This window comes from Nonomuraea cavernae (genome assembly GCF_014646355.1).
GTDB lineage: Bacteria > Actinomycetota > Actinomycetes > Streptosporangiales > Streptosporangiaceae > Nonomuraea > Nonomuraea cavernae.
The window spans coordinates 228,359-276,806 of the sequence record NZ_BMNH01000007.1 but is presented as its reverse complement, the minus strand read 5'-3'; the positions used below and the strand labels follow the sequence as shown (position 1 = coordinate 276,806).

Genomic DNA, 48,448 nt, shown 5'->3' with positions numbered 1-48,448 from the left:
ACGCTGCCTCCCCACACGGAGGCCTGACACCTCGTCCGGTACGGCGAGGCGCGCGGCGGTGACCCCCACAGGTCACCGCCGCGCGTCGATCCGGGACAGCAGATCCTGGGTGGCCCGGCTGATCAACGGGGCGACCCCCAGGTCGTCGAGCATGTCGGCGGCGGCCCGCATCTCGGCGGTGCGGCGCACGGCATGGCGATGGGTGCCCTCCACCAGCCGGCGCACGGTGCCGGCGTCGGCCCGGGTCAGCTCGTCGGCGATGTTGTCGCGGAGCCAGTCCTCGCAGCCGGCGGCGCGCGCCGCGGCCAGTGCCTCGATCACCGCGGCGGCCAGGCCCTTGAAGAACACGCTGCGCAGCAGCTTGCGCTCGGCCGCCAGCCCGGCGGGACCGTCGAGCACGTCGACCAGGGCGCCGAGCGGGGTGAGCAGCCCGGCGTAGCGCCGCGCGCCGGAGCCGGAGACGAGCATCGGGGTGCGCAGCCCGCGTCCCGGCACGGGAGTCATCAGGGAGACGTCGGCGAAGCCGATGCCCCGCTCGGTGGCGATGCCGTCCAGCTCCCGCTTGACCTGCGGGGACGCGGTGTTGAGATCGGCCCACAGGGTGCCGGGGGCGCAGCCGTCGAGGCCCGCGCGCAGGGCGCCGGCCGACGCTGCGGAGCTGTTGACGCTCAGGACCAGGTCGCTCCCGCGCGCGGCCTCCGCCTCGCCGGCTGCCTCGATCACGCCCAGGGGCGCCGGCACGGCCGGGTCGTACCCGCGTACCGAGGCGCCGGCGGCCACGAGGTCGATCGCGATGGCGCTGCCCGCCTCGCCCAGGCCGAGCACCGCGACGCGAGGGCGGCCGTTCACTTCGAGACTCATCGTGGATTTCCTTCGCTGGAGACCCTGGGCTTCAGCCCTGGGAAGGAAGTCAAGGTCCGATCCCCTTGGCCGGCTGCGGCTACGGGGATGTTTCACCGGATTGGTGACGATATCGCTGACGTTTGCCGCCAGAGGAGGCGGTCCGCCGTGAGTCGAGACGGCGAGGCGAATTGGGCGGGTGATCCTCGGGGCTTGACGCCGGCGGCCGGGCTTGTTGACACTGCAATGCTGTTTTATGTCGACACTTCAGAGGTGGGCATGGCCGACTCGGCGCCTTCCCGGCGGGCTCGCGAGCTCGTGGCGGGCGCGTACGACATCCACATCCACGTCGCGCCCGACGTGATGCGCCGGCGCATCGACGACCTGTCCCTGGCCCCCCGGTTCGCCGAGACCGGTCTGGCCGGGTTCGTGCTCAAGTCCCACTACGTACCGACGGCCGAGCGGGCCGCGGTGGTGCGCGCCGCCGTGCCCGGCTTCGACGCGGTCGGCGCGATCACCCTGAACGGATCGGTCGGCGGCATGAACCCGGTCGCGGTGGAGTTGGCCGCCCGGAGCGGCGCTCGCGTCGTCTGGCTGCCGACCGTCGACAGCGCCAACCAGCGGGAGTGCACCGCCCACGACCCCGAAGGAGCCCGGCCCCCGATGTGGGCGCGGCTCCAGGAGGAGCTGCGGGCCGATGGGCTGGCGGCCGACCCGGTCGACGTCATGGGCCCGGACGGCGGCGTGCTCGACCACACCCGGCAGGTGCTCCGGGTGATCGCCAGGCACGACCTGACCCTGGCCACCGGCCACGTCAGCTCGGCGGAGAGCGAGGCCGTGGTCGACGCCGCCGTCGAGGAGGGGGTGCGCCGGATGGTGATCACGCACCCTGAGTTCACCTCGCAGCGGATGGAGCCGGAGCGGCAGCGCCGGCTGGCCGCCAAGGGCGCGCTGCTCGAACGCTGCTTCACCACCCCGCACACCGGCAAGATCAGCTGGGAGACCTGGCTGCGCACCATCCGCGCCGTCGGTCCCCGGCACTCCGTCCTGTCCAGCGACCTCGGCCAGCCGTTCAACCCGCCGGTGGAGGACGGCCTGGCGCTGCTCGCCGACCGCCTGCTCGCCGCGGGATTCACCGACGAGGAGATCCACGTCATGGCGGTGCGCAACTCGCGGTGGCTGGCCGGCGCCGACGACCGCGCGTGAACCGCGGGCCGGTCATTCCCCGGAGGCGCGGGTCAGGGTGCCGTCGTGGGCGATGACCCGCGCGGCGGCCGGGGCCGACGAGGGGGGCACGGAGGTGGCGTACTGGTGGGTCTCGGTGAGCCTGAGCGTGCGCCGCACCACGTGGGCGTCGACCGCCCACCGGGCGTTTTCGGGCACCGGGATGTAGTCGTCCTCGGCCGTCTTGGTGGTCGTGGTGGTGTTGCGCGACAGGGAATACTGGATCAGCGCCCCGCCGCCCTCGGTGCGCAGGGCGTAGACGGGATAGTCGTTGCCGCTAAAGATCGAGTCGTAGCTGAACCCGTCGGCCTTGGCCCGGTCGCGCTCCACGGTGATCTCCTCGGCGAGGTCCGTGGTGTAGGGGCCCGAGGCGATCAGGCCCGCCGCGCCGGTGGCCCCGGTCTCCGCCACGGTGGCGTGCAGCGGCCCCATGTACTGAGGGCTGATCGTGACGCTCCTGTCGCCAGGGGCCACCGCGGCCGCGTAGCCCTCGGCGTCGAGCGCGATCACCGGAGCCTTCTGCCCCGGCAGCAGCCGCGTCGCCGAGCTGAGCCGCCAGTCGCCGGACTTGGCGAAGGTCAGCAGCGCGGGCCGGTCGTCGCGGGTGACCAGCACGGTGAACCAGGGGGAGGCCTCACCCGCGCCGAACCGCGGCACGTAGAAGGTCGGAGACCCCCACCGGTAGCGGGGCGGCTTGTTGCCGGTGGACTTGAAGGCGGCCTCGGTCAGCTTGGCCTCGGCGTCACGGTTGATCTCCAGGGCCAGCCGCAGGTCGCCGCCGGCCCGCAGCAGGTCGTCGGTGGCGACGAAGGTGGCGAAGGCCTCGGCGGCCTGGGCCCGCGTGACGGCGGGGGGCTGCGGCGCGGGCGTGGCGGGCCCGCTCGCGGCCGTCGTCGCCGCCGCCTCGGAAGGAGCGGGCGGCGAGGAGGCGGAGCAGGCGGTCGCCCCGGCCAGCAGGACGGCGGCGAGCGCCAGCGCCTTCCGCCGACCTTGTGTACGCACCTCGCCATGTTATTCGGGCGGGCGAGGGTCGCGTACTCTTGGGAGACGTGGCAGTCATCGATCCGGCAGAAGAGATCAACGAGCTCGCGGGCACCCTCCGGAGCATCCAGGACGTGCTCGACCTCGACGCGATGCGCAAGCAGATCGAAGAGCTGGAGCAGCAGGTTGCCGCCCCCGATCTGTGGGACGACCCCGACCAGGCCCAGAAGGTCACCAGCAAGCTGTCCCACCTCCAGGGCGAGCTCAACAGGGTCGACGGCCTGGTCCGCCGGCTCGACGACCTCGGCGTCCTCTACGAGCTCGCGGCCGAGGAGGGCGACGACGACACCAAGGCCGAGGCCGACAAGGAGCTCTCCTCGCTCCGTTCCGACATCGGCGCGCTCGAGGTCCGCACCCTGCTGTCCGGCGAGTACGACTCCCGCGAGGCGCTGCTGACGATCAACTCCCAGGCCGGCGGGGTCGACGCCGCCGACTGGGCCGAGATGCTGCTGCGGATGTATCTCCGCTGGGCCGAGCGCAAGGGCTACTCCACCGAGGTCTACGACACCTCCTACGCCGAGGAGGCCGGCATCAAGTCGGCCACCTTCACGATCAAGGCCCCCTACGCCTACGGCACGCTCCGCGGCGAGCACGGCACCCACCGGCTGGTCCGCATCAGCCCGTTCGACAACCAGGGCCGCCGCCAGACCTCGTTCGCGGGCGTCGACGTGGTGCCGGTCGTCGAGCAGACCGACCACATCGACATCAACGAGGACGAGATCCGCGTCGACGTCTACCGTTCGTCCGGCCCCGGCGGCCAGGGCGTCAACACGACCGACTCGGCGGTGCGCATCACCCACCTGCCGACCAACATCGTGGTCTCCTGCCAGAACGAGCGCTCGCAGTTGCAGAACCGCGCCTCGGCGATGAACGTGCTGCAGGCCAAGCTGCTGGAGCGCAAGCGCCAGGAGGAGGCCGAGAAGATGTCGGAGCTGCGCGGCGCCAGCACCACGTCATGGGGCACGCAGATCCGCAACTACGTGCTGCACCCCTACCAGATCGTGAAGGACCTGCGCACGGGCACGGAGGCGGGCAACCCGACGGCCGTCCTCGACGGCGACATCGACGACTTCATCGAGTCGGAGATCCGCTGGATGCGCCGCCAGGAGTCGGAGACCGCCTGAGGAGTCGGAGACCGCCTGAAGGTCAGAGACCGCTCAGGTGCTTGAGCGCCAGGGTCAGGAAGAGCAGGACGACCAGCAGCAGGATGATCAGCGCGGGTGACAGCCCGCCGAATCCGTGGTGGTGCATCCGCTCACGATTGGCTCGGCAGAGGGCGCAGCGGCCCTCGATGACCGGGTGGGCACACTGCGCGCATACGAGGTGTTCGCAACTCATGTCAGCCCCAAGTCTAGCCGCACAATCGTTTTGTTTCCGTTATGGACGTTCCATGCCAGTCTTCCCCCTAGACTGTCCTCTGGCCAATCGGAACGTCGATCTTTGGTAAAGAGAGACGTCCCCGATGGGCGAGCGGCGGGAAGTGGGCATGTGCCACCCTCGCTTCCGTCTCGACCTCTAGACTGGCATGCCGTGATGCTCTCGTGATCCATTTCGATAATGTCACCAAGGTCTACACGAACCAGAACCGGCCCGCGCTCGACCACGTCTCCGTCGACGTGGACAAGGGCGAGTTCGTGTTCCTCGTCGGCTCTTCGGGGTCAGGGAAGTCCACTTTCCTGCGCCTGATCCTCAAGGAGGAGCGGCCCAACTCCGGTGCGATCCACGTCGCCGGCAAGGACCTGGCCCGCCTCTCCAACTTCAAGGTGCCTCACCTGCGCCGCCGCATCGGCTGCGTGTTCCAGGACTTCAGGCTGCTCCCGAACAAGAACGTCTACGAGAACGTGGCGTTCGCGCTCGAGGTCATCGGAAAGCCGCGGCGGTTCATCCGCAAGGTGGTGCCCGAGGTCATCGAGCTGGTCGGCCTGGAAGGCAAGGCCCACCGGATGCCCGACGAGCTGTCCGGCGGCGAGCAGCAGCGCGTCGCCATGGCCCGCGCGTTCGTCAACCGGCCGATGATCCTGTTGGCCGACGAGCCGACGGGCAACATCGACCCCGCGACGAGCATCGGCATCATGAAGGTGCTCGACCGGATCAACAGGACTGGCACCACGGTCGTCATGGCCACGCACGACGCGGCCATCGTCGACTCCATGCGCAAGCGCGTCGTGGAGCTGGAGGACGGCAAGATCGTCCGTGACCAGTCGCGTGGCGTTTACGGCCAGGCGTACTGACAGGAGTAGCAGGCAGAAATGCGGGCGAATTTCATCTTCTCCGAGGTCTGGATCGGCCTCCGGCGCAACCTGACCATGACGATCGCGGTGATCATCACCGTGGCGGTCGGCATGGCGATGCTCGGCGTCGGCCTGATGATCAACACTCAGGTCTCGATGATGAAGGACTTCTGGTACGACAAGGTCGAGGTCTCGGTCTTCTTGTGCAACAAGGGTTCCGCCATCCCTGCCTGCAAGGGCAAGGCGATCACCGCCGAGCAGACCAAGGCCCTCCAGGCCCAGATCCAGCAGACCCCCGGGGTCAAGGAGGTCTTCTACGAGGACCAGGCCCAGGCGTACAAGAACTTCCAGCAGTCCTACGCCTCCAACAAGGCGCTCGTCGACGCCACCAAGGTCGAGGACATGCCGACGTCGTTCCGGGTCAAGCTGTCCGACCCCGACAACTACCAGCCGGTGGTCGCGGCGGTGGAGGGCAAGCCCGGCGTCTCGCAGGTGACCAACCAGAAGGACCTGATCGGCAACTTCTTCAGCATGCTCGACACGCTCCGCTGGGCCGCCCTGGTGGTGGCGGGTGTCCTGGTTTTGGCCGCGGCGCTGCTGATCGGCAACACCGTCCGGCTGTCGGCCTACAACCGGCGCCGCGAGACCGGCATCATGCGGCTGGTGGGGGCGTCCAACCTCTACATCCAGCTGCCCTTCGTGATGGAGGGCATGATCGCCGGCCTGATCGGCGGCGTGGTGGCCGCGGTCTTCCTGATCATGGCGAAGGTGCTCATCTTCGAGGAGGTGGCCCGCTACCTCGCGATCGGCAGCCAGCTGGGCTGGGACTCCGTTGCCACGGTCATCATGGGCACTTTGGGGATCGGCGTCGTGATCTGTGTGCTCGCGTCCTTTATCACGCTTCGCCGTTACCTCAGGGTCTAGCGGAACGCCGGTAAGGTCGAGTCATGCCACGTGAGACCGGGCGGAAAGTCATCGCCCAGAACAAGCGTGCCCGGCACGACTACCACGTCGAGGACACCTTCGAGGCGGGTCTGGTGCTGCAGGGCACTGAGGTCAAGTCCCTGCGTGAGGGCCGGGCCTCGCTCGCCGACGGCTACGCCACCATCGAGGGTGGCGAAGCGTGGCTGCTCAACGTCCACATCCCCGAATACACCCAGGGGACGTGGACCAACCACGCCGCCCGGCGCAAGCGCAAGCTTCTCCTGCACAAGAAGGAGATCGACAAGCTGGCCGCCAAGACCAAGGAGGGCGGGCTGACGATCATCCCGCTCCTGCTCTACTTCAAGGACGGCAGGGCCAAGGTCGAGATCGGCATCGCCCGAGGCAAGAAAGACTGGGACAAACGGCAGACACTGGCCGAGCAGCAGGCCAAGCGGGAGATGGCCCGGGCGCTGCGGCACCGTAGCCGATGAGCCGAGCTCGCCGTACTCTCAGCGCGACCGTCACGCTGGCGCTCGCGTGCACCACTCTGACCGGGTGCTTCGACGAGTCGTCGCCGCACGACGCGGTGCGCGACTTCCTCGTGGGCTGGCAGTCCGAGGACTACGACCTGGCCGCCGGCCGCACCGACGGCGAGCGGGCGGCGGTGCGCAAGGCACTGGCCAACGCCAAGCTGGAGCTCGACGCGGCGTCGTTCCGCTTCAAGATCAAGAGCGTGAGCATCGACGGCGATGAGTCACGGGCCGACTTCAGCGCCGAGGTCGACCTCGGCGAGAACAACCCGCTCTGGGTCTTCGACTCGGTGCTCCCGCTGCACCTGGTCGATGGCAGGTGGAAGGTGCGCTGGTCGCCCTCGGTGCTGCATCCGCAGCTGAAGGAGGGCCAGCGGTTCGCCGTCGACACCAAGCCCACGCGGCGCCAGCCGGTGGTCGACCGAAACGGCGCCTCGCTGCAGCGCCCCCAGTTCCTCTACGTGGCAGGCGTCATCCCGTCGCAGCTCGGCGACAAGGACGAAGAGGTGGTCAGGCGACTCTCGGCGATCACCGGGTTCGCCCAGGACCGTCTGCTGAGCCGGATCCGGTCGTCGCCGCCCAGTAAGTTCGTGGAGCTGGCCACGTTCGGGCGCACGCGCTACCTCGCGATGAAACCGAAGCTCGACACCATCAGTGAGATCACCACCCAGCGCCAGGAGCAGCTTTTCGCTCCCGACGCGCCGATGGAGATCGTCGGCAAGGTGAGCGCCCTCACCCCGGAGACCGAGCAGAAGCTCGGCGGCCCGCAGCGCGCCGGCGACTCCGTCGGGCAGAGCGGGCTCCAGCAGGCCTACCAGGACTACCTGACCGGGTCCACGCGGACCAGGGTGATCACCCTTGATCTGCGGACCGGCAAGGAGTCGGCCCTGCTGCAGGAGTGGCCCGGACGCGAGAACCTCTCGGTCAAGACCACGATCGACCGCGCGATCCAGGCCGCCGCCGAGTCAGCGGTCGACCAGGCCGAGGTCAGCGCCCTGGTGGCGGTCGACCGGTCCAACGGCGAGATCCGCGCCGTGGCGGCCAAGGGCCTGGACGAGGAGGACGACGGGCTGGCGGGCAAGTACCCTGCCGGCACCACCTTCTCCATCGTCGCCTCCGACGCGTTGATCAAGGCCGGGGTCAAGCCCACGCAGCGGCTGGCCTGCCCGGCCGAGCGCACCGTGGGCGGCGCCAGGTTCGCCGAGGCGGGCCAGGTGGGCGGCCCGTCGCCCACCTTCCAGGAGAACTTCGCCAAGGGCTGCGTCACCGCGCTGGCCTCGCTCGCGCGCCGGGTCGACGCGGCGGCGCTGGCCAAGAGCGCCAAGGCGTTCGGCATCGGGCAGTCCTGGCAGTTGCCGCTCCAGTCGTTCAGCGGCTCGCTGCCCAAGCTCGACAGCGACGCCGACAAGGCCAAGGCGATCTCCGGCCAGACCGTCCAGGTGAGCCCGCTGTCGATGGCGCTGGTCGCGGCCGCCGTCGCGTCCGGCACCTGGCGCCCGCCCGTGCTGGTGACCGAACCGAGCTCGCCCGACCCGACCGCAGAGATCGTCCCCGAGCCGCCGCCCCAGCCGGTCGCGCTCGACCCCAAGGTGCGCACCGCGCTGACCGCGATGATGCGCGCCGGGGCCGTCGGCACCCCCGCGCAGACCGGCAGCGGCCGGGTCTACGGGGTGGCCGCTCCGGCCGGCGACGAGGGCAGCAGGCAGGCGTGGTTCGTCGGGTGGCAGGGCGATGTCGCGATCGCCGTCCTGGCCCGCAACCACGATCCCGCTGCCGTGGCCGGCGACTTCTTCGCGACACTGCACGACCCTTCGTGAAATCGTCGTCACGCTGAGCAACCGATCCGGGTGGCGCGGGCGTCTTACACAGTGACCGGGCCCGCTCGGGGGGTTGCGGACCCGGTCGCCGCGATGAGCCAGGACTTCATCTCGGGGGAAGTCCTGCCGTCCGGACCGGCTCGACCCTGCCGGTCGGCCCCCGGGAGCGCGTGCCTCGCGCCGCGCTCCCGGGGGTTCTGCCATGTCGGGAATCAAGTTGGCATCTCAGGCGTTAACCGGGGTATCGTCATGTTGCTCGGTTCTTCGGAACCGTGTTGACAACTGCACAGGGGGTGACTGGCTTCGACTTTGACTTTGCAAGTCAGGTGAAGCGGGCCGAGGACTGCGGACATAACCTCGTTAATCCTGTGACCGCAAACAACAAGTGCCAATTCTAAGCGCACTGTGGTCGGCCAGGGTTCCCTGGCCCTCGCTGCCTAAGTAGCGAAACCACTGTCAGCCCGGGAGTGCCTTCGGCCCGGTGTCTGGCATCGTTAGAAGGCTCAACCGAGCTACCCGGCCACGGGGGAGCTCGGGAAACCCAACAGTGGCTGAGCCCGTCGGTGACACGCCTGCGTGATCGCCGGGGCTGAGAAAAGCACAGCAGGCTGCGCCCGGAGAAGCCCTGCCTTGGAGTTGAAGGACGCGGGTTCGATTCCCGCCACCTCCACATGAGAAAACCGCCCTTTGCCTGCGGAGACATCGCAGGCAGAGGGCGGTTTTCGCTGTTTCAGGGTGCATTGTCGTCCCGTGTTCTGGAGGAGGCGTCAGCCCCTGACGGTGCCGCCGCCGCTCGGGTGGCTCGTCACGTACGGCTCAGGGACGCCTGAACCCGGAGATCTCGCGGTCCCCTATGGTGGTCGGCCGGCTGGCGTCGGCCGCCCGATGCCAGGCGAGCGCTCCCGCGGCCGCCACCGGGATGAATTGCACGCAGGACAGGATCACCGAGGACAGCCGGGTGCCGCGGAACTCTATGACGGGGCGCAGGGCGGGGTTGAACCGGGCCGCGATTCCGGCGCCTGCGATGGCGGCCAGGCTGACGCCGGAGAATGTCAGCGCGATGAGGTGGATACGGTTCAGGTCGCGAACCGTGTCGGACAGTGCGGCGGACAGGCGGCCTGTTCTCTCGGTCAGATGGTTGCCCGCGGCGATGAACTCGACCAGCCTTCGGCGGGCGGAGTCCTTGGCAAGCCCGTCCCAGGACGCGGCGATGGCCTCCCGTACGAGCCGGGTGTCGTGTCCGAAGATCTCTCCGCAGTAGTAGGCGATGCTGTCCCAGCCCGCGATCGCGCGGTCGAGGTCCTCGTCCGAAGGGACGACCATGGAGACCCAGGCGAGTCCGGCGGCCGCCGCCGTATAGCAGAACGCCTTCGCGTACGTCAGGTTCCTCAGCGTGGCCTGGCTCCGCTCGGCGATCTTCGACAGCTCCCGCGCATAGTCCGGACTGTGCCGCCACAGGCGCAACGCGCGCTCTTGGTCGACCTTACGAAACAGTGCCGCCTCCTTCTCCCACGCCACCCCTGCCCGGGCGATCAAGCTCGTCGACGTGACGGCCGCCCCGCTGAAAGGCGACCACGGAAAGGACGGAAAGGACGGCACCTCAAAACCATCAAGATCTCGGTTCCAGTAGGAGGTGGGAACCTCGGCGGGCTTCGCCCTCCGGGATTCGGCCACGGCGGCGAGCACCGTGTCCGCGTTCGTGCTCTCAGCCGTGTTGTAGCCGGCCTCGGTCTTCTTCAGCCGGTCGGCGATGGCCATGGCCTCGTTGGCGCCATGGCGGAACTCCTGCTTGACATCCTCCCAGGTGTTCATGAACTCGTGCCGGGCAGGCCACTCGCACGCCGCACTCAGGGCGAACATGCCGAGCGAGACCTGATTTCCCGCGTATTGCTGCGTGCCCAAATCTTGCGCCGCCGATTCCAGATATATCGTCGCATCCGTGAAGCCGCCACTCTGGAAGGCGAATCCGTCACGAGTCATGTGATCATCCCATCGCGTGGCGACCGTCTCGTAAGTGTGATCACACGCTATCGGTCGGGGGAGTCTCGCTCAGACGGCGCAGTAACCGTCGTCGCAGCCGTCGCCGCTTTCGGGTGCCTACGCCGGGGTCGTCAGACCTTGGGGCAGACGGTGCCCTTCTTCGGCGGGACGCGGGTGATCAGGTAGCGGTCGACCGCGGTGTTCACGCAGCTCGACGGGCCTCCGTAGGCGGTGTGGCCGTCGCCGTCGAAGGTGAGCAGCACGCCCTTCGACAGCTGCGAGGCCAGCGACCTGGCCCAGGCGTACGGCGTGGCCGGGTCGCGTACGGTGCCGACCACCAGGATCGGGCCCGAGCCCCTGGCGTGCAGCGCCTTGGGCGCCGTCCTGCTCCTGACCGGCCAGTAGTCGCACGGGTTGGCGCTGGGCGGGCTCTGCCTGCCGGTCCTGGCGCGCTTGGCGGGGTGGTCGAGGCAGTTGACCGCGAGGCGGGCCTCGAAGTCGTTGGTGTAGGTGGCGTCCGGCCGCCGGTTGTTGCCCTGGTCGGAGAGCCACAGGAAGATCTCGCCGTCCCCCTTGAACGCCTGGGCGAACGCCTTGCGCAGCAGTGGCCAGGACTCCTGGCTGTAGAGCGAGGTGAGGATGCCGTTGGTGACGATGGCCTCGTTGACCTGCCGGCCGTCCGCGTTGTTGCGCAGCGGCGCTCGATCCGTACGGCGGAGCAGGGCGTCGACCCGCTTGACGGACGGGCCGATCCGGTGCGTCCTGAACGGGCAGTCCTTCACCTTGAAGCAGTCCTTGAGGAACGACGTGAACGCCACGCCGAAGCCGCCGCCCTGCCCGGAGACCAGCTCGGCCGACGACTTCGTCGGGTCGATCGCCCCGTCCAGCACCATGGCGCGCACCTTGGTGGGGAACAGGTCGGCGTAGGTCGCGCCGAGATAGGTGCCGTACGAGTAGCCGAGGTAGGTCAGGCGCGACTCGCCGAGGGCGGCCCTGAGCACGTCCATGTCACGGGCGGCGTCGGGGGTGCCCACGTGGGGCAGCAGCTTGCCCGAGTTGGCCTGGCAGCTCCGCGCGAACACGCGCTGCGCCAGGTCGAGCCGCTTCCGCTCGGCGCGCGTGTCGGGGGTGCCGTCCAGTGCGAAGTAGGCGTCGAACTGGGCGCTGGTGAAGCAGCGGACCGGCGCGGAGGCGCCCACGCCACGGGGATCGAAGCCGACGATGTCGAAGCGTGAGCGGATGCGGGCCGGGAAGACCGTTCTGGCGCTGGTCCTGGCGAACTGCACACCCGAGCTGCCGGGGCCGCCGGGGTTGACCAGCAGGGAGCCGAGCCGCTTGCCGCCGCGGGCGCGCAGCCGGGTGACCGCGATCTGGATCCCGGCGCCCGCCGGCTTGGCGTAGTCGAGCGGCACCTTGAGCTTCGCGCACTGGAAGCCGCCGCCGCAGGCGGACCAGGCGAGCCGCTGGCCGTAGTAGGCGCTCAGGCCGGCAGGGCCGGTGGCCGTCCGGGTGGTGGCCGTGTGGGCGTTGGCGGGCCCGGCGGCGAGGAGCCCCGCTGAAAGCAGTCCGATGATCAGGGGCGTGATGAGCCCCGCAAGGCGTCGCATGATCCTGTCCTCGTCTGGCGGCCGAGTGGATGCGGATGGTCTGGTCTTCTGATGGTTCGCCGGGCCGGTTGCGAGCGTCTTTAGAGCCGCTGGCGAGCCGCATGCAGGACACCACCCCCGTTCTCCGGCGCGCGGATGCGATCATCGCCTCATGACTCACCCATCGCTTGACCCTGATGAGCTGCTCACGACCACCCGGAGCGTGCGGAAACGTCTTGATCTCAACCGTCCTGTTCCGATGGAGCTGGTACGGGAGTGTCTGGAGATCGCCCTGCAGGCACCCAGCGGCAGCAACCGCCAGGGCTGGCAGTGGATCGTGGTCACCGATCCCGGGATCCGCGCGAAGATCGGCGACTACTACCGCCGCTCGTTCGAGGTCTACTACCGCTCCGGCGGCTCGGCCGCGGCCCTGTTCGAGGACGACCCGGACCGTGCCGAGGTGCAGCGACGCGTCTCCGAGAGCGCGGCGTACCTGGGAGATCACATGGGCGAGGTGCCGGTGCTGATGATCCCGTGCATCCAGGTGGGGTCGCGCGGGCTGCCCGAGGGCAACCAGGCGGGGCTCTGGGGCTCGTTGCTGCCGGCGGTGTGGAGTTACATGCTCGCCGCCCGGGCGCGCGGGCTGGGCACCGCGTGGACCACCCTGCACCTGGCCTACGAGCGCGAGGTGGCGGAGCTGCTCGACATCCCCGACGACGTCCGGCAGGGGGCGCTCATCCCCACCGCCTACTACACGGGCGACAGCTTCCGGCCCGCTTCGCGCGTTCCGCTCGACGAGGTCCTCCATCTCGACGGGTGGTGACGTCCGGCCGGTACGAAGCCACTCGCTCATCCGGAAATATCGTGATCTGGCTAATGTGTCTGCGATGAGTGGAGAGCGGGTCATCGGCGGGTACGCGCTGCGGCGCGTCCTGGGGCGGGGCGGCATGGGTGAGGTGCACCTCGCCGCGACCCCGACCGGTGGCCTGGCCGCGGTCAAGCTGATCCATCCCGAGCTGGCCCGCGACCCCGCCTTCCGGCGTCGCTTCGAACGCGAGGTGGCCGCCGCCAGGCGCGTGGCCAGGTTCTGCACCGCTCCCGTTCTGGACGCCGGGATCGACGGTGACGTCGCCTACCTCGTCACCGAATACGTCAAGGGTCCCGACCTGGCGCGGGCCGTACGAGATCAGGGGCCGTTGTCCGGGTCCAACCTGGAAGCCCTGGCGGTGGGCATCGCGACCGCCCTCACCGCCATCCACGGCGCCGGGGTGATCCACCGGGACCTCAAGCCGTCGAACGTCCTGCTCTCACCCCTCGGGCCGCGTGTGATCGACTTCGGCATCGCGCAGCTCGTGGACGAGAGCCAGATCAGCCAGTCCATCCTGGGCACCCCCGCGTTCATGGCTCCCGAGCAGGTACGCGGTGAGCCGCTCAGCCCGGCCACCGACGTCTACGCCTGGGGCGGCGTGATCGCCTTCGCCGGCACGGGCCGGCTGCCGTTCGGCGGCGGCGCGCCGGGTGAGGTGCTGTATCGCATCGTCAACGAAGGGCCCGAGCTGGACGGGCTCGACCACGGGCTGCGCGAGCTGGTCGAGCGGGCCCTGGCCAAACGGCCCGAGCTGCGGCCCACGGCCCAGCGGCTCCTGGAGGCGCTGGTCGGCGGCGGCCACGCGCTCACCCCCGCCACGGCCACCCAGGTCGTCGAGAACACCTGGACCGGTCCCGTCGCCCCGCCCGCGTCGGACGCTCCGGCGTGGTCCGGCGCGGGTCGGCCTGACGGTCCGGTCGGGTTGGATGGTCTCGGTCGGCCTCATGGTCCGGTCGGGTTGGATGGTGCGGGTCGGCCGGAGGTCCCGGCGTGGCCCCAGGTTTCCGTGCGGCCCGAAGGCGCGGGGGGGTCGGACGAGGTGAAGCGTGGCCGGGAGGTCGCGGATTCCGCCTTGGAACACGGGCCTTCGGGGTCCGGTGCCGAGACGGGCGGAGGCGTCCCCGCCGTCCGGGGTGGTGGGGCCGGGACCCGGAGGGCAGGCCGGCGGTGGTGGTACTGGGGGGTCGGCGTCGTGGTGGCGCTCGGCGTGGCGGGTGCCGTGGCGTTGTCGCAGGCCGGGCCGGAGAGCTGGCCGTACGAGGCCGGCTTCGGTGACGGGTGGGCGGTCGGGACCTCGGAGGCGGGCGACGCGCGGCCGGCCGGGTCCGGCTACGTGCTGACCGTCAGGCCGGGATGGCGGCTGTGGAAGACGGCGCCGCGACGTGAGCCGGACGGGGTCGTGGTGGTGAGCGCGAAGGCGCGGCTGGAACAGGGGGCCGGAGCGTACGGGGTGTGGTGCCGTGGGGCGGGCGCCGACGGGAGGTACGAGTTCGCGGTGAGCGGCGCCGGCCAGATCACGATCGCCAAGCGCCTCGCGGGGCAGGACCCCGTGATCCTGTCCGGCCCCGAGAAGGCGCCGAAGGCGGACGTCGACCGCGTCGTCGCCGAGTGCGGCCAGAGCGGCGGCAAGGCGAGGCTGCGGATGTGGCTGAACGAGGCGCTCGTCGCCGAGGCCACGGACCCCGGAACCCCGCTCGGCCGGGGCGAGTCCGGGGTGCACGCGGCGCCCGACGGCGCGGACGAGCTGCGCGTACGGTTCGAGTCGTTCGCCCTCCGGCCCGCGAAGGGGTAGTCGTGGAGCGCGTACGGTTCGGCGTGCTCGGGCCGCTCCAGGTCGAGGGCGGGCGGGTGCCCGGCCCGGCCAAGCACCGGGCGCTGCTCGCCGCCCTGCTGCTGTCGGCTGGGCGGGTGGTGCCGATCGAGCGGCTGATGGCCCTGGTCTGGGACGACCGGCCGCCGGCGTCGGCGGAGCCGGTGCTCAGGGTGTACGTCAGCGCGCTGCGCAAGGTGGTCGGCGGCATCACGACCGCGCCCGGCGGCTACCTGATCGACGTGCGGCCCGGCGACGTCGACTGCCATCGGTTCGAGCGGCTCGTGGGTCAGGCGAGGACGGCTCGGGAGGCGGGGCGGGTCGCCGAGGCCGCCGCGGGGTTCAAGGCGGCGCTCGGCCTGTGGCGGGGGGCCGCGCTGGCCGACGTCGACTCGTCCGCGCTGCGGCGGTTGCACGGCGTGCCTCTGGAGGAGCTGCGGCTGACCGCGCTGGAGGAGCGCGTCGCGCTGGACCTGTCGTTGGGCAGGGGCGGGGAGGTGGTCGGCGAGCTGCGCGGGCTGGTGGCGGCATTCCCGTTGCGCGAGCGCGCGTGGGCTCGGCTCCTCGACGCGTTGTGCCAGGCCGGACGGCGGTCGGAGGCGCTGGAGGCGTACCAGGAGGCGCGGCAGACGCTCGTGGACGAGCTGGGGCTGGAGCCGGGGGCCGAGCTGCGGGAGGCGCACCGGCGGGCGCTGTCCAGCGAGCCGGCGCCGGCCCCGTCGCGGCGGATGCCCATAAATGAGACGCCGCCCGATATTTCGGACTTCACGGGCCGGGCTCACGTCCTCTCCTGGATCACCACCGCCGCCCAGAGGCAGACGCGCGCTTCCGGTTCGGGCGCGGTTGGTTCGGGGGCGGTTGGTTCGGGGGCGGGCGGATCCGGTGGGTCCGGGGTGGACGGTCGCCTGGCGCCGGTGGTGCTGGTGATCCATGGGCCGCCCGGCTGCGGCAAGTCGGCCGTCGCGGTGCGCGCCGCCACCCGGCTCGACCTGCCCGACGGCCGCCTCTACGCCTCCCTGGACGCCCGGCCGCCAGGGGCGGTGCTGGAGGATCTGCTGCGGTCGCTGGGCTGCCCCGACGGGGCGGTCCCCGCCGCGCTCGACGAGCGGGTCCGGATGTACCGCAGCCTGACGGCCACCCGCGCCCTGCTCCTGGTCCTCGACGACGCCGCGGACGAGGCGCAGGTGCGCCCCCTGCTTCCGACCGGGCCGGGCAGCCTGACGCTGGTGACCAGCCGCTCACCGCTCGCCGGGCTGGAGGCCGCCAGAGCGTACGAGCTGGGTGTGCTCGATCCGGACGAGGCCGTGGCGATGCTCGCCGGGGTGGCGGGCCGGGACAGGGTGGCGGCCGAGCCCGAGGCGGCCCGGCGCATCGTACGGCTCTGCGACGGCCTGCCGCTGGCCCTGCGCATCGCGGGCTCCCGCCTGGCCAGGAAGCCGGGCTGGACGCTCGAGCACCTGGCGGGGCGCCTGGGTGACGAGCGCCGCCGACTGGACGAGCTGAGCGCGGGCGACCTGGCGGTGCGCAGCAGCCTGGCGCTGGGCTACCGGGGTCTGGCCGACCCGCAGCGGCGGCTGCTGCGGAGTCTGGGCGCCCTGTCCGCGCCCGACTTCGCGCCGTGGGTGCTGGGCGCCGACCTCGAACCGCTGGCCGAGGCAGGTCTGCTGCAGTCGCGCGGCCTGGACGAGGCGGGCCAGGAGAGGTATGGCTGGCACGATCTGACCAGGCTCTACGCCGCCGAACGCCTGGCCGAGGAGCGGTCCGTCCCCGTCGCCGCCGACTCCGGAGGGGAACCGGCAGGCCGGTCCGGCGCCGAGGGGGAGGACGGGGCCGGGCGGGGCCGGGGTCCGGTGAGCGGGCGGGAGGCACGGGCGCGGGTGCTGGCGGAGATCGCCGGGGAGGTGCTCGACCGGACGAGGCGGGCCAGGACGGCCCTGTTGCCCGCCGAGCCGGGCTCCGGTCAGACGGTGGCGCGTACGGCTGAGGAGATCATGGAGACCGGCAGGCTCCGTACCGAGGCTCGCTGGCTGGGCGCGGAGCGCAGGTTCCTGGTGGCGACCGTCGGCGACTTCCACGACGTGGGCCTGCACGAGGCGGCCTGGCGGCTGGCCTTCTACCTGACCCCGCTGTTCGAGCTGGGCGCGCACCACGACGACTGGCACGCCACCACCGCCACCGGGCTCGACGCGGCCCGCGCGGTGGGTCACCGGCAGGGTGAGGCGCTGCTGCTGCGCGGGCTGGCCGATCTGCATCGGGCCGAGGGCAGGCCGCAGTCGGCGGCGGCGGCGCTCAGGGCGGCCCAGCCGCTGGTGGAAGGGCTGGAACTGGCCAGGATCACCCTGCGGCTGGGCCTGGTCGAGCAGCGGCCGGAGGCGGCCGAGCGGGCGCTGGCGGGGTGCCTGCGGGTGTTCGAGGAGGCCGGTGACCGGCGTGGCAGGGCCGACGCGCTGCGCGCGCTGGGCGCCGTCCGCCGGGACCTCGCGGTGCTGGAGAGCGCCCTGGCGGCGTACCGGGAGCTGGGGGACCCGCGCGGTGAGGCGGAATCGCTGCGTGACCTGGCCGGGCTGCATCTCGACGCCCGCCGCCACGCCGAGGCGCGCGAGTGCGCCGAGCGGCGGTTGCGCGTCAACCGGCGGCTGGGCGACCGGCTGCCGGAGGCGGCGTCGCTGCTGCTGCTGGCCCGGATCGCCACGTCGGAGGGCGTCCCGGGCGCGGCGGAGGCGTACGCGCGTGAGGCCGTGGCGACCTTCGAGCGCCACGGCGACCGCCGCGGGGCCGGCCGTGCCCTGCTCGTGCTGGCGCGGGCGCGTCTCGAGCTGGATGAGACGGATGGGGCGGTTGAGGCGATTACACGCGCTATGGGAGAGTTTGACGTTCTTAGTGACACGCAGGGCAGGGCGGAGGCCGAAAGCCTGGCGCGGGAAGCGCGCGGGCGAGGCGGCCGGCCGTGGCGCGACTATGCGGATTCTGAAGGTCGTCGCCCTAGCGTCGGTCATGAGTGAGACCCCTACGCGACAAAGGTGATCGAAGATGCGGAAAACGATCGCGCTGGCCGTCGCGGCCATCGCGTTGACCGGGTGCGGGATGCTACCGGGGCAGCCGGGCGGCGGCGGCGAGGAGAAGCAGGCCCAGCAGACGGCGGCCAAGGAGGACACCCCGTCCACGGCCGCGGACGGCCGGCCCGCGGAGAGCGCGTCCGCCCCGGCCGAGCAGCAGAGCGCGCCGCCACAGGGCGGCCAGGTGATCGCGACCCTGGAGGCCAAGGCGTCGTCGGGTGGCCAGTCCGGCACGGCGCGCGTCGACATCACGGCGCTCAAGCGACAGGGCCGGACCGTCAGCCTCAACTGGACCATCACCTCCGTCAAGGGCTCCGTCAACGTGCACAACGGTCTGGGCACCGGGGTCTTCGACTACTCGGTGGCGGCCGTCTCCCTGATCGACCCGGTCAACGCCAAGCGCTATCGCGTCGCCCGCAACGGCAGCGGCAGCGAGGCCAAGTGCGTCTGCTCCGGCACCCAGGGGCAGTTCCTGAAGGACGGCGAGGCGTCCACCCTCTACGCGGTCTTCGCGGCGCCGCCGGCCGACATCACGAAGATCAACATTGAGATGCCCATGCTGGGTGTGCTGACCGATGTTCCGATCTCTTAGCGCCGCCGCCATCGCCCTGACCACCTCGCTGAGCATGGCACCCACCTCGCCGCCCACCGCCCCGCCCACCGCCCCGCCCACCGCCCCGCCCACCGCGCCGTCCGACGCGACGGGCGTCGTCGAGGACCTGGTCTTCCCCATCGAGGACGTCATCGGCGCGGTCGAGTCGCTGGACGGTTCGGAGAGCGAGACCAAGCAGGGCGCCCAGGTCACGGTCGCGCTCACCAGCGACGTGCTGTTCGCGCTGGACAAGTGGGTGCTGACCGCCAAGGCCAGGCAGCGCCTCAAGGAGGTGGCCGCCAAGGTCGACACCGAGGGCGCGGGCGGTGTCGTGAAGATCGAGGGGCACACCGACGACCAGGGCGCCGACGCGTACAACGCCACGCTGTCGCAGCGCCGGGCACAGGCGGTCGAGCGGGTCATGCGCGGCCTGCTGACCGGCGCGGACGTGACCCTCCAGGCCAAGGGGTACGGCGAGAGCCGCCCCAGGCTGCCGAACGTCGTCGAGGGCAAGCCGGTGCCGGCCAACCGCGAGCGGAACCGCCGGGTGGAGATCGTCTACAACGTCGAGCAGTGAGCGGCTCACTCGCCGGGCAGCTCGCCCAGGGTGGCGGTGACCGTCTCGGTGTCGCCGCTGGGGAGCAGCACCTCGACCTTGACCTGCTGGCCGGGCTTGCGGGTGGTCAGGTATTCGGACAGCTGGGCCATGGTGCGCGTCTCCTGGCCGTCGATGGAGAGGATCACGTCTCCCGGCTTGATCCCGGCCTTCTTGGCGCCGCTGCCGGCCTCGACCGAGATCACGCCGACGCCGGCGGGGTTGCCGGTTCGGCCGACGATCGTGCTGCCCCTGATGCCGAGGGCGGCCCGGTGCGTGTTGGTGACCTTGCCGTCGCGGACGATCTGTTCGGCGATGTCCGTGGCCGTGTTGCTCGGGATGGCGAAACCGATGCCGTTGGCCGCGCCGCCGCTCAGGTTGGGGTCGACGGCCGACAGCGTCGGGATGCCGATGACCTGACCGGCCAGGTCGACCAGGGCGCCGCCGCTGTTGCCCGGGTTGATCGCGGCCGAGGTCTGGATCGCGTTCGCGATCGTCGCGCCGGGCGAGCCGGGCTCCTCCGGCTCGCTCACCGTGCGGCCGAGGGCCGAGACGATGCCGTTGGTCACGCTGCCCGACAGGCCCAGTGGGTTGCCCATGGCGAGCACGACCTGGCCGACCCGGAGCTTGGCGGAGTCGCCGAACCTGGCCGGGGTCAGCCCCTTCGTGTCGTCGACCTTGATGACCGCCAGGTCGCCGGGGGCGAAGCTCTTGACCAGCTTGGCTTCGCGTTCGGTGCCGCCGGTGGCCAGTGTCACCGTCATCCGCGTCGCCTCGCCGACCACGTGCGCGTTGGTGATGATGTGGCCCTTCGTGTCGTACACGATGCCGGAGCCGAGCCCCACCTTCGTGGTGATCTGCACGATCGACGGCAGCACGTCGTGGATGACCTGCTCGTAGGCGGCTTCCAGCTCATGTCGCGAGACGGTGGCGCTCGGGGTGGCGGCCGGTGTGGTGGCGCCGGGTGAGGGGGAGGCGATGCTGGCCGGGACGCCGGACGCGCAGCCGGTGAGCAGCACAGCGGCGGCGATGCCCGCGACGATCTTCCTCATGCGAGGATATCTGCCCAGCTCAGCGTGAAAGATACGCCTCGCGTACGTCCCTCCGGCTCAGCTTGCCGGTGGGGGTTCGGGGCAGGGTGTCGCGAAACTCGATGACCCGTGGGTGTTTGAGTTTGGCCAGGCGGGGCGCGCAGTGGCGGAGCAGTTCGGCGGTGAGCGCGTCGGTTCCGGGTGCTCCGGGGGCGGGCTGGACGAGCGCGACCACCGACTGCCCCCATTCGGGATCCGGCACGCCGATCACCGCGACGTCCGTGACCGCGGGATGTTCCATCAGCGCGGCCTCGATCTCGGCGGGATAGATGTTGACCCCGCCCGAGATGATCAGGTCGGTCCGGCGGTCGAGCAGGAACAGGTAGCCGTCCTCGTCGAGGTAGCCGATGTCGCCGGGCGTGTAGGCGCGCCCCCGCATGGAGGCCGCGGTCTTGGCCGGGTCGCCGTGGTACTCGAAGCGGTTGACGCCGCCGATGTAGACGAGGCCGGGCTCTCCCGGGGGCACCTCCTGACCGTCGTCGCCGACGATCGTGAAGGCCATCCCGTCCAGCGCCCGCCCGACCGTGCCCGGTCTGTCCAGCCATTCCTCGGAGGAGACCATGGTGGCGATGGCCGCCTCGGTGGAGCCGTAGTACTCCCACAGGACGGGCCCGAGCCAGTCGATCATCGCCTGCTTGGTCGCGGGCGGGCAGGGGGCGGCGCCGTGGTAGAGGTGCGTGAGCGACGACAGGTCGTACGACTCCCGATCGGGCACCGCGAGCAGCCGGTGGAACATGGTCGGCACCATGAAGGCGTTCGTCACCCGGTGCCGCTCGATCAGCCGCAGTGTCTCGGCCGCGTCGAACCTCTCGGGGGCCACGATCGCGTGCCCGAGCTGCAGCGCCATCATGGCCTGGCCGTACGGGGCGGAGTGGTAGAGCTGCGAGCACACCAGGTGCACGCCGCCGGGCGGCAGCCCGAAGTGCCGCCAGCTCTTGCGCGTCAGGATGGGGTGGAGCTCCTCGGGCGTGAGGTCGAGCAGCCGCCGGCGCACCCCCTTGGGGCGGCCGGTGGTGCCGGAGGTGTAGAGCATCATCGAGCCGGCCCGCCGGTGCTCGGGCGGGCCGTCGGGCTGCCCGTCCGCGAGCTCGGCGACCGTGAGCGCGCCGGGGGCGACGACCGTCCCGGCGCCGCAGTCGGCCACGATGTAGTCGATCTCCTCGGCGGTGAAATGCCAGTTGACCGGTACGAGGTAGGCGCCCACCTGGTAGCCGGCCAGCATCATGGTCAGGGCGTCGGGGCCGTTCTTCAGCACGGTCACGACCGGGTCGCCGGGCCGCACGCCGCGCGCGACGAGGCCGTGTGAGGTCCGGTTGACCAGGGAGAGCAGCTCGCCGTAGGTCATGGCGTCGTCGCCGAGCAGGGCGGGGCGTCCGGGGTCGCCGGCCGCAATCTCGTAGAAACCGCGCATGACCGCGACCATACAGAATTACATTCTGCCGTGGGAATAGCGGAAAAATCCTTCTCCCTGGTGACGTAGCCTCATGGCCATGGCGGACGTTGGAGACCAAGGAAACGAGCATGACTCTCCCACCACCCCGTTCCGGAAGATCGTTCTTCCCGCCGAGGAGACGGTCCAGATCCGACGGCCGCCGGCTCCCCGACCAGTCCCCCCGCCGCCTCCTCCGCCCAAGCGGGGTCTGGCGGCGCGCATCGGGGACATCCCGATCCGGGTCGTCTACCTGATCGGCGCCATCCTCGCGACGGTGGCGGCGGTGTTGCTGATCTTCACGCTGTTCTCGGGCGACGTGCCGGGCAAGGACGAGCAGTCCGCGCGGGTGGTCCCCGTCGCGCCGGTCCCCGGCAGCGTCACCCCCTCCGCCTCCGCCTCGGCCACGCCGTCCCCGACGGTCAGTGAGGTCGCGCTGCCCCCGGTGCCCAAGGCGAAGGTCTTCGCCGACCTGCCCGGCACGGCCTCGGTGGTCACCGGCATCATCAACGACACCAAGAACGGCATCAGCTATCCGCGGCTCGGCGACCCCTGGACGGCCAGGTCGTTCCCGCCGTTCACCGTCGCGCAGCGGGTCGGCAAGGTGGCGGTGCCGCACACGGTGATCGCCTCGGCCATGTTCCCGGCCGAGGCCCCGGAGACCAAGCCGTCGACCGACGCCGACTACCGGGAGATCGCGGCCCGCGCCGCCCGGTGGACGCTGCGCTCGCAGTATCCGGCCGGCGCCACGCTGGCCTGGACGGGGTCGCAGAAGGTCCCCGTCGGTAAGGGCTGGACCCTCGCCTACCGGGTCACCTACACCCTGTCCGGCAAGCGTCAGTCGGCGCAGGCGCTGGTGTCGGTGGTCGAGGTCGGCAAGACGAAGCCGGCGATGCTGCTCGCCTCGATCCCGCAGAGCGGCAGATCCCACTGGCGGGATCTGAACACCCTCGCGACCCGCGTTCGCCCGCTCTAGGCTAGAAGCGTCCTCTAGAATATGGTTCTGGCAAGAACTGGACCTGCTTGGAGGATGCGCGATGGCGATCGGATTGAGCGAGGAGCACGAGGCGCTCCGCGAATCGGTGCGCGGCTGGGCCGACCGGAACATTCCCGCCGAGCTGCTGCGCTCCGCGACTGACGAGCGCCCGCCCTTCTGGTCGGGGCTCGCCGAGCAGGGGCTGCTCGGCCTGCACCTGCCCGAGGAGGCCGGCGGCTCCGGCTACGGGCTGCTGGAGGCGGCGGTCGCCATCGAGGCGCTGGCCGAGCGGATGGCGCCGGGGCCGTACGTGCCGACGGTCCTCGCGAGCGCGGTGATCCACGCCTCCAAGCGTCACGACCTGCTGTCCGGTCTCGCCGACGGCACGGTGACCGGCGCGGTCGCGCTGACGGGCGCGCTCAGTGGCACCCGCGCCGCCGACGGCTCACTCGTGGTCTCCGGCACGGCGGAGCCCGTGCTGGGCGCCTCCCAGGCCGGCGTGCTCGTGCTCCCGGTCTCCACCGCCGACGGCGAGGAGTGGATCGCGCTCGACGCCTCCGCCGCGACCGTCACGTCCGTGAAGTCGCTGGACCTGACCAGGTCGGTGGCGAAGGTCGAGCTGTCGGACGTGACCGTGCCGGCCGACCGCGTGCTCGACGGGGTCGAGGGCCCCGACGTGCTCAACCTGGCCGCCATCCTGCTCGGGGCCGAGGCCGCGGGGCTCGCCTCGTGGTGCGTCACCGCCGCCGCCGACTACGCCAAGATACGCGTCCAGTTCGGCCGGCCGATCGGCCAGTTCCAGGGGATCAAGCACAAGCTGTCGCGGATGCTCGTCGCGCTGGAGCAGGCCCGTGCCACGGTGTGGGACGCCACCCGGGCCGAGGGACGTGAGCTGGAGTACGCCGCCGCGATCGCCGGGGTGATGGCCCCCGACGCGGCCGTCCAGTGCGCCAAGGACGCGATCCAGACGTTCGGCGGCATCGGCTACACCTACGAGCACGAGGCGCACCTCTACTACCGCCGCGCGCTCACCATCCGCGCCCTGCTCGGCTCCTCGGCCGAGTGGGCGGCCTCGGTCGCCGCGCTCGCCCTGCAGGGCGTCACCCGCGAGATGGAGATCGAGCTGCCCGAGGACGCCGAGGCCCGGCGCGAGTCGATCCGCGCGGAGATCGCGCAGATCGCCACCCTGGAGGGCAAGGAGCAGAAGCGGGCCCTGGCCGCGCAGGGCTTCGTCATGCCCCACCTGCCCGCGCCGTGGGGCCGTGGCGCCAAGCCGCTGGAGCAGGTGCTGATCGCGCAGGAGCTCAAGGCGGCCAAGGTGAAGCTGCCGGCGATGATCATCGGTGCCTGGGTGGTGCCGTCGCTGGTCAGCTACGGCACGCCGGAGCAGCAGGAGCGCTTCCTGCCCAAGACGCTCAGCGGCGAGATGATGTGGTGCCAGCTGTTCTCCGAGCCCGGCGCCGGGTCCGACCTGGCGTCCCTGCAGATGAAGGCGGAGCGGGTCGAGGGCGGCTGGAAGCTCAACGGTCAGAAGATCTGGACCTCCGTCGCGCACTTCGCCGAGTGGGGCATCTGCATCGCCCGCAACTCCTCCGAGGGCTCCAAGCACGAGGGCATCACCTACTTCCTCGTGGACATGAAGGGGCCCGGCGTGACGGTCCGGCCGCTGACCGAGATGACCGGCGAGAACCTGTTCAACGAGGTCTTCCTCGACGACGTGTTCGTGCCCGACGAGCTGGTCGTGGGCCAGGTCGGCGACGGCTGGAAGGTGGCCCGCAACACGCTGTCCAACGAGCGCGTCTCGCTCTCGTCCGGCTCCGGCGGCACCGGGTCCTCGGTGCCCGACCTGCTCGGGCTGATCGGCCGGCTCGGCCGCGAGCTCACCCCGGTCGAGGCGCGGCAGGTGGCCGAGGTGGTCTGCGAGGGCCACTCGATCAACGCGCTGTCGCTGCGGGTGACGCTCAAGCAGCTCGCCGGGGCGGAGCCGGGCGCCGACGCCTCGGTGCGCAAGCTGCTGTCCACCTCGCACGCCCAGCACGTCTCCGAGACCGCGGTCGACCTGCTCGGCGCCTCGGCCGTGGTGGCGGCGGACGTGAAGCTCGGCGACGCCGGCTACTGGAACCGGGCCGTCCTGGCGACCCGGGCGATGACCATCTACGGCGGCACCACCGAGGTGCAGCTGAACATCATCGGCGAGCGCATGCTCGGCCTGCCCCGGGATCCCGAACCGGGCAAGTGAGCGGCGGGGGCCGGGCCACCGCCCGGCCCCCCACGGGACATCGTCCGGCCCCATGGGGTACGGCACGGTGGTCCCAGCGATCCCGCGGTGACCAGCCCGTTTCGAGGTACAGCCTGTGGCGGCACTTCCTCCGAGGGGGCAGCCAAACCATCGTCAGAAAGGCTGCATCTGATCAATCACTTTCGCCGAGATCTCCATGATCGCCTCGACCTTGGCCATGTCGGCCCGAACATCGTCGGCGTCGAATTGAGGTGACCCCAGACGCGGATATTCCGCCTCATTCCGCCGTCGACGCATCGGCCCAGCATGCCCTCAAGAGTGGCACGTCCTTGTTCCCATCTCACCGAACATCCCTCTTTTCAATCTTGAGTCGTACGAGTGGCCGGGACCTGACCGTTTCCAGGAAGGGATCGCCGCCTGAGGACTCCCAGACATCGCGGCTCAGCCGGCGCATGTTCACCTCCCTGCCGAGTCGCCGTTCCGCGGCCCTGGCGGCGTCGTAGAGATCGTCTTCATCGACAGCACCGACAACCAGGACATCCACATCGTTCGGCACCCGGCCGGGCTCTCCCGAGTAGCGTGCGGCCCAGGAGCCGTAGATGTACGCCTCCTCGACGGCGGCGACCTCAGACAGGTGTTCACCGAGCACGGCCACCGGCCCGTACGTCAGAGCGAGCAACTCGGTCAGCGGTCGAGCCACGACCGTGTCGGTGTCCGCGCGGATCATCCGCAGATTGCCGAATCTCCGCTCGGCAACCAGGCCCGCCGCGGCGAGACGATCAACTTCGCGCGTCACGGTCGAGGCCGAGACACTGAATCTCCTGGCTAGCTCAACCTGCGCGTACTCCTCGTCGGGATGGAGAAAGAGCCAGGCCAGGAGCTCCCCCTGAAAGGGAGAACGCAGCAAAGGAAGCAGGACAGACGGCGGCTGTTTCATAAACTGAAACATAGCTTGCAGCTTACGCAAGTCCTAGTGGCCACGTGCCGGAATCGATATTCATGTACCCCAAGGACGGTCTCCGCGAAGGGTGGGCTCCATCCCCGGCGGGGACCAGGCCAGTCTGGCCGGCGCCCCACTCGGATGGTCACCCAGAGGCTTTTCAAGCGGCTGGGGCCTTCGGTGTCAGGCGGACCTCGACATCCGCGTCCAGCGCGCGTGCAAGGCGTTCCAGAACCGGCAAGGTGGGGATGATCCCGCCCGAACTGTCTTGCCCAGCTCGTAGGCGATCCGCGTGGCTTCATAGGCCTCGGCCGCCCTCGGCTCGGACATTCGGCGATCCCTGAGTTCGCGCCAGTTTCCCTGCTCGCTCATACCCGAACGACACGAGAGCCGGAGAGCGGCTGGAGTCGAGGGCGACCTCAGAGCGAGTCGTGGTTCCGCCGGTCTGGCTCTCGCTCAGCTGGACGATTTCTTAGGGCCAGCGCACCGAGCGCGAGCAGCAGGAGCCCGGTCGAGGCCCACGCGGCCCAGTCGCCCAGGGCGATGTAGAGGGTGGCTGAGCCCTGCCGAGGCAGGGTGGCCGTGACCGTGGTCATGCCCGTTCTGTCGCTGTAGCGCTCGGTCACGATCCGGCCGCGGCTGTCGCTGACCGTCACCCATCCCTGGCGTGCGGCACGGGCCACCGCCAGGCCGTTCTCCACACCGCGCACCACCGCCATGCGGCTGTGCAGCCACGCGTCCTCGTCGAAGTCCCAAGCGGGCGCGAGCAGGGCGGCGGCGCCGGCCTTGCCGTACTCCCTGACCAGGCCAGGGAAGTCGAGGTCCTTACAGATGATGAGGCCGAGCCGGTCGCCGTCCAGGAAGGCCAAGCTGGTGCCGGGCTGGAACGTGCGCTCCACCCCGGGGATCATGTGGTGCTTGTCGTAGCGCACCCCGGAGGGGTAGCCGACCGCGCTGTTGGTCTCCATGGCGATCCCCGCGATCACCTCCACCCCCGGGCGGGCGAACGGCAGGTCGGCGGTCGTGAAAACCTTCTCGGGCAGCACCACGATCTCCGCGCCGCGGGCCACCGCGGCGTCGACGGCCTCGCCGTACCGGCGGACGAGATCCTCGGAGTTGTCGGTCGCGACCAGCGCGACCTTCCGCCCTCCGGTGTCGGCGGGCGTCGCGAGCCGTACGAAACCATGGCCGAGCGTGAGCGCGACCAGCACGCCCGAGACCACCGCCGCGCGTGGCCGCAGGACCGCGATCGAGGCGGGCACGAACAACAGGAGGAAGGTGATGCCCCAGACCCCGGTGACCGAGGCGGTCTGCAGCACGGGCAGGAAATCGGCCTGCGTGTACGCCAGGCTCCACCAAGCGCCATGCGGTCCGGCGAGGTTCATGACCCACTCGGCGGTGACCCGGACGGCCGGTACGGCTGCCGCCGCCAGGAGCGGCCTGCCGCGTACGAGGGTACGCCCTGCTGACCACCTTGACGCCCGGCCAGGCCGACGCCGCCGAGATGCTGATCCGCGGACGACCGATCCTCACCGCGCTGGGCCGCCTCCAGCTCATCCCCCCAGCGCCAGGCCGCCTTTCACCTACGGAAGACGCGTCACGACCTGCGGTGCCTCGACTTGAGGTAGTCGTTCACCCACTTCTCGCTGCTACGCCACATGCCGTCGTCGCCCTTGACCGCACGAAGCCGTCCCCGTGCGGCAGCCACCCGAAGGGCGTTTTCGGTGACGTCGCGCGTCGCGAGAGCAGGTAGAGGGACAAGCTTGACCGAGCCGGCCACCGCCGGCATGACGAAGCGGTAAAGATTCGTCGTCACGCTGCGTGCGATGAGTTCGCCCAACGGGCCGAACTCGTCATTGTCGGCTCGGCGCATCGCCTGAAGATACTTGTCGCGGTCGCGCTTGTAGATGATCGCTGGCGGATATCCAATTCTGCAAAGTATCAAGTTGAGCACCAAACGGCCTGTCCGTCCGTTGCCGTCGAGGAACGGGTGCACTTGTTCGAACCGGTTATGAACGTGAGCCAAGCGTTCGGGGAGGGGTTCCTCGGACTCGCCGCGAAGGTCATCGACCGCCTTTACCCAGTCCCGCATCCGGGGGTCGACTTCCGGCCATGGCGGCGGCTTCATGCCTCCCGGGAACTTGGCGATCTCGTGCTGCCGGAAGTTTCCCGGGCCTTCGGCGGGGGTGGCATGCGAGTGAGGCTCCACAGCCCACACGAGCGACATGGCGGTGTGGTGTATCTGACGAACCTCCTGGAGCGTGATGAGCTCTCCGTTCTGCCAGTCTCCCGGCTCCAGCGCCTGCCCGTACACCCACTTCGCGGCGTCGCCGTACCCCCTCACCTCCATGTAGTCCCTGAGCGGTTTCGCACCCACCGCCCGCCCCTCCTCGAGGAGCTTCTCCACCTCTTGCAACACGAGTGTGTTGCCCTCGATCGCAGTGCTGTTGTGAGCCTCCTGGTGCCAGATGTCAGACCAGATGTCCTCCGCCTCATCGGGCGAAGGCAGTCCGCCCAAGCGGTCACGGAGTTCTCGAACGGCCTCGTCGAGGCGCTGATACACAGTCGCCCTGGATGGCCTGCCCGGTCCTGACACCGACGCTCCCGTGATTTTGTTCGGCTGAGTCGATATAACTGTACCGAACAAAATCCATCTGCCTTGTTCGCTTCAGCCAAGAAAAGCAAACCGAACAACTTGCCTGATGATCCGATGCCACGACCAAGGAGGGTAAGTCATCGAAGCCGCTGAGCCCTCTGCCGATGTCATCACTCCCGGCACGGGCTCCTCGCCCGGCGAACGAACGAGATCTCCGAGCAGGCTCGCCATCGCCCGGAGATCACGGCGACGAGCGGACGGCCGCCCTCGAAGCGGAGTGCGAGCGCCTCTTCGGTATCGGCGCCACCCGCTCGCGCCGCGATGAGCCCCGCGCCTCCTACCAGCGCGGGCTACATCGTGATCGCCGATCCGGACGGAAACGAGTTCTGCTTGGACTGAACTACAGGGAACTTCACCCCGGTGAGGTCTTCGGAGACGGCCCGCAGCCGCTGCTGGACGGCTAGCTGGCCCTGACCGCAACCCTCCTGGGCGTGCTACCCCGCCGCTGACCTGCCTTGCGCTGGACAGGTCCTGGAGCCTCGATCCTCGGTCGGGACCAGGCTCGTCGGGCAGGCGTCCCCGCTGGGACGGGTCACGTTGGTGCCCGCGAGGATGAGAGGCCCGGGGGTCAGCGGGTGACGGGCTGCAGCGGGCTGGGCGTGCCCGACTTGGCGGGACGCGGGACGCCCACCTTGATCTGCCCGATGCACGCCGGGCGGCCGTCCACCGTGCGGATCGTCAGCTCGGCCCCGCCGCCCTTGACAGGGGCGAACGTCCAGCCGAAGTCCTTGCCCGCCGGGACGACGGCCTGCCCGCCGCCCAGCCGTACGGCGAGGCTGGTGGGCGTCGGGTTGAGGTAGCCGACCTGCGCCGTCCACTCACCCTCGGGCAGCGTCGCCGGGAGGCGGAAGACCACCTCCCGGCCCGCGACCGGCACGCAGCCGGCGCTCTGCGGGATCGTCACGCCCACGATGTCCACCGGACGCAGGCGGCCCTGTGGGTCGAAGACGAGCGGGTTGCGCACCGGGCCGGTCAGCTGCCGGGCCCAGGTCACCGGGTACGGCGCGATCGGGCCGAGCACCTTGGAGACCCGCGCGTAGTCGTAGAAGAAGATCGGGTAGACGACCTTGGCGGGGACGTGCGTGTCGAGGATGACGGCGTTCGCCCCGGCCCGCTTGAGCGCCAGCCGGCCTGTCTCCACGTAGCTCTTGACGTGCTCGCCGAGCGGCAGGCGCGCGTACGCGGTGACCGACCACACCGAGCCTGCCGCGAACGCGACGCCCAGCGGGACCCACGCGTACCTCAGCCGGGGCGCCGCCGGGCGCCGCCAGGGCCGTTCCTCGCCGCGCAGCGGGATGAAGGCCAGCCCGAGGACGATCGCCAGCACGGTGGCCGTGGGGGAGACGTAGCGCAGCTCGGAGCCGCCCAGGTCGGGACCGAGCTCCTCGATGCGTCCGATCATGACGGGCACCACGTCGGCGAGCACGAAGTAGGCGAGCAGCGCGGCCCAGGCCAGCCAGGCCCGCCGCCGGTAGAGCACGGAGACGGTGACCACGGCCGCCACGACGGCCAGGCTCACCCAGGCCATCACGGGCGGCGTCGCGGCGATGGCGTAGTCGTCGCCGATCGGCCGCCACTGCCACGGGCCGCCGAGGGCCGCGGGCACCAGGGAGTCGGTCAGCAGGTTCCAGGCGAAGCCGGCGGCGATCGCCGGGTCCGGCAGCCCCGGCCGTACCGTGTCGTTGGTGAGCTGCACGGACGTGAACAGCTGGCGGAAGAAGATCACGGCGTAGACCGCGATCACGGCGAGGTAGAGCAGCCAGACCGGCTTGCGCGCGGCCCGCGGAAACCAGCCCAGGGTCAGCACGAAGGCCAGCACCGGGATGAAGGGGGCCTTGACGAAGAACAGCATGGCGAGGACGACCCAGGCCGCGGCGGCGACCGCGTGCCGGAAGCGGGCGGTCCGGTTGTAGAGGATGTGCGAGCTCAGCGCCATCGGCAGCGCGATCTGGAACGGCAGCGTCTCGATCACCACCGCCCACCACGACAGCGACGAGATCGTCAGCGGCGTGAGCAGGTAGAAGCCGAGCGGCACGAGGATCGCCGGCCGGGCGCCGAACAGCACCCAGAGCAGCCGCAACAGCGCCAGGCCGGCCGCGCCCAGCAGGCTGATCGTGATGGTGTGGGCGAGCATGTCGTTGTAGACGCCGAGCCGGCCCATCATCCACTGGATGGCGAACGGCCCGGGCACCAGGTGCCCGTAGTCCACCCGCATCAGGTAGTCCCAGGTGAGCCCGTGTTCCAGGCCGCGGGCGATGAAGGTGAAGTCGTCCTGGCGGAAGTAGGTCCGCTGCACCAGGCCGAACTTCCACACCAGCTGGACGGCGATCATCGTGATGGCCGTGGCCAGCACGGCGTCCGAGCGCGCCCATGGCCGGGCCGCCACCGTCACCTCGCTCGTCGCCACCCCGCCCTCCCCATCCGGAAGAGTAGCCACGGGATGATTTATACGGAATGCCCGTTGTGTGGTTGTGATGTCATAGCGGGATGCCGTACACGACCCGCGCCGGGCCGATGGCCGCCCTGCTCGGTCTCGCACTCGGCTGCCTCGCCCTCGGCCCGGCTCTGGGCTGGGGGTTCGTGCTGGCGCAGGACATGGTCTTCGTCCCGGACCCGGCCTTCTCGCGGTTCACCTTCGGCCTGGCCGGGGGCGCGCCGCGGGTGGTGCCCAGCGACGCGGTGGTCACCGCCCTCTCCTGGGTGATCCCGGGGGAGCTGGTGCAGAAGGCGATCCTGCTCGGAATCTTCGTGCTGGGCTGCTCGGGGGCCGCGCTGCTGGTGCCGTCGGAGTCCCTGGCGCCCCGGCTGGTCGCGGGGGCGTTCTACGTGTGGAACCCGTACGTGGCCGAGCGTCTGCTGATGGGGCAGTGGGCGCTGCTGCTGGGCTACGCGGGACTGCCCTGGGTGGTGGGCGCGGTGGTCTCGGGCCGGCGGCAGGCCGTGGCGATCCTGCCGGCGGCGGTGGGCGGGTTCGCGGCGATGACGATCACCGCGCTGACGGCCCTCCCGCTGGCGCTCACCGGCACGCGGAGGTGGGCGGGGACGCTCCGGACGGGGGCGATCGTGGTGGCGTTCAGCCTGCCCTGGCTGCTGGTCGCGGCGCTCCGCCCCGACGGGGTGACGGGCGACGGGGTCGGCGTGGAGGCGTTCGCCGCCAGGGCCGACGGGCCGTTCGGGGCCGTGGGGAGTCTGCTCTCGCTCGGCGGGATCTGGAACTCCCACGCCGTTCCGGCGGGCTACGACACGCTGCCGGGTGCGGTGGCCAGGCTGGCGCTGGCCGTGGCGGGGATCGCCGGTTTCGCCGTCCTGGGGCGGGTGGCGTACCGGAGGGGGCTCGCGGTGGCGGCGGCGGTGGGGTTCGCGATCGCCTGCCTGGGGGTGACCGAGCCGGGACGGGCGCTGCTCACCTGGCTGATCGGGGTGTGGGGCGGGTTCGCGGTGTTCCGGGACGCCCAGCAGTTCGTCGCTCCGCTGGCGCTGCTGGCGGCCGTCGGCCTCGGGCTGCTGACCGCCTCGGCCGCTTCGGCCGCTTCGGTGGCCCGCCGTGCCCCGGTGTGGGCGGGCGTCATGGTGCTGGTGCCCCTCGCCGTGCTGCCCACCCTGGCGTGGGGCGCGGCCGGGGCGCTGCGGGCCGTGAGTTATCCCGCCGACTGGACGGCCGCGCGCGAGCTCATCCGGCGGGACGGCGAGCCGGGCGACATCCTGGTGCTGCCGTTCGAGTCCTACCGGCGCTTTCCGTGGAACGGCCACCGGGCGGTGCTGGACCCGGCCCAGCGGTTCTTCGCCGTCCCCGGTCGCGACGTCGTCTCCAACGACACCGTACGGGTCGGTTCGATGGTCGTCGGAAGTGAGGACGGACGGGCCCGCCAGGTAGAACGCGTACTAGTAGAACCTTCACCGAACCTGCTCCGGGCCGGATTTCGGTACGTGGTCGTCGATGCGGGAACCCCGGACGAGCGCCGGGTATTCGAGGGGTGGCTCCGTGACGCGACGCTGGTGGTGGACGGTGTTGACCTGCGGCTGTACCGACTGGACCGCGCGCTTGGGCAGGGTACGTCCGAATAGGGTATTTGATCAGTGGGTTTATTAAGATTTCGTTTAGCTACTTCCGAGTAGCAAGAATAGGTTCTAGGTTTGTGACGGTCACCACTGCCGTGTCCGAGGAGGAACCCCCCAAGTGATCAAGATCCTCTTAGCAGCGATCATCGGTGTCGCCGTGGCTACGCTCGTGGCGACGGTCACCACCGTCTCCTTTACCGGCGCCACGGCCACACCGGTCAATCAGCCGCTCTACAACTACGGCGACCGGTAACCCGAGTCGTCATGCCGCCCTCCCTCCGAGGGGACGAGAGGACGAGCCGACCACCACTGCTCGAGATCGTCGTTCCGGCGTACAACGAGGAAGGACGACTCCCCGGGGGGCTCCTGCAGCTGTGCGCGAAGCTTGCCCGCATGCCGTTCCCGACCGCCGTCATCGTCGTCGACAACAACAGCACGGACGCCACCGCCGAGATCGTCAGAGCCTGGCCTGAGGGCACGGTCCCGGTCCGGCTGATCCAGTGTCCGGTTCCCGGCAAGGGCGCCGCCGTACGTGCCGGGTTGCTTGAGACTCACGCGCCTTTCGTGGGGTTCTGTGACGCCGACATGGCCACCGACCTCGACGCCATCGACGTCGCCTTCGGCCTGCTCCTGTCCGGGGAGCGCGTGGTCGTGGGCTCGCGCGCGCACACCTGCTCCGACGTGGAGAACCGGCACAGCCGGGTGCGTGAGCTGGGCGCCGTCGGCTTCCGCTCGCTGGCCAGGGTGCTCGTGCGCGGGGTGAACGACACCCAGTGCGGCTTCAAGTTCTTCGACGGCGCACTCGCCCGTCAGGTGGCGCCCCGGTTGCGCACTCCCGGGTTCGCCTTCGACGTCGAGCTGCTCGCGCGGTGCGCGGAACTCGGCGCCAAGGTGCTGGAGATCCCGGTGCAGTGGCGGGACATGCCGGGCTCGCGCTTCTCGCCGACCCGGCACAGCGCGGGCATCCTGCTCGAACTCGGCCGGATCTGGCTGACCCTGCGCACCGAACCGCGTGCCGGCCCCCGGCCCGCCTGGGACCAGCCGCTGGACTCCGTCGGATATCCGTGAGCCGGAGTTTCGTGAACATCGCCGTCGTCAACTGGCGCGATCCGTGGCATCCCGCCGCCGGAGGCGCCGAGACCTACGCCTGGGAGATGGCCCGGCGCTTCGCCGCGTCGGGCCACCGGGTCTGCTTCGTCACGGCCCGGGGCCCCGGCCAGCCCGCCAAGGACAAGCGGGACGGGGTACGGATCGCCCGGATGGGCGGCCCGTTCACCGTCTATCCCCTGGTGCTCGGCTGGCTGCTGCTCCGTCGCTCGCTGTTCGACGTGGTGCTCGACTGCCAGAACGGCATCCCGTTCTTCACGCCCTGGGTGCTGCCCCGCCGCGTGCGGATCTTCTGCGTGGTGCACCACGTGCACGACCGGCAGTTCGAGGTGCACCTGCCGCGCTGGCTGGCGGCGGTCGGGCGGTTCCTGGAGGGGCCGGTCTCGCGGTGGACCTACCGCGGGCAGGTGAGCGTGGCCGTGTCGCCCTCGACGGTCAACGCCATGCGGGAGCGGCTCGGGTGGCGGGGGCCGATTCATATCGTCCCCAACGGCGTAAGCATCAATGGATCACGAAATATCGGGAGAAGTGGGGTGCCTCGACTCGTGTGCGTGGGCCGGCTCGTCGCGCACAAACGCGTCGACCTGCTGCTCGACGCCGTCGGAGAGCTGAGGAAACGCTGGCCGGGCCTGACCGTGGACGTCATCGGCCGGGGTCCCGAGGAGGACCGCCTGCGCGCCCGGCTGCCGGAGGGCGTCACCATGCACGGCTACCTGTCCGAGGACGACAAGGAACGTCTCATCGCCTCCGCCTGGCTGCAGGTGAGCACCTCGCAGGGTGAGGGCTGGGGGCTGTGCGTGCTGGAGGCCGCCGCGCTCGGCGTCCCGACGGTCGCCTTCGACGTCGACGGACTCAGGGACGCGGTACGGCACGGCCGGACCGGCTGGCTGCTCCCCGAGGGCACCGACCTGGCCAAGGGCATCGCGGCGGCCCTGGAGGAGCTGGAGGAGGCCGCCCCCGCCGACCCGTACGGAGACAGAAGCCGGCAGTGGGCGGCGAGGTTCTGCTGGGACCGCAGCGCCGAACGCATGGCCCGGCTGATGCGGGGCCACGCCGTGGAGCCCGTCTGGGAGGAGTCGTGAGCGAGCGAGCCCTGAGCGGCGGAGGCGCGCACGGGGGAGGCGTCCGCGAAGGAGGCGTCCGCGAAGGAGGAGGTCGCGAAGGAGGAGGTCGCGGGGGAGGCGTCCGCGAGGAAGGCGTGAGCGCCAAGGCCCGGCACCGGCTCTGGCTGGTGATCTGCTGCCTGGGGTTCGCGGTGCTGTCGTTCACCACGGTCCCCGGCCAGATCATCTCCGACACCAAGATCGACCTGGCGCTCAACCCGGTCGGCTGGCTGGAGCGCGCCGCCCACCTGTGGGACCTGCAGCACTTCGGCCAGCTGCAGAACCAGGCCGCCGGCTACCTGTTCCCGATGGGCCCGTTCTTCGCCCTCGGCGACCTGGTCGGCATCGCGCCCTGGGTGACGCAGCGGCTCTGGCTGACGTTGCTGCTGTGCGTGGCGTTCCTCGGCGTGGAGCGGCTGGCCAGGCAGCTCGGCATCGGCACGCCCGGCACCCGCGTCGTCGGCGCGCTGGCGTACGCGCTGGCGCCCCGCGCGCTGTCCATCCTCGGCGAGATCTCGATCGAGTGGCTGCCCGCCGCGATGCTGCCGTGGATCCTGATCCCGCTGCTCACCGCGTCGGAGACCGGCCAGCGGGCCAGAGGCGCGATCCGGTCGGGCCTGGCCGTGGCGCTCTGCGGCGGCGTGAACGCCGTCGCGGTGCTGGCGGTGCTGGTCGCCCCGGTGATCTACATCCTCACCCGGCCCAGCCCGGTGCCGCGCTGGCGGATGCTCGGCTGGTGGACGGGCGCCGTCTCGGTGGCCACGCTGTTCTGGTGGCTGCCGCTGCTGCTCGTCGGCCGTTACGCGTTCTCCTTCCTGCCCTACACCGAGACGGCCTCCACCACCACGCAGGTCACCTCGCTGACGAACGTGCTGCGCGGCGCGTCCGACTGGGTGCGCTTCCTGACCGTCGGCGGGGTGAACGACCAGCCGGCCGGCTACGCGATCGCCACCTCGGCCGCGATGGTCGTGATCACCGGGCTGCTCGCCGCGCTCGGCCTGGCCGGTCTGGCCCGGCGCGACCTGCCCGCCAAGGGTTTCCTGATCACGGTGTTCGTGGTGGGCGTGGCCGCGCTGGTCGCCGGGCACATGAGCGCGCTGGAGCCGGTCGTCGCCGAGCCGGTGCGCTGGCTGCTCGACGGGCCGCTCGCGCCGCTGCGCAACCTGCGCAAGTTCGACCCGCTCGTACGCCTCGCGCTCGCTTTCGGGCTGGTCCACCTGCTGGCCGGGGCCCGGCTGCGCGTGCGGGCGGTGGCGCTGGTGGCCTTCGCCGGGCTCGTGCTGCCCGTCTTCAACCAGGGCCTGGCGGCCCCCGGCTCCTTCAAGGAGGTGCCCCTCTACTGGAAGGAGGCCGCCGCCTGGATCAACGAGAACGCCGGCGACGACGGCGTGCTGGTCGTGCCCGGCGCCAAGTTCGGCGAGTATCTGTGGGGCCGGCCGCTCGACGATCCCACGCAGCCGCTGCTCCAGGCCCGCTGGACGGCCAGGCAGGTCACCGCCGCCGGGTCCGTGGGCCTGACCAGGCTGCTCGACGCCATCGACCAGCGGCTCACCGCCGGCCACGGCTCAGCGGGCCTGACCGAGGTGCTGCGCCGGATGGGCGTGCGCTACCTGGTCGTCAGGAACGACCTGATCAGGGCCAACCTGCAGGGCGCCTGGCCGACCAGGATCTACGAGACGCTCCGCGAGTCGCCCGGCATCACCAAGATCCGCTCATTCGGCGGCGAGGTGGGCGACAGCGTCACCGACGACGTGATCGAGTCCGTGGACTGGCCGTTCCCCGCGCTGGAGCTGTACGAGGTGTCGGGCAGCTCGGAGCTGGTCGACGTGCGGCCCGGAGCCGAGGCGCTGCGGGTGCGCGGCGGCCCCGACTCGCTGCTCACGATGGGCGACCTCGGCCTGCTGGGCGACGGTCCGGTGCTGGTGAACGGCGACGCCGGCCGGCAGGAGGTGCCGGTCGTCGCGAGCGACGCGCTGAGGCTGCGCGAGCGGCAGTTCGGCGAGATCAGGTCCAACTGGACTCCCACCCTGACCGCCGACCGGCGCGACGACTTCACCGGCGTCAGAGCGCTGGACCTGCTGGAGAACGGCTGGCTGGAGGAGACCGCCACCGCCGAGTACGGCGGCATCTCGGCCATCACCGCCTCCTCCTCGGTCGCCGACGCCGGCGCGATCCCCGGCCTCAGCGCCACCGGCCGCAGCCCGTGGGCGGCCATGGACGGCGACTTCGAGACCACCTGGGAGAGCGGCGGCTGGAAGCGGCCCGAGGGCGAGTGGCTCCGCATCGACCTGCCCCAGGAGCGCGAGATCCCGTCCTTCCAGGCGACGTTCACCAACAACGTGCTGCTCGGCCAGTCGATCAAACGGGTGGCCGTGGTGACCGAGGGCGGCCGGCTGGTGCAGCAGGTCGCGCAGACCAACACCCCCCAGACCCTGCGCACGCCGCCCGGCCCGACGAGCTGGCTGAAGATCGAGGTCGTGGAGACGTACAACCAGCGCTGGAGCTTCGTGCAGCGGGTCGGCATCACCGAGATCGCGATCCCCGGGATCATCCCGAGCCGCACCATCCGGCTGCCCGGACAGGGCGGCGACGTCTACGTGATGGACACCGGCCTGGACGCGCGCCCCGAGTGCATGCGCGACCCGGCCCGCTGGATCTGCAACCCGCTGCTGGCCCGACCGGGCGAGGAGGGCGCCGGCTTCGACCGGACCTTCACCGTCGAGGAGGAGCGCACGGCCGCGGTCCAGGGCACCGCCGTGCTCCGCGACGCCGAGCTGGTCGACCGCTACACCCGGCTCAGCGCCGACGTGACCAGGGTCGAGGGCTCGTCCCAGGTGAACAAGGAGCCCGTGGTGGCGCCCCGGTCGGCATTCGACGCCGACGCGTCCACCACCTGGGTGCCCTCGCCCTCCGACGCCGAGCCCACGCTCACGATCCGCTGGAAGGGCAAGCGGGCCGTCTCCCGGCTCCAGGTGGCCCGCCCCGGAGGCGACAAGCAGCCGCTCGACCTCGTGGTGATGGGCGACAAGGGCCAGGTGCGCAGCGGCCGGGCGGACGCCGGCGGCACCCTGGCCTTCCAGCCGATGTCCACGTCCTCCCTCAAACTGCGCTTCTACCCCGTCTCCAGGCGGCTCCAGGTCACCGAGCTGATCGTGCCCGGCGTCAGCCCGGCGAGCAGGCCGGAGGGCATCCCGTTCCGGCTCTCCTGCGGCCAGGGGCCGCAGCTGCAGGTCAACGGCCAGACCATCCGCACCAAGGTCAGCGGCACCTACTCCGACCTGCTGGAGCAGCGGCCCGTGCGGTTCGCCGGCTGTTCGCGGGCGGAGCTCGGCGGCGGCGACAACCGGGTGCGGGTGGCCGGCTGGGACCCGTTCGAGATCACCAACCTGGTCGTCGGCTCGGTGCCCGAGCGGCCCGTTCCGGTGGAGGGCGCCGCGCTGCCCGGCACCTGGACCCCGGCGCTGCGCGAGGTGCGCGTGGCCGCCCGCCAGGACTCCTTCCTCGTCGTCAACGAGAACTTCAACGCGGGCTGGCACGCCACCGTCGAAGGGCAGATCCTGCGGCCCGTGCGGGTCGACGGCTGGAAGCAGGCCTGGGAGCTGCCCGCGGGCACCTCGGGGACCGTGCGGATGGAGTACGGGCCGGACAAGCCCTACCGGCTGGCGCTCGGGCTCGGGCTGGCCGGGATCGCGCTGCTCGTCCTGCTCGCCCTGGTGATGCGTGGCCCGCGGCCCGAGCACGTGCTGGAGACCGCTCCGGCGGCCGCCGCCCGCCTGTCCCGGTGGCGGGTGCCGTACGTGATCGTGCTGGGGCTGGGGTTCGGCGCCTGGGTGGCGGGCTGGCAGGGCATGCTCGTGGTGCTCGCCGGCGTCGTGGTCGTCCTGTGGCCGCGACTGCCGAGGCGGGCCGTGCCCTGGGTGGCCGCCTGGCTGTTCGGCGGGGCGACGGTGTCGCTGGCCGCGGCCATGGCGCTGCGCGACTACGGCGTGGACGTGGAGCTGCTGACCGACCACGTGCCGCAGCTCTTCTCCTGCGCGGCCATGGGCGTGCTGTTCGGGCAGCTCGTCAGCGCACCGGCGCCGCCTCCTTCGCCGCGGGAGCGTCCGGCGGCGGAGCAGGTGCTGACCCGCGCCGGCTCAGTCTGAGCGCGTTCTCCTCGATGAGGTGGTAGCTCGCGACGCTCACCAGCATCGTGCCGACGAACGTCAGGATCGCCACCTGCACGAAGTCGCCGGTGAACGGCTGGGTGCCGGTCACCTTGTAGTAGAGGGTGATCACCGGCGCGTGCCAGAGGAAGAAGCTGTAGGAGATCCGGCCCAGGTAGGCGGTGACCGGGTTGCCCAGCACCCGGTGCCGGAGCGAGTCGTGCCGGGGGGCCAGCGCGAACGGCGCGACCAGCAGGATCGCCACCGACGCCTCCAGGCCCATCCGCCAGAGCGACTGGCCCACGTCCGGCAGCGTCAGCGTGCGCGGCCCGGCCAGCTCCGTGCTCAGCACCACGTAGAGCAGCAGCGCCAGCACGAGCAGCTGCGGCGCCAGCGCGTCGATGGCCTTGATCTCCTTGCGCCACACCGACAGCACGGCCATCGCCATCCCGGCGGCGAAGTAGATCAGGTGATGCGGCAGCCAGAGCGCCATCTCCGGCTCGTCGGCCGCGTGGGAGACGATCACACTGGCCACCGAGATCACCGGCAGCACGGCGATGCCGGCGAGCAGCCGCACCGGCCGGTTGCCGCGGCGCGCCCACTGGTGCAGCAGCCAGGCGAGCAGGGGCAGCACCAGGTAGAACGCCATCTCGATGGGCATCGTCCACATCTGGTAGAGCCCGTCGGGGGCGCGGTCCTGCTCGGTGTAGTTCTGCAGCAGGAGCAGCCACTTGGCCCAGCCGGTCCAGTCCATCGAGCTCCACGCCAGCAGCGCCAGGAACGTGACCACCCAGTAGGCCGGCATCACACGGAACACCCGGCGCCAGAGGTAGAGGCCGGGACGCGGCGCCGGGGAGTCCTCCAGCAGGGCCCGTACCCACGGCCGGTAGAGCAGCAGGCCGGAGAGCAGGAAGAAGATCGGCACCGCGACGCCCAGCCGGGTCGTCATCCAGGCGAACATGCCCTCGCGGTACATGACGCCGGTGTTGCCGGCCACGTGCAGCACCCAGACGCCGAGCGCGGCCAGGGCGCGGATGCCGTCGAGCGCGCCATCCCTCTTCAAGGACGCTTTCTCAGTACCAGGACCAGGTTCCACGTTGCGAACTCCCTGACGATCGGGACGTGCAGCATCGGGCGGTACCACCAGGGCAGGTAGCGGGGGAAGGCGTCGACCAGGTCCACCCGCCGCTCGCTCCGGGCCCAGCGCAGGCCCTGGGCGACGGAGACGGGATAGAGGCTCTGGCCGTAGCGGTTCTTCGGCGCCTTGCCGTGGGTGTTCTCGTATCTCCGGGCGGCTCGGTGGCCGCCCAGGTAGTGCCAGGGCGAGGTCTCGTGACCGCCCCAAGGGGAGAGCCAGTTGGTGTACGCGAGGAACACCAGGCCGCCGGGTCTGGTCACCCTGACCATCTCGGCGGCCATCCGCCACGGCTCGGGGACGTGCTCCAGCACGTTGGAGGAGAAGCAGACGTCGACCGAGGAGGTGCGCAGCGGCAGGTCGAGGGCGCTGCCGAGCAGTCCGCCGCCGGGCGTGCCCTGGCCGGTCAGCTCGCCCGCGTCGACGTCCACGCACACGCAGCGGGCGCCGTGGCGGCGGAACTCCGAGGCGAAGAAGCCGGGGCCGCCGCCCACGTCGAGGACGAGCCGGTCGCGGAGGTCCACGTACCGGCGTAGCTGGGCGGCCGTGTCCGCCGCCAGGGTCGTGTAGTAGCCCTGCTGGTCGTCCTGCTCGGAGCGGAACGCCCGGAATAACCGGATGGACCGCGCCAAGTCAGGGCGCCTGGGCATATCTCCTGCTTTCATATGCGGAGTCACTCTAGAACTTGTTTCTATCGATTTGATTGCGGCTCTGTTCCGGACGGTGACGCATGTCACGCACTGTCATACTTTGTTGCCGGATGTTCGAGCAAGATAACAACAGGTTCTAGGATCGCGGAGGCCGTTGATGGGTCGCATCTCCACGCTCGTCCTCATCGGGGTCGGTGCGTTCTTCATCGCACTCGCCCCGCTCGTGAAATTCTGGGCGGCAGAGAAGATCATTTCTGCCCCCGCGAACCAGTTCGGTATCACCCACCTGGAGGCCAAGGGCGCGCAGTACTTCTCCAAGCAGGACCTCAAGGTGCTGACGGCCGACCTGGACATCATCGTGACCACCCGTGGCGACGTGAAGGAGGCCAACTCCAACCGCGTCGTCTGGGACGAGGCCACCGTGGTCAACGACATCACGAACGGACGTCCGCAGATCGACCTCAGCGACCGTCGCAGCGCCTTCGACAAGTACTCCGGCGTGGGCGTGAACTGCTGTGGCGTCAACGTCGCCAAGGCCCCGGTGACGCTGGAGGGCCAGATCTACAAGTTCCCGTTCGACGCGGAGAAGAAGACCTACAAGGTGTTCAACTCCAGCGCGATGAAGGCGTTCGACGCGCGCTTCGTCCGCGAGGACAACGTCGGCGGCCTGCCCGTCTACGTCTACGAGCAGGACGTGCCGCCGACCAAGACCTCGACCCTCACCGCTCCCGCCTCGGTGCTCGGCATGACCGACACCACCGGCGACGTGCAGGTGGACCGCTGGTACGACGGCAAGGTCACCTACTGGATCGAGCCCGCCACCGGCGCTCCGGTCAAGCAGGAGCAGCAGCGGCACGAGGTGCTCAAGACCCAGGACGGCATCGAGCGCTCGGTGGCCTTCGTCGCCGTGGCCAAGATGACGGACGAGACGGTCGGCAAGCTGGTGCAGAGCGCGGAGGAGGGCAAGAGCCAGATCAACCTGCTGCGCAACATCATCCCGCTCGTGCTGCTGGTCATCGGGGTGGTGCTGGTCGTGGCCGGGGTGATGCTCGGCCGCCGCTCCCGCGAGTCCTGACCGTCCTTCCGGGGCCCCGCGTCGCGCGGGGCCCTTTTCGCTGCCCGGACCCCCTTCTGGCGGCCGGCCGGCTTGTCACGCTACGTAATTAGAACGGGTTCTCGACCAAGGTTACTGGCCAGTACCGATGAAAGGTTCTAGAGTAGAACGCGTTGCAGTTCGTTATTAGCCGGTCGTATTGTCGGTATATGCGGACACGTGTCACGGAGATGTTCGGGATCGAACTACCGATCTTCGCGTTCAGTCACTGCCGGGACGTCGTTGCGGAGGTCAGCCGCGCCGGCGGAATGGGCGTCCTCGGCGCCCTCTACTTCACCCCCGAAGAGCTCGAAATGGAGCTCAAGTGGATCGACGACCACGTCGACGGCAAGCCCTACGGCGTCGACGTCGTCATGCCCGCCTCCTACGAGGGCGCGGACTTCGCGGCCGACGAGCTGGTCGGCCGACTCCAGACGATGATCCCCCCGGGCCACCGGAAGTTCGTCGACGACCTGCTGGCCGCCCACGGCGTGCCGGCCCTGTCGGCCGACGCCGAAGCGGGCAAGGTGCTGCTCGGCTGGACCGACGCCACCGCGCGCCCACAGGTCGAGGTGGCGCTCAGGCATCCGATCGCGCTGCTGGCCAACGCTCTCGGGCCGCCTCCGGCCGACGTGGTCGACCTGGCCCACGCCCACGGCGTCAAGGTCGCCGCCCTGGCCTCCACCCCGCGTCACGCGCTCAAGCAGGTCGAGGTCGGCGTCGACGTGGTGGTCGCGCAGGGCACCGAGGCCGGTGGACACACCGGCGAGATCTCCACCATGGTCCTCATTCCGCAGGTCGTGGACGCGGTCGACGTGCCGGTGCTGGCGGCCGGCGGGATCGGCAACGGGCGCCAGATGGCCGCCGGCATGGCCCTGGGTGCCGAGGGCGTCTGGACCGGCTCGCTCTGGCTCACGGTGGAGGAGGCCGACACGCCCCAGATGGCCAAGGAGCGCATCCTGGAGGCCACCTCGCGCGACACGGTCCGCTCCCGCAGCTGGACCGGCAAGCCGGCCCGGCTGCTCAAGAACGAGTGGACCGACGCCTGGGAGTCCCAGGAGTCGCCGGGGACGCTGCCGATGCCGCTGCAGTTCATGCTGGTCTCCGACGCCCTGCGGCGTATCGGCCGCTCCGACGCCGCCGAGCTGGCCACCTTCCCGGCGGGCCAGATCATCGGCATCACCAACCAGGTGCGCTCCACCCGTGACGTCATGTACTCGCTCGTCGAGGAGTACACCGAGGCCCTGGAGCGCCTCGGCCAGATCACCGACGACTGACTCACACCGGAACGACGGTCACCGGGATCAGCGGCCGTGGTAGGTGGCGGGGCGCTTCTCCTTGAAGGCGCGGGCGCCCTCGCGGGCGTCCTCGGAGCCGATCACCGGCCAGCCGAGCTCGTCCGACACCTTCAGCGCCTCGGGCTCGGACAGGCCGAGCGTGTCGCGGTAGGCGCGCAGGATGGCCTGGACGGCGAGCGGGCCCGAGGCGGCGACGTCGGCCGCGATCTCCCGGGCCACCGTCAGGGCCTGGCCGTCCGGCACCACGCGGTTGACCAGGCCCATCGTCAGGGCCTCGGCCGCGGTGATCGGGCGGCCGGTGAGCAGCAGGTCCATGGCGTGGCAGTAGGGGATCTGGCGGGCCAGCCGCACGGCGCTGCCGCCCATCGGGAACAGCGCGCGCTTGGCCTCGAAGAGCCCCAGGGTCGCCGACTCGGCGACCACCCGCAGGTCGGTGCCGACCAGCAGCTCCGTGCCGCCCGCGACCGCGTGGCCCTCCACCGCGCAGACGATCGGCTTGGTGGGCAGGTCCTCGCGGAGCAGGCCCTTCCAGTGGTAGTTGGCGATCTCGGCGGCGCGGGCCCGAACCTCGGGGTCCGTGGACGGCTGGCCCATGGCCTTCAGGTCGGCGCCCGCGCAGAAGGTGCCCTCGGCGCCGGTCAGGATGGCCACCCGGACCTCGGGCTCGGCCGTCACGTACGCCCAGGCCGAGGCCAGGCCGATCAGCATGTCGGAGGAGAGGGCGTTGCGGGCCTCGGGCCGGTCCATGGTGACGATCACGAGTTGGCCGTCGCGCTCGACGCGGCAGTGGGACGTGCTGATCGGCAGGAGTTCCACGAGAGCCTCCGAGGTGATTGAATCAAACGCTTGTTCAACGCCGCCGATGATAGCGCGCCGGGTGCCGGAACCGGTCTAATCAAGCGCTTGCTCCCCTCTTCACCGGCGGGTTACGCTGCCCAAGCAAACGAGAACAGGTTCTCGTTTCGCCTGCCTGGGCCGGTCGTGCGCTTGTGGGTTCGGCCGTCTCCGGCACCGAACACTGACGAGGAGTTCCATGGGCACGCTCGGTTTCTGGAGGCTGGCGCAGGCGGATCCCGACTGGATCGCCGCCGTGGACCCCGACGGCACGGAGCATCGCGCCGGCGACCTCCTCGCCCGGTCCAACCAGCTCGTCCACGGCCTCCGGGAGCTCGGCCTGCGGCCCGGCGACGGCTTCTCCGCCCTGGTGCCCAACGGGGCCGACGGCCTGGTCTTCTACCTGGCGGCGTTGCAGGCCGGTTGGTACTACACGCCGATCAACTGGCACCTGACCGGCCCGGAGATCGCCTACATCGTGGCCGACTCCGAGGCCAAGGCCTTCCTCGTGCATCCCCGGCACGCCGTGGAAGGGGCGCGCGGAGCCGAGGCGCTGGCGCCCGAGCGCCGCTTCGCGCTGCCGGGCGGCGACGTGCCCGGGTTCCGCCCGATCGGCGACCTCATCGACGGCAGGCCCGAGACCACGCCACCCGACCGTACGGCCGGGGCCACCATGCACTACACGTCAGGTACGACCGGCAAGCCCAAGGGCGTCAGGCGGCAGCTCTCCGGGCTCGACCCCGACGACTCCGCCGAGCTGATGACGTTCCTGCTGGGCCTGTTCGGCATCACGCCGGGGCAGCCCAACGCCCACCTGGTCACCTCGCCCAACTACCACACCGCCGTCACCCAGTTCGGCGGCACGGCCCTGCACATGGGGCACACCATCGTGTTCACCGACAAGTGGGACGCGGAGGAGATGCTCCGGCTCTGCGAGCGCTACCGGATCACCAACTCGCACATGGTCCCCACCCACTTCAAGCGCCTGCTCGCGCTGCCCGAGGAGACCCGGCACGCGTACGACCTGTCCTCGCTGAAGTGGATGATCCACGCCGCCGCGCCCTGCCCGGTGCCTGTGAAGTGGGCCATGTTCGAGTGGTGGGGCGACTGCGTCTACGAGTACTACGCGGCCACCGAGGGCGGCGGCACCCTGGCCACCCCCGAGGGCTGGAAGTCCCACCCCGGCACGGTCGGCTCGGCCTGGCCGATCAGCGAGCTGCTCATCGTGGACGACGCGGGCGAGCCGGTGCCGACCGGGACCGCGGGGACGATCTACATGAAGATGCTCGGCGCGACCTTCGAGTACAAGGGCGATCCGGCCAAGACGCAGGCGAGCAGGCTCAAGGACTACTTCACGGTCGGCGACATCGGCTACCTGGACGAGGACGGCTTCCTCTTCCTCTGTGACCGCAAGGCCGACATGATCATCTCCGGTGGGGCGAACATCTACCCGGCCGAGATCGAGAACGAGCTCATGGTCCACCCCAAGGTCGCGGACGTCGCCGTCTTCGGCATCCCGGACGAGGAGTGGGGCGAGCAGATCAAGGCCGTGGTGGAGCCCGCCGAGGGGGTCGAGCCGGGGCCCGACCTGGTGGACGAGCTGCTGGCCTCCCTGGAGGGACGGCTGGCCCGGATGAAGTGGCCGAAGACCATCGACTTCATCGAGGAGATGCCCCGCGAGCCCAACGGCAAGCTGCTCAAACGCAAACTCCGTGCCCCCTACTGGGAGGGACACGACCGTGCCATCTGAGAGCGGGGCGCTGGTCGCCCGGCACGTGCTGGAGTTCCCCGGCGGCTACACCCGGACCACCGGGCCGGTGATCGGCCGGTTCCTGACCGAGCTGCGCGCCGGCCGGATCGTCGGGGTGCGGACCGCCGAGGGCACGGTGCTGGTGCCGCCCCTGGAGTACGATCCGGCCACCGGTGACGCCGTCACCTCGGAGTACGTCGAGGTGGGTCCGGCGGGGACCGTCACGGCCAGCGCCTGGGTGCACGAGCCCCGCCCCGGACACCCGCTCGACCGGCCGTTCGCCTGGGCGACCATCAAGCTCGACGGGGCCGACACCTCGCTGGTGCACGCCGTGGACGCGGGCAACCCGAAGGCGCTGGCGCCCGGGACCAGGGTGTGGCCGGTCTGGCGTCAGGCCCGCGATGGCCAGATAACCGACATTTCACACTTCGCTCCTGAGGTGACGAAGATCGTGTCCCAGGTGCGCGCCGAATACCGGCTCCAGGCCGGCGGGGCGCTCGGCGTCTTCCTCGAAGGCGTCGGCCGGGGCGTCTTCATCGGCGGCTCCTGCGCCACCTGCGGCCAGGTCTACGTGCCCTTACGCGGCTCCTGCCCGGAGTGCGGCACCGTGATCACCGAGCAGGTCGAACTGCCCGACACCGGGACGATCACCACCTTCGCCATCAACAACCTGCCCGATCCCCGGGCCCCCGAGGTGCCGTTCGTCTCGGCGTACATCCTGCTGGACGGCTCGGACAGCCCGCTGATCGCCCTGGTCGGCGGGGTCCCCGCGCACGAGGTGCGGCAGGGCATGCGGGTCCGGGCCGAGTGGATCCCGCGCGAGGAGTGGACGCCGTCCATGGCGAACGTCCGGTGGTTCGCGCCCACCGGCGAGCCGGACGTGGAGCTGTGATGAGAGACGTGGAGCAGTGATGAGAGACGTCGCCATCGTCGCCTTCGCCCAGACCAGGCACACCGACCACGACACCGGCCTCTCCGAGGCCGAGATGATCCTGCCCGTGATCAACGAGGTCAAGGAGCGCACCGGGCTCCAACGGTTCGGATTCACCTGCTCCGGCAGCTGCGACTACCTCGCCGGTGCGCCGTTCTCGTTCGTCTCCGCGCTCGACGCGGTCGGCGCCTGGCCGCCGATCTCCGAGAGCCACGTGGAGATGGACGGCGCCTGGGCGCTCTACGAGGCCTGGGTGCGGCTCCAGCACGGCGACATCGACAGCGCCCTGGTGTACGGCTTCGGCAAGTCGTCACTCGGCGACCTGCGTACGATCACGACACTCCAGCTCGACCCCTACTACCTGGCGCCGCTCGGCCTCGACCAGCTCTCCGTCGCCGCCCTCCAGGCCGCGGCCGCCGGCGTGGACCGCGCCGAGCTCGACGAGATCGTCCGGCGCAGCCGCGCCGACGGCCGCGGCAACCCGTACGCGCTCGACCTGCCGGAGGAGGTGCCGGACGGGTTCGCGGTCGAGCCGCTGAAGACCGCCGACATCGCCCCCATCACCGACGGCGCGGCCGCCGTGGTGCTCGCCACGGGCGACCTGGCCACAAGGCTGTGCCCGAACCCCGCCTACATCAGGGGCATCGCCCATCGCATAGAGCCCCATTACCTGGGTATGCGGGATCTTGCCCGGTCGACCTCCGCGGCCGAAGCCGCACGCGCCGCGGGGGTCGGCAAGGGTGCGGTCGAGGTGGCCGAGCTGCACACCCAGTTCGCCCACGAGGAGCCGATCCTGCGCCGGGCGCTCGAACTCCCCGGCGACACCGTGATCAACCCCTCCGGCGGCCCGCTCGCCGCCAACCCCGTCATGGCCACCGGGCTGATCCGCATCGGCGAGGCCGCCAGGCGCATCCACGACGGCACCGCCTCCCGGACCGTGGGCCACGCCGCGAGCGGCCCCTGCCTGCAGCACAACCTCGTCGCGGTCCTGGAGGCGTGAGCCCATGACCCGGCGAGGCCGCGTAGCGAACGAGGAGTGGTGAGCGACCAGTGAACAGATGCGCGGTCATCGGCGTCGGCCAGACGCACTACACGACCAAACGCAGGGACGTGTCGATCGCCGGCCTGGTCCGCGAGGCCGCGCTCAGGGCGCTCGACGACGCCGGGCTCACCTTCAAGGACATCAACGCGGTCGTCATCGGCAAGGCGCCCGACCTGTTCGAGGGCGTCATGATGCCCGAGTCCTACCTGGCCGACGCGCTGGGCGCGGCGGGCAAGCCGATGATGCGCGTGCACACCGCGGGCAGCGTCGGCGGCTCGACCGCCCTGGTCGGCGCCGGCCTCATCCAGGGCGGCGTGCACGACCGGGTGCTGGTCGTGGCGTTCGAGAAGCAGTCGGAGTCCAACGCCACCTGGGCGCTGACCACCCACCCGCCGTTCAGCTCGTCGCTGGTGGTGGGCGCCGGCGGCTACTTCGCGCCGCACATCCGCGAGTACATGCGCCGGACCGGCGCCCCCGGCCACATCGGCACGCTGGTCGCGGTCAAGGACCGGCTGAACGCGCTGAAGAACCCGTACGCGCACCTCAGGATCCCCGGCATCGACCGGGCGATGGTCGAGTCGACGCCGATGCTGTGGGAGCCGATCCGCTACCTGGAGACCTGCCCGTCCAGCGACGGCGCCTGCGCGATCGTCCTGTCGTCGGAGGACAAGGTCACCGGCACGCCCGCCTGGGTGCACGGTGCGGCCATGCGCTCCGAACCGATGTCCCGGGCCCGGCGCGACACGGTCAGCCCGCAGGCCGGCAAGGACTGCGCCGCCGACGTCTACCGGCAGGCCGGCATCACCGACCCCCGGCGGCAGATCGACGTGGCCGAGGTGTACGTACCGTTCTCCTGGTATGAGCCGATGTGGCTGG

The 48,448-nt window shown here is 70.8% G+C and carries 38 protein-coding genes, 1 other RNA gene and 1 pseudogene (1 of these 40 only partly in view); 25 read left to right on the top strand and 15 right to left on the bottom strand.

Annotation, left to right across the window (positions count from 1 at the left end; genetic code table 11):
* Window positions 1–72: 72 nt before the first annotated feature.
* Entirely contained in the window at window positions 73–861 is a 789-nt protein-coding gene (locus IEY82_RS15400) for an NAD(P)-dependent oxidoreductase (RefSeq protein WP_189124786.1), read from the bottom strand.
* Between the two features lie 258 nt (window positions 862–1,119).
* Here IEY82_RS15400 and IEY82_RS15395 point away from each other — a divergent pair, with 258 nt between their 5' ends.
* Window positions 1,120–2,046, top strand: coding sequence for a DUF6282 family protein (locus IEY82_RS15395; protein WP_189124785.1), 927 nt, complete (start codon window positions 1,120–1,122; stop codon window positions 2,044–2,046).
* Between the two features lie 12 nt (window positions 2,047–2,058).
* Here IEY82_RS15395 and IEY82_RS15390 read toward each other — a convergent pair whose 3' ends face one another.
* Window positions 2,059–3,066 carry a DUF8094 domain-containing protein gene (locus IEY82_RS15390; protein WP_189124784.1) on the bottom strand — a complete coding sequence of 336 codons (1,008 nt, stop codon included), beginning with the start codon at window positions 3,064–3,066 and terminating at the stop codon, window positions 2,059–2,061.
* A 47-nt stretch (window positions 3,067–3,113) separates the two neighbouring features.
* Here IEY82_RS15390 and prfB point away from each other — a divergent pair, with 47 nt between their 5' ends.
* The 6 genes from prfB to ssrA all read left to right on the top strand — a co-directional run bounded on the left by prfB (window position 3,114) and on the right by ssrA (window position 9,280).
* A complete protein-coding gene (prfB, locus tag IEY82_RS15385) occupies window positions 3,114–4,229 on the top strand; it encodes a peptide chain release factor 2 (protein ID WP_189124783.1) in 1,116 nt (371 codons plus the stop codon).
* 417 nt (window positions 4,230–4,646) lie between these two features.
* The gene (gene ftsE, locus IEY82_RS15375; protein WP_189124781.1) at window positions 4,647–5,336 is read left to right on the top strand and encodes a cell division ATP-binding protein FtsE; all 690 of its coding nucleotides are present in this window, start codon (window positions 4,647–4,649) and stop codon (window positions 5,334–5,336) included.
* Window positions 5,337–5,354: 18 nt separating this feature from the next.
* The gene (gene ftsX / locus IEY82_RS15370; protein WP_189124780.1) at window positions 5,355–6,260 is read left to right on the top strand and encodes a permease-like cell division protein FtsX; all 906 of its coding nucleotides are present in this window, start codon (window positions 5,355–5,357) and stop codon (window positions 6,258–6,260) included.
* 23 nt (window positions 6,261–6,283) lie between these two features.
* On the top strand, window positions 6,284–6,751 hold the full coding sequence (gene smpB, locus IEY82_RS15365) for an SsrA-binding protein SmpB (protein ID WP_189124779.1): 468 nt from the start codon (window positions 6,284–6,286) through the stop codon (window positions 6,749–6,751).
* Window positions 6,748–8,607, top strand: a complete 1,860-nt coding sequence (locus tag IEY82_RS15360; protein ID WP_189124778.1) for a penicillin-binding transpeptidase domain-containing protein — start codon at window positions 6,748–6,750, stop codon at window positions 8,605–8,607. The genes smpB and IEY82_RS15360 overlap by 4 nt, the downstream gene beginning before the upstream one ends.
* A 289-nt stretch (window positions 8,608–8,896) precedes the next feature.
* Window positions 8,897–9,280: a transfer-messenger RNA gene (gene ssrA / locus IEY82_RS15355) on the top strand.
* 143 nt (window positions 9,281–9,423) lie between these two features.
* On the opposite strand, the gene IEY82_RS15350 is transcribed toward ssrA, so the two are convergent.
* On the bottom strand, window positions 9,424–10,587 hold the full coding sequence (locus tag IEY82_RS15350) for a hypothetical protein (RefSeq protein ID WP_189124777.1): 1,164 nt from the start codon (window positions 10,585–10,587) through the stop codon (window positions 9,424–9,426).
* Window positions 10,588–10,718: 131 nt separating this feature from the next.
* Window positions 10,719–12,194, bottom strand: a complete 1,476-nt coding sequence (locus tag IEY82_RS15345) for an alpha/beta hydrolase (RefSeq protein WP_189124776.1) — start codon at window positions 12,192–12,194, stop codon at window positions 10,719–10,721.
* Between the two features lie 151 nt (window positions 12,195–12,345).
* Between IEY82_RS15345 and IEY82_RS15340 the strand changes: the two genes are divergently transcribed.
* The 5 genes from IEY82_RS15340 to IEY82_RS15320 all read left to right on the top strand — a co-directional run bounded on the left by IEY82_RS15340 (window position 12,346) and on the right by IEY82_RS15320 (window position 19,076).
* A complete protein-coding gene (locus IEY82_RS15340; protein ID WP_189124775.1) occupies window positions 12,346–12,996 on the top strand; it encodes a nitroreductase family protein in 651 nt (216 codons plus the stop codon).
* Between the two features lie 64 nt (window positions 12,997–13,060).
* A complete protein-coding gene (locus tag IEY82_RS15335) occupies window positions 13,061–14,833 on the top strand; it encodes a serine/threonine-protein kinase (protein WP_189124774.1) in 1,773 nt (590 codons plus the stop codon).
* 2 nt (window positions 14,834–14,835) lie between these two features.
* Window positions 14,836–17,853 (top strand): AfsR/SARP family transcriptional regulator, encoded by a 3,018-nt coding sequence (locus IEY82_RS15330; protein WP_189124773.1) that lies wholly within the window; start codon window positions 14,836–14,838, stop codon window positions 17,851–17,853.
* A 28-nt stretch (window positions 17,854–17,881) separates the two neighbouring features.
* Window positions 17,882–18,499, top strand: coding sequence for a hypothetical protein (locus tag IEY82_RS15325; protein ID WP_189124772.1), 618 nt, complete (start codon window positions 17,882–17,884; stop codon window positions 18,497–18,499).
* Complete coding sequence (locus IEY82_RS15320; RefSeq protein WP_225262711.1) at window positions 18,483–19,076, top strand: OmpA family protein; 594 nt, start codon at window positions 18,483–18,485, stop codon at window positions 19,074–19,076. The genes IEY82_RS15325 and IEY82_RS15320 overlap by 17 nt, the downstream gene beginning before the upstream one ends.
* 5 nt (window positions 19,077–19,081) lie before the next feature.
* Here the strand turns inward: IEY82_RS15320 and IEY82_RS15315 are convergent, their stop codons facing one another.
* Both IEY82_RS15315 and IEY82_RS15310 read right to left on the bottom strand, forming a co-directional pair.
* Window positions 19,082–20,146, bottom strand: a complete 1,065-nt coding sequence (locus tag IEY82_RS15315; RefSeq protein ID WP_189124771.1) for a S1C family serine protease — start codon at window positions 20,144–20,146, stop codon at window positions 19,082–19,084.
* 19 nt (window positions 20,147–20,165) lie between these two features.
* Complete coding sequence (locus IEY82_RS15310) at window positions 20,166–21,596, bottom strand: AMP-binding protein (RefSeq protein WP_189124770.1); 1,431 nt, start codon at window positions 21,594–21,596, stop codon at window positions 20,166–20,168.
* Window positions 21,597–21,675: 79 nt separating this feature from the next.
* Here IEY82_RS15310 and IEY82_RS15305 point away from each other — a divergent pair, with 79 nt between their 5' ends.
* Entirely contained in the window at window positions 21,676–22,590 is a 915-nt protein-coding gene (locus IEY82_RS15305; RefSeq protein ID WP_189124769.1) for a hypothetical protein, read from the top strand.
* A gap of 61 nt (window positions 22,591–22,651) precedes the next feature.
* Window positions 22,652–24,829, top strand: coding sequence for an acyl-CoA dehydrogenase family protein (locus IEY82_RS15300; RefSeq protein ID WP_189124768.1), 2,178 nt, complete (start codon window positions 22,652–22,654; stop codon window positions 24,827–24,829).
* A 153-nt stretch (window positions 24,830–24,982) separates the two neighbouring features.
* Here the strand turns inward: IEY82_RS15300 and IEY82_RS15295 are convergent, their stop codons facing one another.
* From IEY82_RS15295 to IEY82_RS15275, 6 genes and pseudogenes are all read right to left on the bottom strand, one after another.
* A complete protein-coding gene (locus IEY82_RS15295) occupies window positions 24,983–25,126 on the bottom strand; it encodes a hypothetical protein (RefSeq protein ID WP_189124767.1) in 144 nt (47 codons plus the stop codon).
* A gap of 43 nt (window positions 25,127–25,169) precedes the next feature.
* The gene (locus IEY82_RS15290; RefSeq protein ID WP_189124766.1) at window positions 25,170–25,766 is read right to left on the bottom strand and encodes a winged helix-turn-helix domain-containing protein; all 597 of its coding nucleotides are present in this window, start codon (window positions 25,764–25,766) and stop codon (window positions 25,170–25,172) included.
* Between the two features lie 422 nt (window positions 25,767–26,188).
* A complete protein-coding gene (locus IEY82_RS39900) occupies window positions 26,189–26,980 on the bottom strand; it encodes a nitrilase-related carbon-nitrogen hydrolase (RefSeq protein ID WP_373291464.1) in 792 nt (263 codons plus the stop codon).
* 60 nt (window positions 26,981–27,040) lie between these two features.
* Window positions 27,041–27,217, bottom strand: a pseudogene (locus tag IEY82_RS39895) (hypothetical protein); the annotation flags it as partial.
* Between the two features lie 149 nt (window positions 27,218–27,366).
* Window positions 27,367–28,332 (bottom strand): Fic family protein, encoded by a 966-nt coding sequence (locus IEY82_RS15280; protein ID WP_189124764.1) that lies wholly within the window; start codon window positions 28,330–28,332, stop codon window positions 27,367–27,369.
* Between the two features lie 661 nt (window positions 28,333–28,993).
* Window positions 28,994–30,862: a hypothetical protein gene (locus IEY82_RS15275; protein ID WP_189124763.1), complete on the bottom strand. Its 1,869-nt coding sequence runs from the start codon at window positions 30,860–30,862 to the stop codon at window positions 28,994–28,996.
* Between the two features lie 50 nt (window positions 30,863–30,912).
* Here IEY82_RS15275 and IEY82_RS15270 point away from each other — a divergent pair, with 50 nt between their 5' ends.
* The 5 genes from IEY82_RS15270 (at window position 30,913) to IEY82_RS15255 (ending at window position 38,839) form a co-directional block, all read left to right on the top strand.
* Window positions 30,913–32,490: an MmpA family trehalose lipid delivery protein gene (locus tag IEY82_RS15270; protein WP_189124762.1), complete on the top strand. Its 1,578-nt coding sequence runs from the start codon at window positions 30,913–30,915 to the stop codon at window positions 32,488–32,490.
* A gap of 112 nt (window positions 32,491–32,602) precedes the next feature.
* Entirely contained in the window at window positions 32,603–32,737 is a 135-nt protein-coding gene (locus IEY82_RS39890; RefSeq protein ID WP_263647871.1) for a hypothetical protein, read from the top strand.
* Between the two features lie 11 nt (window positions 32,738–32,748).
* Window positions 32,749–33,552, top strand: a complete 804-nt coding sequence (locus IEY82_RS15265) for a glycosyltransferase (protein WP_189124761.1) — start codon at window positions 32,749–32,751, stop codon at window positions 33,550–33,552.
* An 11-nt stretch (window positions 33,553–33,563) separates the two neighbouring features.
* Entirely contained in the window at window positions 33,564–34,673 is a 1,110-nt protein-coding gene (locus IEY82_RS15260) for a glycosyltransferase family 4 protein (RefSeq protein WP_189124760.1), read from the top strand.
* A gap of 116 nt (window positions 34,674–34,789) precedes the next feature.
* Window positions 34,790–38,839 (top strand): alpha-(1->3)-arabinofuranosyltransferase domain-containing protein, encoded by a 4,050-nt coding sequence (locus tag IEY82_RS15255; RefSeq protein WP_189124759.1) that lies wholly within the window; start codon window positions 34,790–34,792, stop codon window positions 38,837–38,839.
* On the opposite strand, the gene IEY82_RS15250 is transcribed toward IEY82_RS15255, so the two are convergent.
* Both IEY82_RS15250 and IEY82_RS15245 read right to left on the bottom strand, forming a co-directional pair.
* Window positions 38,760–39,902, bottom strand: coding sequence for an acyltransferase family protein (locus IEY82_RS15250; protein WP_189124758.1), 1,143 nt, complete (start codon window positions 39,900–39,902; stop codon window positions 38,760–38,762). The genes IEY82_RS15255 and IEY82_RS15250 overlap by 80 nt on opposite strands.
* On the bottom strand, window positions 39,899–40,624 hold the full coding sequence (locus tag IEY82_RS15245) for a class I SAM-dependent methyltransferase (protein WP_229697591.1): 726 nt from the start codon (window positions 40,622–40,624) through the stop codon (window positions 39,899–39,901). The genes IEY82_RS15250 and IEY82_RS15245 overlap by 4 nt, the downstream gene beginning before the upstream one ends.
* 157 nt (window positions 40,625–40,781) lie before the next feature.
* Here IEY82_RS15245 and pgfA point away from each other — a divergent pair, with 157 nt between their 5' ends.
* Entirely contained in the window at window positions 40,782–41,699 is a 918-nt protein-coding gene (gene pgfA / locus IEY82_RS15240) for a cell envelope lipid trafficking protein PgfA (protein WP_189124756.1), read from the top strand.
* Between the two features lie 188 nt (window positions 41,700–41,887).
* Complete coding sequence (locus IEY82_RS15235; RefSeq protein WP_189124755.1) at window positions 41,888–42,994, top strand: NAD(P)H-dependent flavin oxidoreductase; 1,107 nt, start codon at window positions 41,888–41,890, stop codon at window positions 42,992–42,994.
* A gap of 27 nt (window positions 42,995–43,021) precedes the next feature.
* Here IEY82_RS15235 and IEY82_RS15230 read toward each other — a convergent pair whose 3' ends face one another.
* Window positions 43,022–43,831: a crotonase/enoyl-CoA hydratase family protein gene (locus tag IEY82_RS15230; protein ID WP_189124754.1), complete on the bottom strand. Its 810-nt coding sequence runs from the start codon at window positions 43,829–43,831 to the stop codon at window positions 43,022–43,024.
* 217 nt (window positions 43,832–44,048) lie between these two features.
* Here IEY82_RS15230 and IEY82_RS15225 point away from each other — a divergent pair, with 217 nt between their 5' ends.
* The 4 genes in view from IEY82_RS15225 to IEY82_RS15210 are tightly spaced (at most 50 nt apart) and all read left to right on the top strand, a layout consistent with a single transcriptional unit that may run on beyond the window.
* The gene (locus tag IEY82_RS15225; RefSeq protein WP_189124753.1) at window positions 44,049–45,599 is read left to right on the top strand and encodes an acyl-CoA synthetase; all 1,551 of its coding nucleotides are present in this window, start codon (window positions 44,049–44,051) and stop codon (window positions 45,597–45,599) included.
* Window positions 45,589–46,491, top strand: coding sequence for a Zn-ribbon domain-containing OB-fold protein (locus IEY82_RS15220; RefSeq protein ID WP_225262713.1), 903 nt, complete (start codon window positions 45,589–45,591; stop codon window positions 46,489–46,491). Before IEY82_RS15225 ends, IEY82_RS15220 begins: the two co-directional genes overlap by 11 nt.
* 19 nt (window positions 46,492–46,510) lie before the next feature.
* A complete protein-coding gene (locus IEY82_RS15215) occupies window positions 46,511–47,530 on the top strand; it encodes a thiolase family protein (protein WP_189124752.1) in 1,020 nt (339 codons plus the stop codon).
* A 50-nt stretch (window positions 47,531–47,580) separates the two neighbouring features.
* Window positions 47,581–48,448 carry the 5' portion of a thiolase family protein gene (locus tag IEY82_RS15210; RefSeq protein ID WP_189124751.1) on the top strand. 278 nt of this gene lie beyond the right edge of the window, so the window shows 868 of its 1,146 coding nt (coding positions 1–868); its start codon is at window positions 47,581–47,583; its stop codon lies beyond the right edge, outside the window.

Excerpts from the sequence above, each read along its gene's own strand:
- IEY82_RS15320 (WP_225262711.1), top strand. The coding sequence starts at position 18,483 with ATGTTCCGATCTCTTAGCGCCGCCGCCATCGCCCTGACCACCTCGCTG.
- IEY82_RS15265 (WP_189124761.1), top strand. The coding sequence starts at position 32,749 with ATGCCGCCCTCCCTCCGAGGGGACGAGAGGACGAGCCGACCACCACTG.
- IEY82_RS15315 (WP_189124771.1), bottom strand. The coding sequence starts at position 20,146 with ATGAGGAAGATCGTCGCGGGCATCGCCGCCGCTGTGCTGCTCACCGGC.
- smpB (WP_189124779.1), top strand. The coding sequence starts at position 6,284 with ATGCCACGTGAGACCGGGCGGAAAGTCATCGCCCAGAACAAGCGTGCC.
- IEY82_RS15360 (WP_189124778.1), top strand. The coding sequence starts at position 6,748 with ATGAGCCGAGCTCGCCGTACTCTCAGCGCGACCGTCACGCTGGCGCTC.
- IEY82_RS15300 (WP_189124768.1), top strand. The coding sequence starts at position 22,652 with ATGGCGATCGGATTGAGCGAGGAGCACGAGGCGCTCCGCGAATCGGTG.
- IEY82_RS15225 (WP_189124753.1), top strand. The coding sequence starts at position 44,049 with ATGGGCACGCTCGGTTTCTGGAGGCTGGCGCAGGCGGATCCCGACTGG.
- IEY82_RS15335 (WP_189124774.1), top strand. The coding sequence starts at position 13,061 with ATGAGTGGAGAGCGGGTCATCGGCGGGTACGCGCTGCGGCGCGTCCTG.
- IEY82_RS15345 (WP_189124776.1), bottom strand. The coding sequence starts at position 12,194 with ATGCGACGCCTTGCGGGGCTCATCACGCCCCTGATCATCGGACTGCTT.
- IEY82_RS15295 (WP_189124767.1), bottom strand. The coding sequence starts at position 25,126 with ATGCGTCGACGGCGGAATGAGGCGGAATATCCGCGTCTGGGGTCACCT.
- IEY82_RS15310 (WP_189124770.1), bottom strand. The coding sequence starts at position 21,596 with ATGCGCGGTTTCTACGAGATTGCGGCCGGCGACCCCGGACGCCCCGCC.
- IEY82_RS15325 (WP_189124772.1), top strand. The coding sequence starts at position 17,882 with ATGCGGAAAACGATCGCGCTGGCCGTCGCGGCCATCGCGTTGACCGGG.
- IEY82_RS15235 (WP_189124755.1), top strand. The coding sequence starts at position 41,888 with ATGCGGACACGTGTCACGGAGATGTTCGGGATCGAACTACCGATCTTC.
- IEY82_RS15340 (WP_189124775.1), top strand. The coding sequence starts at position 12,346 with ATGACTCACCCATCGCTTGACCCTGATGAGCTGCTCACGACCACCCGG.
- IEY82_RS15290 (WP_189124766.1), bottom strand. The coding sequence starts at position 25,766 with ATGAAACAGCCGCCGTCTGTCCTGCTTCCTTTGCTGCGTTCTCCCTTT.
- IEY82_RS15350 (WP_189124777.1), bottom strand. The coding sequence starts at position 10,587 with ATGACTCGTGACGGATTCGCCTTCCAGAGTGGCGGCTTCACGGATGCG.
- IEY82_RS15395 (WP_189124785.1), top strand. The coding sequence starts at position 1,120 with ATGGCCGACTCGGCGCCTTCCCGGCGGGCTCGCGAGCTCGTGGCGGGC.
- ftsX (WP_189124780.1), top strand. The coding sequence starts at position 5,355 with ATGCGGGCGAATTTCATCTTCTCCGAGGTCTGGATCGGCCTCCGGCGC.
- IEY82_RS15215 (WP_189124752.1), top strand. The coding sequence starts at position 46,511 with ATGAGAGACGTCGCCATCGTCGCCTTCGCCCAGACCAGGCACACCGAC.
- IEY82_RS15400 (WP_189124786.1), bottom strand. The coding sequence starts at position 861 with ATGAGTCTCGAAGTGAACGGCCGCCCTCGCGTCGCGGTGCTCGGCCTG.
- IEY82_RS15270 (WP_189124762.1), top strand. The coding sequence starts at position 30,913 with ATGCCGTACACGACCCGCGCCGGGCCGATGGCCGCCCTGCTCGGTCTC.
- IEY82_RS15305 (WP_189124769.1), top strand. The coding sequence starts at position 21,676 with ATGGCGGACGTTGGAGACCAAGGAAACGAGCATGACTCTCCCACCACC.
- pgfA (WP_189124756.1), top strand. The coding sequence starts at position 40,782 with ATGGGTCGCATCTCCACGCTCGTCCTCATCGGGGTCGGTGCGTTCTTC.
- IEY82_RS15245 (WP_229697591.1), bottom strand. The coding sequence starts at position 40,624 with ATGCCCAGGCGCCCTGACTTGGCGCGGTCCATCCGGTTATTCCGGGCG.